Below are 52659 nucleotides of genomic sequence, written 5' to 3'. Positions count from 1 at the left end.
CATGCGGGCGCGCATCTCTTGGGCAATCATGTAGCTCATCAACTGGTCGTCATAACAGCCGGTCTGGGCGTTCATGCTGCCGGATTTGTCGTAGACGTAGGTGGTTGCTTCGGAAATGGTGCCTATCCAGCGGATCCCGGCCTGCCCGGCACGCAGCAGGGCCTTGAGACCATCCACCACGATCGGCTTGGATTGGCGGGTGGTCAGCCAGCCGAGGCGCTGGGTCTCATCATCCCGATCCCGGTCGATATACTCCTGGGTGTAGATGCGGCGGGTAGGATAGAGCTCACGCAGCTTGAGCAGGACGGCGTGGCCGTGGTTGTTACGCTCAGGGCCGATATAGGCGGGGCCATGCTCTGCGGTGCCGTAGAACTTGCCGACATGGGCCAACAGCTGGGCAAACATGCCGGGATCAAGATGGCCGAACCAGTGGGCCACCTGACGCCCGTCACTCTTGGCGATCACGTCAAAGCTGGAGCGGTCACCGTGCTCTAGACCTTCCGCCACGTCAGCGCCAATGGCGTAATCCTCCTCTGGATCTGGCAGCTCCCACACCAGCAGCATATTTTCAAGGGAGCGCTGGCCCTGCTCGTCCAGCTTCTCAGGCTTGCGAACCTTCTCGCGCTTGCCGGTGACGGGGTTCATGTCGTAGACGATGAGAGGAGCCATGCAATCGCCCTCAGCCTCCATCGTTACGATGGGGTCAAATACCCTACGCCCAGAGGTCAGGAAGGCCTCCAGCGGCGTGCTGGGGAACTCCTGCTTCATCTCTGCGCCCTGGTTAGCCTCCTTGAGTACGTACCACTGGCGCTGCTCATCGCTGATGGTGCAGCCCATCGCCTTCTCAACCGCGGCGAAGTATTCCGCCTGCGTCTTGCTCATCACCACGCCGGTCGCCGGAACATCTGCGCGATACTTAGGGTCCTGCCACCAGGCGAAGAAATGAAACTTCCAATCCAGCTGAGTCAGATCTCCGGTTGAGCGGGACAGCTCTAGCGATTTCATGCTCATGGCGTGGAAATCACCACCAACACCTTCCGCCGTACTCTCGATAAAGGCGATCGCCCCTGGGTGAATGGCGTTGAGAGTACCGGTTCGCACCTCCTTGGCCTTCTCCGGGTACTTGGCGCAGATCTTGCCGTGCTCTGACACATGCAGGCGCTGGACGGTACCGGAGCGGAAAGAGGTGGCCACCTGAATGCTGGAGCCGTGCCGGAACAGGATATGACCACCATTGGCCCCGCCGCGTCGGGTCACCACCTTGAACTGGGCCTTAAGCCAGCCGGGCAGGTTATCGAAGGGCACTTCAATCTTGGTGCGGTATATCTCGCCTGCCGCCGTCAGATCCTGAGCTATGATCCCGCACTTGATGTTCTTGTTGAACAGCGCCTCATCCAGCAAGTAGATATCGATCGCCGTGGAGAACCCGAGCTGACGCGCTTTGAGGATGATGTTCAGCCACCACATGGTCTTGAACAGCAGCTCCTGCGCCGGACGCAGCCGGAAGCGCACCAGCTTGCCCTGCTCATTCTCGATCATGTAGAGGTTGTTCATCCGCCACCACTTATCGCTGAGCTTTTCGCGGATGCAGGCAACCTGCTCCTGCTCAGTCATGGCGGAGATGTCGAGTTCGGTCATTGGAGGGTCTCAGGCAATAAAAAACCCGCCGAAGCGGGTTGGTGTGGGTGCTGTGATTATTCTCATTCTCGCCATGCAGTGGTGATGGCGTTGAACTCATCCCTGGCTGCCGCGCGCCGCTTGGCGTTATCGGCCAACATCATCACATGGTGGGGATCGGCAATCATGGCGCCCATCTCGACCAGTACGCCGTTGCGGTAAAGGCGGTATGGCTCAAGGAGGATGCGCTCATGGGTGGCGGTGGCTGCGTAATCAGGTGCGGCGTCACAGCCAATCGGTCGCGCCGCTGACATAACTGGCGGCAACTCGTATTGCACCTCGCGCCCCGAATCGATGTCATCGCATACCACTCTAGGCAATGGGTAGTCAGCAATGTAAATCGCCTGCCCTTCTTCGTCCTTGCGGTAAATTATCATCACATCCCCCAACTGATAGCGCCGGCACATTTTATCACGACATCATGCCGCCAGTCCCCATGTCATGGAGCTCCGAGAGCATCTCACTGACAGGTGTTGACTCACTGCCGCCATCTTTCTCCAGCCGGTCGGCTTCTGCCGTCAGCTTGCGAGTGGCCGCCTTGATGCGCTTGGTGTCAGCCTCGATTTTAGGGCCGGTCACCTCATCGATCCGCAGGATGCTCAAGGTGCGCTCGATGGACTCAATCCGCTGGATGTTGCGGTCGAGTGCCTGCTCCGCCCGCAGGATCTTGTCATAGAGCGCGATCCGGTCGGTCATCTCCTTCGCTTCGGTTAAATCCTGCTGCAAGACCTTCAAGGTCTTGGTGACAGAGATGACGCGAGCTCGGGTGAATATCAGCTCGTCCCGCAGCTTCAACTCCTCGGCTTGGTCGAACAACTCCTCAGCATCGAGGAACTGGGCGTAACCGCCGTGGGTCAGCGCAGGCCGGTCGCCAGGCTTCCACTTTGCGACAGGGCTCGGGTTGCCGGGATTTCCGACTGACTCACGATTACCCATGCCAAAGCGGCCATCTGGCTGGCGTCCCGATTTTCTTTTCGAGCTTTGGCCTGTGTCGTCAGGGGATTGTGTGGATGAAGATGACCTTCCACCTCTTCCCTCTCCCCCTTTAGCCTTGGCCTCATTCCCCTTGGGTTGCGCACTTTGCGCAGATTGCGCAGTTTTGCGCACTTCGGATTGCGCAGGTTGCGCAGCTACGCGAGATTTTTCGGGTTGTGCGGGTGATTGCCCCCGAGATTTCAAATAGCGACGCGCCGAGTTGTAGGTAAGGCCGCGCTTCTCGCACCAGTCTTTTGCACTGATGCCTGTCGCTTCATGCTCCTGCAGGAATTCTGCATTGAGCTGTACCCAGTCGGTCTTTGCCATTTAGAGAGATAGCTCGCCTTCGACAACGGTGTCGCCGGGTACGGGCTGATGGGTTGCCGGTACCACTACGGAAACGCCGGTATTGAGAACAACCAGGGCATGACTGCCGTCATACTCCTTAACGTGAGTGATAACCCCGGTCACGGTAACGCCATTAACCACCGCATCGCTCCAGTGCATCGAGATAGTCCAGTAGGTCGGCCGTTGAGTCCCCAGAAAGACAAACCCCGCCGTTACTGGCGGGGCTCCATGTCAGCCTGGGAGTGGGTGGCGGGCAGTTTGCTGTTTGGCTTGGTGTCGTCTGGCAGCTGGCCAGAAGCAGCACCGAAGCGAGCAGCAAAGCGCCCTTGTGGGTCACTATGGTTTTGGTCATAGCTTTCCTGCACCTCCCTTGCCCGTTCCTGCTTAAGCCAACGGCCCAGAAGGGCCGTTAGAATGTCGAGCAGTTGGAGCAAGCTGTTCATGTTATTGCTTCCGGGCTTTATCGGCCGGCAGGTTCAGGGCCAGCTTGTCCAACACCTTGATGAGACCAACCAAGAAGGCATCTACCTTCCCGATAATCTCATCATCCCGGGTGGATGGGGTGACGGCCGCAATCTTGGCCAGACCCTGCACCACCAGGGATGCGCCCCCTACCACGGCCATCAGGATGACAATCCAGTTGATGACCACCTCAACGATGTGTTCCATCGCACTCTCCTCTCTGCTGTTACCGGTTACCCGGCGATATTGGCAAGGCTGACGCCTACGCCTCTGACTTCGAAAACTCGGCAGCGGCCATTACCGGCAGCGAGCCACCAGGAATTGGCTCATCAGTAGGCCAGCGGTATGCGGTTACCCGGGAACGAGGGAATGCCTTCACATTCACGGCATCATCTTGATTACCGCCCAGCACCAGCAGGTTGCCGGAGTGGTCCTGCCCTACAACGAACCCAACGTGGCCACCACCGTCACGGCTGAACACCACCACGCACCCAGCCACCGGCTTATCCAACTTCTCCCCCCAGGAGGCATAAGAGCGCGCGCCCTCGAATCGGGTGGATGGAACGCCAACCCGCTCCAGGCAGGCGCCCACGAATCCTGCGCACCACGGGGTTTCATCGTCTTTAATCCCGCCCCGCTTGATGGCCTTCCACATCGCCACGATTTCCGGGTTGTGCTTCGGCCCCTTGATTTCAATCAGCCCGATATGTCGGCGGGCCTCTTCTACCCAACGCTGTGTCATTGCGGTCTCCCCTCATCTGACATTCCGAGCCGACGCTTAATCCACAGCTCGATCATGAAAAGACCACGGCCACCCATGTGCCCGGTGATACCGGTGGCGACTGCGGTCATGTACCAACTCATATTCATCTCGGTGCAGAGGTAGGCCATCAGCAGCCCAGCGAAACCCGAGATCGCCCATTCACCAGCCAGCTCAGCCAGAGAGAACGAGAGGGTCGGACTCTGTTTCAATCTCGACAGGTAGCTGACGGTCCCACCCCATATGGCAAGGGCAACCATCCACAGATACCCGCCGTTAGGTCCGACCATGCGGGTGATCCAACTGCCAGCCTGGTGCAACTGATCACCACCGCTTGCGTCCATACACGCTCCAGAAACGACAAAGCCCGCACGATGGCGGGCTAGAAATGAAAAAGGCCAGAGTCCCGGGGGAATCTGGCCATCTTTGATAGATACTAACGCTGGGGCGGTTGGGATTCAAGCAATCAGGGTAGTGGATTGTTACCTAGACCGGCTATCCTGGTTTGCATGCGCCGTTATGTGCATGAGACAAAAGGAACTGCCTTAAGTCCTCCATATCCCGCTGGCATCGCAGGCATTCGTCAAGCAGACGCAATGCCTCCGCGGCAACCGAAGGAACACCGCCTTTCCCGCCAAGATACGAGGTGAAACCAACCTTGGCGACCGATACATTATCAAAAAACAGCGCCTTGGCATCTTCGTTATCATTCAAGGCCCCGATCAGAGCAAATCCAGCCTGGTCACCGGTCAATCTCAAGCTGATGTCCACCAGTTTACCAACCGGAAACGCTTCTCTCATCATCTCATCGCCACTCTGCATACCCTTCTACCCCACTTGTTTTTCAATTTTGACCAAACCTACGCCGCCCGCATCTGGCGCACCTGCCGATCCATTATCTTGGACAAGTCAGACGCCTGGTGGATCACCTCATCGACCAGCCGCTCTACGCGCTGGCGCATCTCCTGGCCGAACCGGCGCGACACCATATCGGCATGCGGCACGACTCTCCCTGTGCCGTGGCACTTGGGGCACTCGTCACCCTTGCGGGGGCGGATCCCGGTTCCCTTGCAGTGCGGGCAGCGGCCGGATTGCAGCATCTCAGCGACACAGTGGTTGTGGGCGAGAGACAAGATCCCGTTACGCTCAGCCAGCAGGCGCTGATATTCGTGGTCATTACCGGCCCGGTGGGCACGCTTGGCCTTCTCCATCACCACGGCGGCGCGGCGGCGCTCCTTGTCGTAATGGGGGTGGGATGACACCAGGTTAGCCAACTGCTCAGGCAGCGGGCGACGCAGCAGGATAGCCAACGCCATGCCACCGGCCTCGGCATTACCTATCGCACCCTCAAAATGTGTCATCAGCTCAGAGATGGCGGCAGCGTCGAGCTGGTGATCGGCCATCAGGAACTGGAGCCCCTGCGGGTTGTTTTTGGCGGCCACCTGCAGAGCTCCGATAAAATCATCCCGCCCCAGGGCGTTGAAGTTGCTGGAGGTTGGCTCATGGAGCGCCCCTTTGGGCGAGAACAGGCGCAATGCCATTTCCAGTGAATTACTCATGGGGTGGTCCTCGTTTGGTCTTGGTCCTGATTGAAAGCGGTGAGCAGCCAGGCACGTAGCTGGCCTGATTGGATGTGTTCTGGCGTTGCCTCGATGACAGTCCACCCCAGCAGGGCGGCCTCGTTCATCTTGGCGCGATCCTCCACAAACCCCTTGCCGCGAGTGTGGCGCCCACCTGAGTGGATCCCACCGTGGATCTCGACGGCGATCATGCAGGTAGGCCAGGCATAGTCGAGCCGCCAGCGGCGCTTGGGGTGGAACACCAGCTCAGTGGCGGGGTCAGGGAAGCCGACCAGCTGCGCCAGCACCTTGCCGTGCAGCTCATCAACCTGCTGTGCCTTCTTGACCTTGTTCACGACAGCTTTGGCTTTCGGGTTATTGCCGAGCAGGCGACTGGCCTCGATGGCGGACAGGTAGATCATGCCGCCCCCTTCACACTGACAAGCTCACGCACCACCCAGCTGTGCAGCTGACGGGTCAGGGCGCTATAGACAACCTCCTCACGCTCTCCTGGCTGCCAGTCGTAGGCGATACGGCCATCAATGGCGTCATGGCAAGCGCAGCACGCCTCAACCGCCACCAAATCATCCCCCTTGAGCGCCATTCCATGCGGAGCGCTTGGCAGGTGAGCCAACACGGTGGTTTCAGTGCCGCCGATACAGACCCCAGCCAGCTGGATCTTGCAGAGCTGTCCGCGAGCGCCATCGCGCAGGTCACTGGATCGGATTGGGCTGGTCTCGAATCTCATCCTGCGAACCCCATCAGCTGGGAACAGGCGTTCTCAGCCTCCTCCTCGGTGGCAAACTGCTTGCTCAGCACATAGCGCCAGCAGACCCCGAACACCGCCCGGTACAGATCTGAGAACTCGACCTGCTCCATCTTGGCGAAGCTGACGCTCTTGGCCTCCTTGCGCATCCCACCATCAGGCAGCATAACAACGGTGTAATAACCGGCCTCGACGGTGAGCCACTTGCGCATCACCTCAAACGACTTCTCCGCTTGGAAGCCATGACGCTCCACGCGGCTGCTGGCCAACTGGTCGATAAACTCATCCTTGGCCTTGTCCAGCACGCTGTCAGCGCCAAACTGGGCGAGATAGCGAACAAACCCGGACAGGATCCCCTGCTCTGCCGGTGACACCATTCCGCCAGCTGGCTCCCAGTAATCGAACGTCAGATTGAGCAGAGCAAAGAAGCGGCGATGAAACGCCAGATTGCGGCGCCCTTTGCCCTTGGCCAGGATGGTGGTGCCGATCGGCATCAGCTTGATGGCTTCGGCATCGGCCGGAGTGGACGGGGCAAGTACCCCGCCGGACATTTTCAGAAGGGTGAGCTCCATCCTCACCCCCGCTTGGCTTTGTTGCGGCGCTTGGCGGCGGCACGCTGGCGTTTGGCGGCCCTGTCATTGCGCGGGTTTGGGATGCAGTATGAATCTGACGATGTGAAGTGCTGCGAGCGCATCCACGGAGCATGCGCTGATGTGGCAGCGATTGCGTATGCGATAGCGAGTGAAATTCTCATGCTGCCACCGCCTTAGCCGCAACGGCTTCCGCAGTGGGGAACTGGCTCAGGTGGTAATGCCACACCTGCTTGCCGTTGATGGTCTTGTTGCTGGAGTGTTTCACCCAGCCGTGGCAGCACACTTCGCGCAGGCGGGCGCTGATGGCAGCTTGGGTATCGGCTTGGCCGTAGCGGCGCCAGCACTCGCGCTCGATGTCGCGCAGGGTACGTGGCTTGCCGTCGCTCATGATGGCGATGACGCGGCCCAACTGGGTCGCTACAGATAGATCTCGGGTATTCGATTTTGCTGTCATGGTCAGGGGTCCTTTGGGTCAATCAGCCGGGTGGTCTAAGTCCGGCTTTCGTGCTCAGTCATAGTACGGCGCGGTATACCCCTTGTCACGGGTTGGCAAGGGCCGCGCCTCCAGAGTTATCCACAGCTCCATTTGCAACACCACCCCGCAACACCAGCACTGGCGCGCCTCTCAGCCGTTCGGCCTCCTCCGCTACTTGCTCAGGCGTCGTGTCAATCACCAGCCAATGCCCTGCCCCGCGCTGGCAATCGGTGTGCCCCAGCACGGAGATTTCGTCTGCCACCTCCAGCAGCACCCGCTCCCCACACCAGCCACGAACGGCCGGATAAATCACCACCCGGCAAAATTTCGCGGCCTTGACCGCGGCGATCACGTCTTGGTTGAACATCCCTAAATCCTCCCTGTGATGGTGTAACCGCGTTGGCGGCGGTCGGTGAGTATCCTGTCCATCTCGACCCGCACTGCATCGCGAGTAACCTCGCCGTCACGCTGCAGCACGGTAACGGTCGCCTCCATCTGGCACGCCGCGATGGAGAACTCAAGCTGGCGTGGCGCAGTCCGTACTGCGGGAGGAAAACGACGAAGTATCTCCTCCCGAACCTCAGCAGGGCGGGGCGCGAACTGGCGATCTACGTCAGCAGCCATATCCAGCACCACCTCCCGGATCTGGGCTGGAGTGAACCCACGCAATACGCCACCCCAGGCCAGCGCCACACCGCGTGCGTTGGCATCAAGCTGGTTGGCACTGACAGGCCAGCTCCCGGCCATCAGCGGCAGCAGTTCCTCAGCCATAAACGCAGCCATGCGATCGCTTATCTGCGGCGCATCTTGGTTGGCAGGAAGGGCTTTCACGTTAGAGGGGAGTGTCGTCGTCATAGCTGACAGCTCCCGATTCGATGAGGGCGCGGGCCTGCTGCTGGGCGGCGGCGATGTTGGACATCGGCTTGCGCTTACCCTCGTAGCCCTCCCACTCGCCGTTCACGCAGCGCGGGCGGCCGATCTGCTCCCAGCGCTGGGCGCCAGCCAGGTATCCAGCAAACTTCTGCGGCGCAAACAGGGTCATTGGCCGCAGGTACTCGGCCATTTTCAGGTTTGCAGACCAGTGCTCGCGCTTGAAGTCGATCACCAGTTGCAGATCGGCCACGGCGTAGCCCTCCGCCAATCTGGCGTTGATGTTCTGCAGGGTGGTGGGCTTGGCCTGATAGCGGCGACTACATGCGGCGTTGAGGTGGTTCAGCGCAGCCAGAGAATCGGCTGATGGCTCTGCCGTTTTTTTAGCCGGTTTTGTTTCGTCAGAAACAGAACAAGAGATCTGTTTATTACCTTCAGAGTTTATATTGTTATTAATGATAAGATCTTCGGCATGATACTCCGCACCTAACCAAGCACCGCTGAGTTGGAGATCCTCCTCCAACCCTATATCTGGTGCGGCTTCAAACTCCGCGCCATACTCCGCGCTAAAGTGTTGCGAAACTCCGCGCTGATACGCATCGAAATTGAGCAGGCTGATGATGGTGTAGCCACTCTTGCCCTGCTTGGTTGTCCTGCTGATCGCCCCTTCCGTCTCGAAATAATCCAGTGCCCGGCGAGCCTGATCCTCAGATACCCCGCACGCTTTACCGAGCGAACGGGCAGAGCAAGCCAGCTGGCCGCGATGGATGGTAAGGCGGTTACCATTGAAGGTGACTTCACGGCTCTCGTAGGCCGCATCCAGCAGCAAATGCAGCCACACTGACTTCTTGGCTACGTCCTTGTACCAGGGGGCGTTCAGCATCGACGAGTAAGCGAGGCGGAAGCCATTGCGGGCGTTTTCGCTCACGTTGCTACCTCTGCTGATAGGTTTGGAAATGGGGGCACCAGGCCCCGGGAATTTGATAACGGTGTTCATGCTGCCTCCTCATCGACAGCTGGAAGGTCGATTTCGGACAGGTGCAGGTCAATGCGCTGGCCAATGAATTCCATGCACGGTCTCGCCATGGAATTGCCGATCGCTTTGTAGCGCGGACCGTCCGGGCAATCTTCTGTCGATTGATCGCGTAACCCAGGCTCGTACAGCGCCGCAATTCTCGCAGCCAGAACCTCTGAGTCTGTAGCTGTGATCGGCATGCACGCCTCCGCCTTGCGCATGGCCTTCTGATAGACTGCCCATGGAATCAGGGTGTGGTTATCAGGGAATCCCTGCAGGCGCTCGCACTCAATCGGCGTCAGGCGGCGGACCCCCTTAACCAGCACCGCATTTTCCTGCCCATGATTGCGGCCGATAGTGTGCGCCAACTCGACATTGGTGTCGGGGTACTGGGTGCCGTGAACAACTAGCACCCCTGCCTCTGCGTCTTGCTGTGTGGCAGAACCAGCAGCCTTGCCGTTGGCATTGAGTGTTCCGGCAACATGGTTTGCCCATGGGATGCAGGTATAGGCGTCCACCTCTGGGGCTCCAACCTTTCCAAACCCTGCCGTGAGTGTGCCGATGCAATCAACATCAAGATGCTGCGCAATCAGATGTCCGGCTTGTCCCTGGTTGTCGTCTGCGCCACACGTTCCAACGCCGTTTGCAGTAAGGGCGGCAACTGCCTTCCCCGCTTCTCTGCTCGGCGCAGAATCCCTGCGCACGCCTTCGCACTCAAGAAGAACCTTTGCGGGATCAAACCCTTCTCGAGCACTTGCGACAACGAACACTCGGCGGCGTCGTTGGGCCACTCCGAAATGTTGGGCATCAAGGATCCGCCACGCGATTGCTCGCTGGGGTCCAAGCACACAACCAGACTTTGACCAGCGAACGAAGTGCTGCCGTGTTTCTTTGCACCAACCCCATACTTTTGACTGCTTTCCTTGCTCTGGCTTTAGGCCAGGCTCCAGCTCGATATCGCTCCCGGCAAGGAAGCCAAGGAATGCGCCAAAAGCGTTGTCTTTGGACGAGAGGACGCCCGGGACGTTTTCCCAGACGGCGATGCAGGGAACAGCTCCAGCTGCTGCTCGTTTTTGATCAATGGCATTGGCAAGCTCCACGTACTTGATAGTCAGGAAACCACGGTCATCAGCCAGCCCCTCGCGGGCACCGGCAACGGAAAACGCCTGGCATGGCGTTCCGCCGACAAGGATGTCGGGAGCCACAACATCCCCCTTGAGGACGGCGGTAGCAATCTTGGTCATATCGCCAAGGTTGGTGACATGCGGCCAGCGGTGCGCCAGCGCAGCACTCGGGAATGGCTCAATCTCGGCGAACCACGCAGGGTTCCAGCCAAGCGGCTCCCAAGCCAGCGAGGCGGCCTCGACGCCGCTGCAAACGCTGCCGTAGATCATGGCGATACCTCCCGCTCCGTATACTCGCAGCCGGGGCACTCATAGGAGCGGTCATCAGTACCGGTGCGCAGCTCGCTGCCACACATCGGGCAGTGATCCAGATCGGCACAAAGAAGTTGGCCCAGTGGGGCCGTTGGGTTCATGGTCATGTTGAGGTCCTGATTAACAGCCCGATGGTTAGGCGGGCATGGTTTGCACGGGTTGTTCGGTACGGGTTATGCGCAGGGCTGGTGCTCCGCGCGTTCAATCTTGCGGGCCTGCAGCTCGCGGGAAAGCCGGGTCGCGGTGCGGTCAGTGCCAGCGGCCTGCGCAATGGTGATCACCGAGTCATCGTCCAGAAATAATGCCAATTCGTGCATGACAGATTTCAGGATGACGTTATCCCGATCGGTGACGTGCTTGGGCGTCGGGCGTTTTTTTTGATTGCTGAACATGATGGTTATCTCCCTAAAACGAAGTTGATGAGGTCTTTGAGCTTTTGCACCGGCTTCTTGGGGCGCTCCTCGTCATAGATGGCCTCATCGCGCGGCGAGAAGGTCAGCAGGCCGCACTCTGGCAGGCCATCCCCTTGCAGGATCTCCTCGACCGTGACGGGCGGATAACCCTGCTCAATCAGGCTTCGGTTGGCTCGTTTGACGGCTCTCGCCAGTATCTGTGGCTCATGCTTTGATATGGAATTGAGCAGCATCAGCAGCGAGGTGCGGGCAAATGCGGTTTCAGTCATGCCACACTCGGCACCGACTTCCTGCCACACGGAGCGATGGGCAACGGTGCCTCTCACTCGCAGGGGTGACAGGGTGTCCATTTTTTTGTGATCAGACAGGGCTGGTCGTCCCATGGTGTTGGTCCTCTGGTGGTCGGGGTAAAGCGAGTCGCTGGTCAGGCGGCCTGCTGGGTTTCGGTTTGCTCTGGGCGGTAGTCATCAAGGCCGAAATCAAGTTTTCCACCGGAAGCAAAATGGATGCGCGTGGCATACTTGGCCGGGATGACATCTGGCCATTCGGATACAGTGCTTTTGGTCACGCCAACTGCGCGCGCCATAGCGTTACTGCCGCCAAAAAACTGGATGGCTTGGTCTTTCTTCATTGGTCGGGGTCCTTTTATGGATACTGGTAATACAGAACCCATTTTGGTTCGCTTTTCCGAACAAGTCAACCATCGGCATAGCGCACAAGAAATAGGACAAAATGAGGGAGTGTTTTTTTATTCGAACGAGAGCGACATGACCTCTTTCAGAGATCGACTGAAATACATGCTCAATGAGCGCGGCTGGAACCAGGCCGACCTGGTGCGCAAGTCAGGCGTGAGCAAGGCGGTGATATCCGTTCTGCTGTCTGACCCGCTCAAGGATCTGCGCGTCAGTAGCCTGCTCTCTATCGCCAAGGCGCTCGGCTGTGACCCGCTATGGCTCTATACCGGCAAAGAGAGCGGCACCTACGTGGCAGATACGCACCTCGGCAAAGTAGCGGTATGGGAAATGTCAGACCTCACAGAGCACCCAACCGATGCCCTGCACACCCTTGATGGGCGCGGCACCATATACAGCGATTACGATGGCCAGCTGATCGGCATCATCGCCAACGATGACAACCTTGCTGGTTCCGGCATCAAGAGCGGCGACATCTGCGTTATCGATCTTGCCGATCGGACGCCGCGCCACAACGACGTAGTGCTGGCGAGGATAGTCAGCAGCGAGCAGGATCGGTTGCTTAAGGCGCTCGATGGCCTCGCTGGCATTACGCTGGTAACTGATGATCAGCGCCTGGGCGTGGTGCCTATCAAGGATGCGATTATCTTCGGCCGCATGGTTGAACTGCGCCGCAACACGAAAGAGTAACAGCTACAACCTCAATCAAGCCCGCATCGTGCGGGCTTTTTTGTGCCCGCCATTTGGCCCCGACATCACCCACTAAAAAAATAGTTCGCAAAACCGAACATTTTCTATTGACGCAAGTGTTCGGCAATATTAACCTTTGCCTTGTTCGGTAAAGCAATCGAACAGACCAAGACCGATACAGCAAGGGGCAGCGTGGAAGGCGGCCAATCGTGGTGAAGGTCTTGGGTAATGCCACACGAACGGTGAGAGCCCGGGCCGGAGACGTAACCGGCAAACCTCTGGATCTGGCGGAGTAAAAAGCCAGAACACAACTGGGATTGCATTGGCAGGATACCGGCATCGGACCTAAGGCAGCGACAGGAAGGCCAGCAAGTTTGGCAAGACTGGATCGGTCGAACCGCCCGGACTGAAAGCAAGAGCAGTGCAATCCACAGTTGTGGTGTAGGTCTCAGCAGGTAGAGCCGTACCGACGGGTAGCGCGCGCTGGTTCGATTCCAGCCACCACACAAGATTCAGACACTCGGCAATCAGGAACCAGCCCCTAACCAGGGCAGAAGTGAAAAGCGCCTAACCAGCGCGTAAGAACGACAAAGCCCGCACAGGGCGGGCTTTGAAGGGCGGGAGACCATCCCGCCAGATGCCAGGGGACCACCCCGGCAATCAGGACCCCGACCAGTTAGACCGGCGGGTATTAGCGAGGACCTACTCACCAACGGAGTAAATGTACCATGACCAAGAGCATTTTTTCCAGAGCCGCGCATCGCGCAGACCAGATCATCGCCACTATCGCTGACCACGTAAGCGGCAACAAAGCTCGCAGAGAACGCCTCCACCGCCGCGTCAGCGAAATCGCAGACGATATCCGCCGCCAAAAGCTGGCAGAAAAGCGCGCCATCGCCAATGAACGCCTTGGCCGCATCCCGCAAGGTTACAGAGCCATGCTGAACGCGCGCATGCAGTACCACCTCGACTCCATCTGATTTTCCGGGTCTGGCGCTTCCCTGATAGCGCCGTAGCCAAAGCCTCTTTCTCAAGCACCGCAAGGATGCTTTGGCTCCGCTCACGCCAAATTCGGCTGAGCTCGCTCTTTAACAACTAGAAACCGACACACAACCACGAATCCCGAGGTCGGTAGGGATGCGCGCTAACCCGTTAGAACCGGAATGCGTGTGTGACAGTGAAGAAGGAAATACCCAAGCAATACCCAATCAAGAAATGGCTGCCCGCTGGCAACAGCGGGTATCCCAAGGCGGCTCCGGTGGAGCTGGCAACAACATAGCGTCGAAGCTGTGGCCGCCTTCGGATAACCAAGAGGACCCCGACCATGAAAAATCTGACCGAAGCCCAGGTAATGGGCTTTCGCGGCTCCATGCCGCCCCGCACTGAACACCGCTACAGCGTGAGCGTCGAACCCAGCGCAGCAGAACGCCGAAGCGCCCACGAACGTACCGCCACCCGCCGCGCCATCGAAGAGTATCAAGAGCAGCGCGCCCTGCGGCTTGAAATGGAGATGTAGCCATGAAAAACGCAGATATGCCAGCCATGCCGCTGGTTAACGAAAACGGCTCTCCAGTGCACTGGAGTAGCGCTGGAATGGCAAATGTCGGGGTTATGGCTGGCCTAACCAAGCGCGAAATGATGGCGATGCACGCTCCTGAAATGCCTGACTGGTTCAGTCGAGATTGGAGCCGCAGCAACGAGGGCAATGGGCAGTATTTTGCTGAATCGCTGTCAGAGTACGACCCGATCTGTCAAACGTTCTTCGTAGAGATGACGCCAGCCGGTCACCGCGCCATGTATTTCGCGTGGCGCACCCACTACGCAGACGCCCTGCTCGCTGAGCTGGAGAAGCAAAATGACCAATGAAACCACCCTGCTCGCCCTGCTGGAAAGCCGCGAGGCCGAGGCTAACGCCGAGGCTGAGTGGGTTGCTCAGTGGGTTGAGAGCAACCTCCCGCTGCTGCTAACCGGCCAGCTCGATACCGACGCAGCCACGCTGCTAGCCGAGGCTGATGACGATCGCGCCACTCAATTCAACCAAGCCATCTACCTGCTGATGGTCTCCGGCGACAAGGTGCCGCTCACCCTGCTGATCCAGCAGGTGATGGATGCCGCACTGAAAGCCATGGCCGAGCAGGCATGGAGTAACCACGTTGCCCAGTTGCACGACGCTATGAGCGCCGAGCAGTGGGAGCAATACCAGCACAGGAGCGCAGCATGAAACAGCACACCAATGAGCCGTGGAACGCTGTTGAAGTCGATGACGACAGCGACGCATTCGTCAAGGTATGCCATAAGAATGGTGGAACTATCGCCAAGTTGTGGATTGATGTTGACGACAGGGAGTTCAGTGACGAACAGCGTGAAAACGCCCGCCGCATCGTGGCTTGCGTTAATGCTTGCCGAGGCCTGCCGACCGATGAGATGGAGCAGAAAGGGTTGGTTGCTGCCGTCGGCACTCAGTTGCTGGATGTTGAGCAGCAGCGCGACGAGCTGCTGGCGGCGCTGGAAGAGATCCACCGTATCGCGTCTGGCAGCAACATGACCCACAACATGATGGTTATTCGTGACCAGTGCACAGATGCCATCGCCAAAGGAGATCGCACTCCCCAGCCTAACGCTCTGCATGACGATGTGTACGTCGCAGGCGGTGCAGCATGAACGCCGCCGTCGATACCAGCCTGGCCATGCCGCAAGGGCTGGTGCTGGGCCTCTCCAACGAGGATTACCACAATGGGGATGGTGTCAGCAAATCCCAGCTCGACGACATTGCCGTGAGCCCCGCCACTTACGTCTGGCGCAAGAGCGCGCCGGTAGATGAGGAAAAGCTCAAGGCGCTGGACATGGGTACCGCCCTGCACTGCCTGCTGCTGGAGCCGGAAGATTTCAAGGATCGCTTCATCATAGCGCCGAAGTTCAACCGGCAAACCAAGATTGGCAAGGAGGGTGAGGCCGAGTTTCTGGCCAATTGTGCCGATCTTGGCAAGACTATTCTCTCGTTCGAGGATGACCGCAAGCTGCAGCTGATGCGCGAAAGCGTGTTTGCCCACCCTGACGCCCGCTGGCTGCTGGAGCAGGACGGCATCTGCGAGGGGTCGCTCTACTGGACTGACCGCGAGACAGATGAGCTCTGCCGCTGCCGGCCAGACAAGAAGCTCAACAACTTCCCCATCATGGCTGACGTGAAGAAAGTGGACGACATGGGCCGCTTCGAGCGCCACGTCGAGGAGTTCCGCTACCACGTTCAAGACGCCATGTACTCCGATGGCTTTCGCGAGATTTACGGCGAGATCCCGGACTTCATCTTTATCGCGGTTAGCTCATCCATTGAGTGCGGCCGCTACCCGGTGCGGGTTCGCCCGCTGGAGCAGGATTGGAAAGAGGCTGGCAAAGACCTCTACCGCCGCGACCTGCGCAAATTCCACGAGTGCCGCGTCAATAACGACTGGCACGACCTGATACCACTTACCCGCCCGGCATGGGCAAGGAGAGCAGCGTGAACCAAGCAGTTTCAAACCCATTCGGCGCAGCAAGCCAGCGCCAAGAGCAAGGATTGGTGGCTGTTGAGCAGCAGCGGGCCATTCAGGAAGTGCAGGCGGCCATGGTTATTGCCAAGAAGTTCCCACGCAACCCTGTTGAGGCCACAGATCGCATTCTGCAAGCCTGCTCCCGCCCAACTTTGGCAGAGGGCGCGCTGTACAGCTACAACCGCGGCGGTGCCGATGTGACCGGCCCAAGCATCAGACTGGCGGAGGCGCTGGCTCAGGCGTGGGGGAATATGCAGTTCGGCATCCGCGAGCTGGAGCAGCGCAAAGGCGAATCCATCGTTGAGGCGTTTGCTTGGGACGTTGAAACCAACACCAAGCAGCTAAAGATCTTCACTGTGCCTCACATCCGCCACACCAGAAACGGGCAAAAGCGACTGGAAGATCCGCGCGATATCTACGAGTTGGTGGCAAACAATGGCGCTCGCCGGTTGCGGGCGTGCATTCTCGGGGTGATCCCGGGCGATGTCATCGAGGCCGCGCAGCGCCAGTGCGAGGTAACCCTCAACACCCACGCCGACACCAGCCCGGAGTCGATCAAGCGCATGCTTGATACGTTCAGTGCTGAGTTTGGGGTGACAACAGAGCAGGTACAGGCATATCTCGGCAGGCGTGCGGACGCAATGCTACCAGCCCAGTACGTCCAAATGCGCAAGATTTATGCCTCTCTGCGGGATGGCATGAGCAAGCCTGGCGACTGGTTCAAGTCGAAGGAGGAAGAAGCCCAGCCAGAGAAAAGCCGCGCGCTCAGCGCAATGCGCCAAGAAAGCAACCCTACCAAAGTTACTGAGGAAAAGCGCAGCGCTGAACCACAGCCACAGCCTGAACAGCCTATCGAAACAACCGATCTGGTTGACCATGCTGGCGCCTACGCCGACCACTGCGCCGCCATAGACGGGGTGTCATCGGTGGAGGAGTGGCAAAAGGCCTATACCGCCGCTTGGGAGTGGGCCAGCGGCACCGACGACCCGCAGATAGTCAAAGGCATCAAGCAGGTCGCTGGCGAGCGCAAAAAGCAACTCGACCAGCCGCAAGCGTAACCCACCACTTCAACCCATTCAGCCCGCCAACCAGCGGGCTTTTTTATGGCCGAGCGCCACAAGGACCCCAACATGACCGAACAAGCCAAGACCGACACCGCCCAGACCCAACTGGTTGTCATCGAACCTACCAGCATTAATGCCCTGTTTATTGACGGAGTTGGTCTCCAAGAGATGCTTGAATCAGTGCGTAAGCAGGTGACAAGCATCGTGCCAGACGCATCCACGCCAAAGGGGCGCAAGCAGATTGCTAGCCTGGCCCACTCCTGCGCCCGATTCAAAGTGTACGGAGAGGGCTTTGGCAAGGAGCTAGCTGACGAACTCAAAGCGAAACCCAAAAAGCTCGATGCCAACCGTAAGATTTTCCGTGATTTCATGGACGCCCTGAAAGACGAAGTGCGCGCGCCTCTCAACCAGTACGAAGCAGCAGAAGCAGCCAGGGTGGCAGCCCTGCAAGAACGTATGCTGGCCTTCTCCATAGCCAAGCAGACCTCCGCCGAGCTGCCGAGCGCCGAGTTGGAGCACTACCTGCAGCAGATTGAAGCGATCGCCATCGACGATAGCTGGGAAGAAGTGACCCCCCAAGCCAGTGTGGCCAAGGATGCCGCTGTGCTGCACCTGCGCACCGCCATTGAGAAGGCCAAGGCGCGGGAAGCGCAAGCCGCCGAGCTGGAGCGCCTGCGCCAAGAGGCTGCCGCCCGCGAGCAGGCAGACCGTGAACGCCTCATCGCAGAGCAGGCCGCCGCAGCGGAGGCCAAGCGCCAGGAGCAGGCCCGCCTCGATGCCGAGCGCCGCGAACGCGAAGCCAAAGAGCGCGAGCAGCAAGCCATCCGCGACGCCGAAGCCGCAGAGCTGGCCCGCCAGCAGGCAGAACAACGCCGCGTGCAGGCCGAAGAAAATGCCCGCCGCCAAGCCGAAGAGGCTGCAGCACGCGCAGCCGAGCAAGAGCGCCAGCGCATTGAGCACGAACAGCACCTGAAAGCAGAAGAAGATGCCCTCCGCGCAGCAGACCGCGCTCACCGTGGCCGCATCAACAGCGCCATCGTGATGGACTTGATGGGGCTGGGTCTCTCTGAGGATGTCGCCGTGAACCTCGTCAAGAAAATCGCCGGAAACAAGATCGACCACCTGACCATCAACTACTGAGGTTGACATGAAATTTGCTCAAGCCTACCTCACTACGTTGGAGCGAGATAAAGCGATGGAGGCATACCGCAAGCGCGGCGCCACCGTCAAACCGGACGGCCAGCGCGCCTTGATCGTGCTGGCTACCCGCTGGATTGACAGCGAAAACCTGCATGCCCGCTACCAGCAGCCGAGCCATCATTAACAGGACCCCGACCAATGACCACCGAACTTAACCCCAGCGAGGCAACCAGCCTCGCCCTGAATACCCTCACCAGCCAGATCCGCAACATCCTGCTAATGCCGGACGGCCCCGCTAAGGCCGCCATCGGCAGCTTTGAAAGCCTGCTCACCGCCAATTTAACCATGATCAGCGAGGCAGCCAATGCCCATATCGACGAGTTCAACGGGCTCATCGGCGAGTTAGAAGCCCGGGATGGCGAGCTGAATGACCAGATCGCACTGGTCAGCCAGCTGCGCCAGCAGGTAGCGGAGGCCGAGCAGCGCATTGCAGCAGCACGGCAAGAAGGCACAGCCGAGCTGGAGGCCAAAGAAGCCGAGCTCTACAAGGCGCAGCGAGCCCTGAACGAGGTAGAGGCCAAATTCAGCGCCCTGCAATTCACCGCCCGCCAGACAGATCGCCAACTGGCTGACTTCAAGGCCATGGATCCGGCAGCCATGAAGCGCCGCATCAAGGAGAAAAACGACCTGCTGGAGCAGCAGCGCACCGCGATCGCCAAGCACAAGAGCAACGAGGCCGCCTACCGCGCCGAGGTGCTGAAACTCGAGCGCCGCATCAAAGACCTACTGGACGCCATCAACGAGCAGGATCGCGAGCTGGAAAGCCGCCACGGCGTCATCATGGAGCTGGAGAGCTGCCGCGATGCCAAGCTGGTCTGGTTCAAGCACCTGGCCAAGACCTACAAGGGCGCGGACGGCGCGCTCTGGAACGTCTACCTGGTGGATCATGGCCTGAAATCCAACCTCCCCTACCTCATCAACGACCTCAACTGGAAGCTGCACGCCATGAAATCTGATGGCTCCGGCTGCTCGGTCATGCTGAGCCAGTGGATGAACCCCATCTACCCTACCCCGTTCGGTGCTGGCGCCCCTGACGCCATGACGCAGGATATCTTCAACTTCATGCTCGAGGCGCTGGAAAAGAGCCACCCGCACCTGCTGCCGCGCGCCACCTGGGCCAAGACGGTCAGCATTCACGAATGCGCTCTGCCGCCGCGCGTGATCAGACCGCTGGAAGAGGCCGGGCTCGACACCCTCTACAAGGTGATGAGCAACCAGGGGGCAGCCCTGAATAAGGTCAAGGGGCTTGGCGAGAAGCTGATCGGCCAGATCGTCTACGCCTGCGAGCTCAAGGTGAAGCTGTGGGAGGAGCAGTTCGCAGCCAGCCAGCAACCGGAACAGCACAAGGAGGCGGCATGACAGGCTTCTATCTGCGCGACACCAGAGGTAACACCGGCAGCTCCTGCATGTTCTGGGCGGAAAACGGCAACGGTTACACCACAAACTTGGACAAGGCCCACGTCTACACGCTGGAGGAGGCCCAGAGCCACTTCAATGACCGTTACACCGATGTGCCGCTAAGCAAGGCACTGGTCGATGAGCTCGTTACCGTGCGGGTGGATCACCAGTATCTGGATGACAGCAAGGCTGGCCTGGCAACAGGCTGCGATCAGTATGTGATCCACTGCTGTATCGGTGATTTTGACGGGAACGACGTCTACTGGAAGGCCCAGAAGGGTTCGACAGTATGCCTGTCAGATGCGCTGATCTTGACCGCCGAGGAGGTAAGACACGCCTTGTGGAACGATGATGTTGCCTTTTACCCGCTTGAGTATGTGAAGTCCATCAGCCGCCGCACATTCCAAGCGCGTAACGTCAACGAGCGCCGCATGATCACAGTTGCCGGGATCCGCAAGCCAAAGCGCCGCCGCGAGCGACCGACAACCGGCCGCCACCGCGGCAACTGCTATCACTGCGGCAAGGTGACCTGGGGACTTAACCCATACGAGGCATATTCCTGCGCCGAGGCTGCCAGAGAGAAGTATGGCGCCAGTCACCTTGATGACTGCGAGGACGCGGCCAGATACAACAAAGCCAGAAAGGAGGCTGCCAATGGCAATTCTGATTGATAGCGGCACTCCGGCCAGCGATAAGAACTTCTGGGCCACCACATGGGAGTGCTTTGCCGATGCGCAGGCGCTCTATGGTCGCAACTTCGAGTGCGATGTGGCCGCTGAGCCGCTCACCGCCAAGTGCAGCCGCTACTTCACCAGTCATCTGCTGCTGGAGCGACTGCTGGACTACCGCACCAGTGATGATGTTCGCGCCCAGATGCACGAGGCTGAGCTGGCAGGCACGGTCTGCATGGGTATCGACAGCCTCAACCTTGACTGGCCAGAGCACTGGTGGTGCAACCCGCCGTTCGACCTGAAACCAGAGTTCATCACGCAGGCCCGCCAGCAGCAGGCCAACGGCAGACCGGGGATGATGCTGCTCCCATACGAGCCGCTAACTATCTGGTGGCGCAGCTTGCTGGCCGAAGATATGATCATCTACGAGCCGGATGGCCGCTACCAGTTCTACGAGAGAGATGGTGTTACCAAGAAGAACGGGGCCAACTTCGGCTGTGCCCTGATTGCCTTTCCCACCATGAAGGTTGGCGCATCACCCCGCATCCCCTTTGTTCGCGGCATCAGCGCCAGAAAAGCAGCCTGATACCCACCGGTTACTAACCGCCTCCATCACAGATCCTGTTGATAAGTCGAGGACCACCATGAAAGACACAGGAAACCCCTACTGCGGCGCGGTAGTCATTGGGTTGGGCGTCGTCATGCCCCACCCAAAGCAGCGCGGCAAGTTTGTACTGCCTGGCGGGACCATCTGCAACCGGCCACAAGCCGAAGCAGCCGCCAAGAAACTCCACGACCTGCAGGCGAAAGCCCGCAACTAACCGACCAAAGGACCCCGACCATGTGGTTTAAAAACCTTCAAGTTTACCGCATTACCCGCCAGTTCGAGCTGACCGCCGAGCAGTTGGAAACCCAGCTCGAAGCCTGCGCCTTCACCCCCTGCGGCAGCCAGGACATGTCCCGCTTCGGCTGGACTCGCCCGCTCGGCAAGTTCGGCTCAACTCTGACCCACTCCGCCAACGGCCAAATCCTCATCTGCGCCCGCAAAGAGGAGAAGATGCTGCCCAGCACCGTAGTCAAAGAACAGCTTGCCGAGAAGGTAGAGGCGATCGAGTTCGAACAGGGACGCGCCCTCAAGAAGAAAGAGAAGGAAGCGCTGAAAGAGGAGATCCTCCACACCCTGCTGCCGCGCGCATTCAGCCGCACGACCAACACCTACGCGTGGATCAACCCGGCAGACGGCCTGCTGATGGTCGATGCCCCCTCCGCCAAGAAGGCTGACGACGTGCTGGCCCTGCTGCGCAAGTCCATCGGCAGCCTGCCGGTGGTACCGGTGGCGCTCAAGAACCCGCCAGAAATCACCATGACCGAGTGGCTGCAAGAGGGCAACCTGCCAGCCGCTTTCACTCTGGAAGATGAATCCGAGCTGCGCAGCGCCATGGAGCACGGCGGGATCGCCCGCTTCAAGCAGCAGGATTTGATGACCGATGAGGTAAAAAACCACCTCGCCAACGACAAACTGGTCACCAAGTTGGCCCTTTGCTGGGGTGAGAGCATCAGCTTCGTGCTGGGTGATGACCTCTCCATCAAGCGCCTCAAGTTCAGCGAGGAGCTGCGCGAGCAGAACGACGACATCACCAGCGAGGATCCGGTTGCCCGCATGGACGCCGACTTTGCACTGGTGACCGGCGAGCTGTCCCAGTTTATCCCAGCCCTGTTTGCCGCCTTGGGTGGCGAGGAGTCTGCAGTATGACCAGTTTCTACAAGACCACCGATGCCAGCGTGCTTGCAGCCCACGCCGCATTTGAATCCGCAAAGAGCGAACTGATTGAGAAGGCCACCGCTCTGGGCAAGGAGTTTGATGGCAAGCCGAAGTTCTGCAGTGATGTGAACCGGTTCAAGTGCGCCCATCTGGTGCTGAACAACTACTACCAGCGTGAAGATAAAGACCTCTGGACCAAGCCTGACCAGAACTACCTGTCAGCCCCACGCAGGGGGAAGGTGAAGGGTAAGGCCAAGGAGCAAAAGGAGCTGCAGGATCGCTACTGGGACATGTTCCCCGAATCTGTGGAAGCCAATCCACTTTATGAGTCCATGGGGCTGAACTGGGGTGAGCTGCTGTTTGGTGGCGGCTTCACCATGTTTGCCCATGGCGGCGCGATTTACCTGCGCACCGGTGCCAAGGTTGGGCCAATGATGACCGAGATCTTGGGTAGCGAGTTCTATGCGGCTGAGCAAAGCCTGGGACAGGAGAAGGCCGCATGACCGCACACACCAAGGGCCTTCTGGCCCTTTTTCGTAACGGCCAGTCGGTCGGATCTACCGATGGCACTGGGGTCTGTGAGCTGTGGCCCCGGGATGACGCAGGCTTTCCCAACTGCGAAGGCAAGGAAAACGGCCGCCGCATCGTCGCCTGCTGGAACCTGCTGGACGGCTACCCAACCGAGGAGCTGGAGGGCGTGACCCTGGCCGAGTTTGTGGCCAAGCACCCCGAGCTGGCAGAGAAGGCTCTTATCGCCGCTTACAGCAGCCTCTTCGTCGAGCGCGGAGCCACCAACTATCTGGAAGTGAAAGGGGCTCGGCCTGAGCTTGGCCCATTCACCATCACCCTGCAACGAACCGAAGGGCTCACGCCGGTTGAGAAGCTGGAAGCCATGACCAAGCAGCGGGATGCCTTGTCGTCAGCTCTTGAGTGGACTGACGAGCAAATCATGGAGTTTATCTCCATGGCGTTCCGGCACGCACAAATCAAAGGCGACTTTGAGCTGTCTGATGTGCGCGACGCGCTCAACATGATCAAGGCCAGAGCCATGTCCAATTCGGAAGGAGAGCAATCGTGAAGCGATACAACTGCACATCGAGCGACAAGCGCGGCGCGTTTGGGCTCTGCATGGAAGAGCATGAACAGGGGTCATTTGTCCCCTTTTCCGAAGTAGACCCACTGAATCAGCGCATCAATCAGCTCCTTGAGGAGAGGAACAGCACCGGGCTCGCAATCAGCAACGCCATCCTATCTGGCGTAGTTCCGGATAAGCACCCGCTGCGCTCGCGGCTGGAGCTGCTGGCTAACCACCACAAACGCGAGCGGGAACTGGAGAGCCTGCTGCGCGAAGCGAGAAGCCCGCTCATCTTCGCAATGGAAGAATCAAGCGAAGATAAGTCAGTGGCGATTGAAGAGCTGATTGACACCATCGACTCCGTGCTGGCAGGAAAAGTGCTGGAGCGCATCGGCAACAACGCACTCGCCATGATGATGGATGAGCTGCACGACATCTGCGTAGGGCTCGACGCACCAGGAGGTGCGCAGAACGGCGCGGAAGCGTGGGATCAGGTTAAGGGTGCTCGCGACAGAGTGCTGGCCAGCCTGAATCAGGGTCGTCCTGACACAGAATGGACTGATGCCACCACCTCACCGGTCGCCGCCGACTACCGCGAACTGCAGGAGCAGCACGACCAGTTGCAGAGTAAGCACAAGGTGGCGCTGGATCTGCTGCAGGAGTCGCATGAGGTAATGCGCCGCATTATCCCGCCATTGCCGCAAGACTGCGCCAATCGCAGTGACCTGCTGGATCGCGTTGAGGTGGCACTGGCTGGCAAGTTTCCACTGCCTGCTTGGTACCTCGATGGCGCCAAAGACTTTAAGTCCATGATGCTCGAAGCAAGCACAGCGCTTTTTCACCCGCATATTGAGGGGGTATTTGCGGTATTCGAGCGGCGATTGGCGCTTGATGAGCAGCCACAAGGAGGTGAGCCGCTCCAATCAGTGAGTCCGCCACTTAACCTGCTGATTCGGATGACAGACATCCTGAAAATGTGCCGTGCTGTGCTTATCACGGCGCATCCAGAGATAAAGGATGAAACCGGAAAAAGAGTTATCCAGTATCGAATCAAGCTGGCAACCGAGGCCATCAACATGGCTGAACATGCCATTGATGTGGCTCAGGTAAACAGCGGGCGCTTTATCACAGAAGGTCAGGAGCTCGAGCTGGTCACCGTGCTGCAGTCAATCGTGAACGGTTTCAGTGACGATCCTACCCATGATGCAGCAGCGCTGCTCAAGCGCATTACCGGTGAAGTTCCGTGGACCGGTGACTCCTTCCGGCTTCCGCCACGCCAAGGAGGTGAGCAAATCGTCAAGTGCCCTCACTGCAACGCAGAGCACCAAGACGGCAGCGATGCCGCTGAGTTTATCGGTTGGCACGGATTGTGTGCCACATGTGAGCTCAAAGGAGGTGAGCCATGCGCTACCGAGCCCCCATCATCCAGCCAGGACTGACCCGGGAGGAAGCCGCCGACGCCCGGGAGCGATACCTCAAGATCAACCCGGGCGCCCGGGTCACCATCGACAGTCAGCCAGATAACCCCCAGCTCAAAACCCTGATAGCCCACCTCCCGGTGCTGCCGTTCCGGCGCGTCATGGAGCCCGGCTTTATCGGGTACAGGGGGTGGCGATGCTGACTGACCCCAACAAGCAGGCGGCCCTCGAGCGCGCCCTGCACCAGATAGCCCAACTACAGGCCAGCCAACCAGCTGGCCTTTCTATTTCCACCGAGTCCCGCTCCGGCTTTAGCTGCCGGAGCATCGAGCGCGAGCACGGCCGCGACGTGTACCGCGCCCAGTGCCCCTACGTCGGGATCTCGATCAGCATGAAGGATGTGAAATGAACATCGACTTGGAAAAGCTGCTGGAGCTGGCTGGCAAGGCCACTCCAGCAACATGGAGCACGGACGGGCACACCAGCGTTAACGGTGATCATGGCCTGCTTGCCGATACCTGCTTTGCGCACGATGCGGCATTCATCGCCTCCGCCAACCCCGCCGCGGTCACCGAGCTGGTGAATATGGTCAAGGGCTCCACCTTGGCCTGCATCGCCGACGTTCAGGCTGAACCTGAGTTCCCTGGCGACGCGCCGCCAGAGCTGATAGCGCACATCCGCCAGTGCATCGAGGCGAAGGATGAGCAGCACCTGCTCCGCATGATGCGCATGGCCGTGTCCATCACCAAGAAGGGTATTCAGGAGCGCATCGCCGCCCGCACCGGGATCGCCATTGAAGGCATCTTTGGCCAAGTGGTGCGTGACCAGTGCAGCTGCGGTGAGCCAATCAGCGTCGAGCTGGACTGCCCGCGCCGCACCAGCCGCACCGACAAAAAGCGCCCATTCTATCCAGATCAAGGACTTCCAGAAGGACTGGATCCGCAACGCTACAGCGATCACGGATCCAGCATATTCCGCTGCCGCAAGTGTGGCGAACCAGTTGATGAGACGGTACCGGCTGCAAAGTATGGGGTGACCGCATGAGCATCGAGCTTGTGGCCGCCATAACCATTGGGTTCTTTGCCGGAATCCTCTTCTCATCCAGAGCCATGCAAAAGATCAAGGATGAGTACGCAACATCAGGCCACATGATCAACCGAGGCCAAGCATACCGGGTTACCAAAGTAGAGCAGGGGGAAGCGTGACCAAACAAAAGGCGGCCGGGATCGCAATCCTGGCCATTAACATTCTGGCCGTCATCGTGGCGGCCGAGCTGTTTATGAAGGGGTGAGTATGTGCAACTGCCAGACAATGGCGCGCGACCTGTCCGAAACGCAAGATGGCCGCTTTCCGCCTAGCCTCCACGCTCCACGATGTGAGGACTTCAAACAGTTCGAGTTCGCCTGCATCAAGTTCGATAACGCCAGCTTTATCGTACCGGCAGATGAGCGGGATGGGGTGCTCGAGAACATCGATGGGCCGCACCACGTAGAAACCGTGATGCTCACCCAAGACCAGTTCGACAAGCTGCCGGAGTTGGAGGGGTGAGCTGATGGCTGACAACAAGGAGTTTGCCGAGCAGATCACCGCAGCCATGGTGACGCTCGGGACTGAGGAGGCCCTGAGCTGCATGGCCCGCGTAATGTGCTGGGTCGCAGCAGACCAAGGCTATCCCATCCAGTTCGAGTGCGATCTCGGGGTGGTGACAATCGAACCCAAGCAGCAACCGCTGCAAAGTTGAGGGGAAAGTGAGATGTCAAAAGTTAGCTTTAGCATGAATGGCTGGCGCAGAAACCTCAGCGAGGAGGTTCGCTCGCTCAGGGATACAGTCAAGCAACTACTTGATGATGAGGAGTTAGACAGAGACGAGTTAAAGCGTGTGGTTGATGAGCTCATATGCATGAGCAACTCAGTCAACTGCGTCAGCATAGAAGGCGAAGAATTGTTCTCAGACATGTCAGATGTCTACGTGCCGATCCTTGATGAATAGGATTAACGGCCCTTCCTTCAACTCAACCGGCGCCCCATCCTCAAGGACAGGAGGGCCACGCCAATGCAACAGCTACAACTTATCGACCAGGGCAGCCAACTGCTGGACGATCTGGTGAATACCGTACTCTCCCCCACCCTTTCCCAATCGGCCAAGCTCGCCGAGATCGGCCGCATCCTGGCTCACTTCGACTTGCCAATCGAAGCGCCGCGGGTAACCGGTCAGCTCTGGAGCGCAACCGATCTGGGCAAGGAGCTGGGGGTGAGCGCCCAAGCCATCGGCAGGCTGGCCAACCAGCACAACCTGAAAACCACCGAACTGGGAGAGTACCACCTTGACCAGGCAGTCAACTCCCGCAAGCAAGTTCAAACCTTTTACTACAACCAGCTCGGGCGTCACCGGCTCGAGTCTCTTTTAACCGCGAGGACCGTACACCATGGGAACAGCAGCAGATCCGGCAGTCAGCCAAATTCAGGGCCAACTCATCATAATGAGAATGCCTGACGCCATCCCGCTCAGCACCTACCTGAGCACCATCGAGATCACCGATCGGGATACTATCAACAAGCGGATTCAGCGCGGCATCTGGCAACTGGGTGTTCATATCGTTAACGTGGACGGGGTGAAAGAGCGCTGGGTTAATATCGCGGAGGTGACAAAGTGGGCAATGAAAAACAGCTCCCACGCGGCGTGAGCCTGCGCGGTGATACCATCAATATCACCTTTACCTTCAAGGGGGTTCGCTGCCGTGAGCCCCTATCCAATCTACCCAACACCACGGCGAACGTGCGCTATGCCTCCCGCCTACTCGGTGAGATCCAGGGCAAGATAGAGCGCGGCCTGTTTGCCTACGCCGACTACTTTCCGAAATCCAAAAAGCTGCGCATGTTCGGCGGCGCGTCGATCGCCGCCAGGGTGTCCGACTATCTGGATGAATACCTGCACCGCTGCGAAAGCCGTGGTTTGAGCCCATCCACCATGGTCGGGTACCGCAAATGCCACAAGGCGCTGGCCGATCTGCATGGGATCACGGTGTCAGAGCTTACCCCGGCACAGGTAAAGAACTGGCTGGTGAGAAGCAGCACCACCGCCAAGACGGCCCGCAACAGGCTGTCGTTCCTGCGCAGCGCCATTGACGAGGCGGTAACAGATGGGCTGCTACCATCAAACCCGGTGTCGCTGGTCACCGTGTCCAGATATTTGGACGTGGATTCAACTCCTGAACAGGGAGCCAAGGACGTTGACCCATTCAACCCGGGCGAGGTGGCTGCGATCATATCGACCGCCAACGGCATCAACGAGCAGTGGGCAAACCTGTTCGCCTTCGCCTTCGCCACCGGAATGCGGCCGTCCGAAATATGCGCCTTGCGCTGGGGGTCAATCGACTGGATTGGTAACACCGTGCAGGTGTCGTCCGCCAAAGTGGTCGGGGTCATCAAGACCACCAAGACCCGGGCAGGCACCCGCACCATTGAGCTGACAAGTGAGGCGCTGGCGGCACTGGCCAGCCAGAAGCGGTTTACCTTTATGCGCGGAGAGTATGTATTTGATGACCCGAAGCTCGATAAGCCGTGGTCGGGTGCCGACGCTATTAGAAAGAAAGCCTGGCTCTACACCCTCCGGCGATCCGGTGTTCGCTATCGCCACCTCTACCAGACCAGACACACCTTCGCCACGGCCAATATCAGCCGCGGCTGCAACCTGTTTTGGCTCGCCACGCAGATGGGACACAAGGGGCCGGAGATGCTATTTCGACACTACGGATCCTACCTCGCCGAGTACGACGGCCAGACAGCAAAAGCGCCAATCCTGATCCAAAATCCAACAGGAAAATAAAAAAGCCTTATAGTTCAATTGGTAAAGCTGCACAGTCCGGGGGTTCAAATCCCCCCAGCTCCACCAAACGTTTGGAAAGGGCCACCTCGCAAGAGTTGGCCCTTTTTTATCGAGCTTGAAAGCCTCAACGTCTCATAAAAAGCGCAGGGGAATCTTCACACTAGGGGCTGTTACATCCACAAACTGGTCAATACCACACCACAGCCGGGCATGCTCACGGGCGGCTTGCTGATAGGCCCAAGTGGCGATGGAGGTAGAGCGCTCGGCATCAACGCTCACCAAGGGGCCAGCTCGCCAGTAAGGTACACCCCGTGAGTCAGGATATTCTGCTCGTACCAGGCATCCCTGTGCTCGGGAGCGGCGAGAAAATCCCGCTTGCTCCGGTTACAGTTGGCGTGTGCCAATACGAAGTTATGGCCCAAATCGATTGGATAACGACGCCAGGGGATGAAATGGTCTACCTCACCACTCCCGTGTATCGCCCTGTTACAGTAAAAACAGGTTCCCCCCTGCAAGTCCCTCAATACATCCCCTACCCGCCCCAGCGCCTGACGGCTTGAACCAAAGAGAAAATTCTCCAGCCCCACACTTGGGCCAATCAGTGGCTGATTCCCCTTGACGTCGCAGATAAGCTGCAGCCAATGCTGTCGGGAGAGGGAGACCACCAGATCATGAAAGCGGTGAAGACTGTAGAGAATGCCGGGGTTAAGGCAGATATGATCCGCGCCCCTTTGGTGCGGATAGAGGTGGCACTCCTCTCGCCCACCCAGGATCTGCAGACGCCACAAAGGACCCTCAATAAGGATGCGCCGAACTCGGGCAAGGAGAGGCCGCCAGGCATCGTGACGACGCAGTGCAGTCACCGAACGGACACCCTCTTCACGCAGCCTGGACAACTCCGTCAGCATGATGGCCTGACGACCGCTGCTCTGCTTGAGCAAGGTAGCCGTTTCTCCCGTCGCCGAGTAGGGCAGACTGTGCTGCCAATAGAGCTCCACAAACTTGGTGGCCAGTTCGTCCAGCGTAATGGTGCGCGCCGCAGTCAGATCATGGGTCTCGCTGCTGCGCTCAATTGCGATATCTGCAATCCCGTGCAGCAAGGCGCACTTGTAAGTGGCAACAAAATCTCCCTCGGTAAAGATGCGTTGCAAATAAGCAATAAAGGCGAGTTGCTGCTCAGGGGAGGCGTGCATGCTCGCCCCCAAGGATCAGACTCTGCCAACGCAACCCGCTACGCGCCAAGACATCCGTCTGTGGTTCTGACACATGGAGCAGTATCATCCCCTCCCCCAATGCAAGCCGCTCCACTTCATCGGCAGCCACCGGATACATGGCCCGCTCCCGCATCTCCAGCTCCGAGATAACCAGACGAAGACTCAGCACCAGATAACCATCTGGTGAAAGCAGCTCATGAAGACGTGCCAGAGCCAAGGGGCGAGACTCCGGTGGTAGATGCATCCAGACAGCACTGAGCAAAATCAGATCAAAAGTACCCGTCACGCGAGAGAGATCAGGCATAGCGTCATTGACCCACGCCACCGCAGCCTCACGGGTATGACATTGCCCCCGTAGAGCGAGTGCCTGACAGGGCTCGACAGCGACCACACTGTGGCCCTGATGGAGCCCGGCTAAAAACGCAGCATCCCGACCACTGCCAGCCCCCACATCGAGCAAACTGCGCGGCGCCGCCACGAGCCAAGGCTCCAGCAGAGTGAGCCAGTCACCGTGAACGGCGCGCGCAGACACCTGCTGGTAACGGGTAGCCAACTCGGTGGCGTGGCGCTGGTAGTAGTCGAGGGACACAATGCGTTCCGATCGGCGAAGGAAGGGAAATAGTCTCACAAGATCAGTGGGTTGGCCATGATAAGGACGACACTTTCCAAACATGAACGATTAAGGGGGCAGAGGCATTTACCAAAACCGGATGTCCGCCAAAAGAACTGCAACCAGAGGGCTCTGAATGATGCCACCATTCAACATTTCGGGTAATATTCGGCCAACTCACTGATCTTTTGGCACTTATTATCGCCATGAGAGGTCAACGCCAGATGGAGATGGCTATTAATGAACTCGACTGATGTCGTGGCCCTGTTTGAGGATGACAAGATCCTTTCCTTTGACCTTGAGCTGACCCGGGATGAAAAACTGCGTCATCTGGGCGCCATCCTGGCTGAGCGTGAGCTCAATCTCAAGGGCCCGCAGGATCTCTCCCTCAAGGAGTTAAATGCGCTGGCACAAGAGGCTGATAGACAGACGACGCCTACCAGGAACAATGTCGCAGTGAGCGGTGGGAACTCCCCATTATCGAGCTGGAGTTATAACGACCGGAACGGAGAGTGGTCTATCACCCTGCGCCCAGGCAAGTCGCCACAATGGCATCATGTCGCGCATATTGAGCAAACTTGAGCAATCACAACACCAATAGAACCCCTTGCTACCGGATAGAGAAGCACCGGATTACCCGCATCTCCCTGGCATGACCTTTGGCAGAAAAAAACACCGGACGCACCATCGCACTGTGGGGTACAAAGGCCTTATGATCACATTGCAATCCTGGGGCCCCGGCTCACACCTGCACGTCGGTATGTCGCGGATCCATATTGAGTAAATTGATGTTGGCCGCTGCAATTTAAAGCGCTTACAATACGCGCCCAATTTTGTTGGATTCCTTCTGATGCTCCGCCAATGTAATCGCCTATTCCTGTTTCTCCTGCTACTGCTCTGCTGCATGGGTGCGCACGCCCATACATCTTTGAATGAAGATGAACTGGATTTTGCTGAACGCGCTTGGCTCTCTTCTAACAAGGAGCTGATCATCGGGATGCCGATGATGGGAGATCCTCCCTACAGCTATAAGGATGCAGAACAGCGGTTTTCCGGTCCGGTCCCCGAGATGGCGCAACAGATCGCCAGAAAGCTTGGCTTGACCCTGCGCTACAAGAGCTACGCCTCCTACGCCAAGGCCTTGACAGGCCTGCAGCACAGTGACGTTCACATGCTGATCAACTATCAGCCTGGTGAACAATGGCGGGACAATCTTGTTTCCATCCCCTTTTTACTCACCACGCCACGGGGGGTATTGCTAGCTAATGGCAAAACTGTGCTGTCTCAGCAGGACGCCAACACCTTGCGCTGGGTCTGTGTCGCTGGCGTCAGCTCATGCAATGAATTGAAAAAATTGGGCATGAAGCGGGTGGTCGAGGCGGACAGTGATAGTGAGGCGGCCTTTATGATCAAGCAGCGGCTGGCTGATGCCTATATGGCTGATATGCCGTCGTTGCTGATGCTGCAAGAGCAACACCCCAACACCGGATTTACCCTAGCCATGCCAACGTGGGTTGCCCCCACGTCACTGGCTATCAATATGAATCAGCAACATGCGGCTCTGGTTAGCCTGGTCAGCAAGGCGTTTAACCAGATACCGGTTGAGGATCGCCGTTTCATGCTGAAGGTAACCACCACAAACCTGAATACCAGCTCCGGGGAGAGTAAATCACTGCAACTGAGTGCCGAGGAGCGGCAGTGGCTCAGTCAACATCCCATCCTCACCTACGGTGTCTCCCCTCACTGGGCATCAATGAGCGAGTTCAATTATTGGGGGCAAATGGTTGGGTTTGTGGCCGACCTGATGGAGTTGATGCATCAATATTCCGGGCTGGAGTTCTCTCTGGTACGCACGAATAACTGGAGTGAAACCCAAAATCTGCTGAAATTACAACAGATTGATTTTATTCCTGCGATAGCCCCAACTCGTGAACGCAATCATTTTTCGCTGTTTACCCCCGGATATCTGTTTATCGATCGGGTGGTCATTGGCCCCAAAGGCAGCACCGACCTCGCCACCATTTCGTCGTTACAGGGCAAGCGAGTCGGCATGGTACTGGGGTCGGTAGACAAAGCACTATTGACGACGGTTGGAGCACATGTCGTCGAAGTACACAGTGACGGCCGGTTGCTGGAGCTGCTGGATAACGGCGATGCAGATTATGTCATGCTGCCCCTGCCATCGATGGACCAACGGGTGAGTGAGCGCTACGAGGTCGTCTACACCGGGAAGGATTTGCGCCTCCCACTGGCCATGGCAACTCGAACAGACCCCATGCTGCAGCAGATCCTGACCAAGGTGCTCTATTCAATACCACCGGAGGAGCTCGACAAACTGGAAAAACGCTGGCTGTCGATGAGCGTACAAACCGGGATCAATGCCCAAACCGTGCTGCTCTGGTTCGTCATGGTTGGCACAGCTGCGACCCTGCTGTTTGCCCTGTTTTGGGCGTGGACTCGTGCCCTGCAGCGCGAGATTGCGCAACGCCAGCGGGCCGAGGAAAAACTCAACCAGCAATTGTTGTTTGTGCAGACCTTACTCGACTCCCTGCCCAATATGGTGGCCTTGCGGGATAGACAGCACCAGCTAACCCTGTGTAATCAGGCCTATCGGTCGCTGTTTATCGGGGCGGATCCCACTGGCGATGGCTGGGGTCACATGACCCCTCCCGAGCGGGAGCAGATGCTGCGCGACGAGCAGCGGGTTTGGGACACCGGAGAGATGTTTGAAGGCACCGGCCAAACACGGCGACCAGATAAAGATCCCCTTAATGTTGTCTATATCAAACAGCCTTACCGCGCATCAGATGGCACGATTCAGGGGGTATTAACGGTATTAACCGATATCAGCGCCCTGACTGCGGCCGAAGACAAAGTGCGTGAAGTGGAAGCCCGGCTGCGGGATATCACCGACAGCATGCCCGGGGTGGTCTACCAATATCTGTGGCAAGGAGTTGGCAAGGGGCGCTTTTTATACCTATCGCAAGGGGCGAGTGACATTCTGGGCATCCCCCAGCAGACCTTGCTGGCGTCAGAGTCCGGTGGCGCCATCTTCGGTCTGGACGATGAGGCCCAGACGGTATTTGCCGAGAAGGTGGCCACCCATGCCCGCACCCTTGCTCCGCTGGAGCTGGAAGTCATAGTACCAGCCCTGCAAGGCGAGCGTAATTTGCAGATACGTGGCAACTTTGTACAACAAGAGAGTGGCGCACTGTTGCTGAACGGGGTGGTGCAAGATATCACCGCCCTCAAGCAGCAAGAGCACGAACTGCGTAAAGCCCGCGCCAATGCCGAGCATGCGATGCAGGCCCGTAGCCGCTTTTTGGCGACCATGAGCCATGAGCTGAGAACCCCCATCTCGGGTATGCATGGCATGCTGGAGCTACTGCGCATGAGCGAGCTCAATGATGATCAGCGCTATCTGCTGCGCAATGTGGAGAGCTCGGCCAATAACCTGCTTTATCTGGTCAACGACATCCTCGATTTTTCCAAAATTGAAGCGGGTCAGCTCAACCTCAATCCCCAATCTTGCCGTCTGCAATCGGTCGTTTGCGATGTGATCCGAGGCCACGCCACCCTGGCCTATGGCAAAGGGTTGAAAGTGGCGATCCACTGGGATGATGCCCTGCCAGATCTGGCAGATATCGACCCGATCAGAGTCGGCCAGGTCATCTCCAACCTGCTCAATAATGCGGTGAAATTCACCGAGCGAGGCTCTGTTACTATCCGGGCCAGTTACGTCGAACAGCAGTTGGTGATCGCCGTCACTGATACCGGGATCGGCATCGCCACAGAGAAACTCGGGCTGCTCTTCACCCCGTTTGAACAGGTGGAGTCCGATATCACCCGCCGCTTTGGCGGTACCGGTCTCGGTCTGACCATCTGTGAACAGCTAGTTAAAAAAATGGGCGGTACCCTAGCGGTTAGCAGTCAGGCCGGTGAAGGCTCCTGTTTCAGTTTCACGCTCCCACTGGTGAATGGTCAGTGGGAACCGCTAGCCCTCGCGGGCAGCGAATGGTGGTTTGTAGGTGATGACCCTGGCTTGCAGGCCACCATGGCTAGGCTGGGTGCCACATTAATGCCACTGGATGCACAGCAGCTGACAGAGGGTCTGAGCGGCTTGCTACTGGCTGAAGAGTGCGCCCTTGAAACCGCGCTGGGGAGTGACTGGCACACCTTGTTGCAAAGCAGTTCACTCAAAGGGGTGGTGATCTCGCCTCGCGAAGCGCTGCGGGCACGGATGGGCTCCGAACATTGGTGGCGCCTGGGTCACTCCCCCCTCTATCCTGACCTCTTGCTCGAGAGCTGTCGCGAATTGACGACCGAGCGCGCAGTCACCCACGGGATAGCCAGCATCGAAAAACTGGGGGGCCGGGTGCTGGTAGCAGACGATCATCTGGTCAATCGTGCCCTGTTGACCCGCCAGCTGGCTATTTTGGGGGTAGATTGCCACGTGGTGGAAGATGGCGAAAAAGCGTTGCATGCCTGGCAAAATGAGCACTTCGCGCTACTGCTCACCGACTGTCATATGCCCAAGCTGGATGGTTACACTCTGACCCAAACCTTGCGGGCACAAGGGGTAGAGGCCCCGATCATCGGGGTCACCGCCGACACCTCGGAAGAAGCCTCTGCTCGTATGGAGGCCGCGGGCATGAATGGCATGCTGTTCAAACCCTACTCGCTGGAGTCGCTGCGCCAGATGTTAACCCGCTGGTTGCCTGCGGCACCTGCAGCGGCAACCCGCTTGTCAGCGGCTGATACTGCGTCCACATTAGGCGAACGCTGGCAAGGGCTGTTTGGCGATCTCGAGACCGCCAAAAGCATGGCCGGTGAGTACATCGCCTCTAATCGCAAAGATTGCCAAGATATGGAGCATGCGATCGCCGCTGGTGATAGCGAAGAATTAGTGGAGGTCGCCCACCGCATCAAGGGGGCAGCCAGAATGGTTGGTGAAGTACTGTTGGCAGAACAGGCGGCCAAGCTTGAATCTGCGGCGCGTCTGAAACAACTCAATGAGCTTGAACATTTGGGGCAAGGGGTAAGCGAATTGATGAACGACGTTGAACATAACATGGGATTGTGGCTCCATGAATAAAGCAGCAAATGAGCTGGTCATCATGGTCGTGGAAGACCATGCGTTTCAGCGCAAGACTCTGATGCACCAGATCCGGGCGCTCGGTTATCAACACCTGCTGGAGGCGGGGGACGGCATCGAGGCGCTGACCCAGTGCCAGAATCACAGCATCGACATTGTGCTGTGCGACCTGCGGATGCCCGGCATGGATGGCATGGCGCTCCTGCGCCGCCTCTCGTTGGGGGGCTTTCAAGGCGGGATCATCCTCTCCAGTGCGCTGGAAGATGATGTGGTCGATGCGGTGCTGCGCATGAGCGCCGCCTATGGCCTTCATGTGCTGGGCCGCATCGACAAGCCGTCGAGCTCACAACAGTTGCAACAATTGATCAGTGCCTGGTCACCGGTCGCAGCCCCTGCTGGCAAGGAGGATGGCCCCACCCTCACGGTGGATGAGTTGCAGCGCGCCCTCGACAATGACCAGCTGTTGCCCTGGTACCAACCCAAGGTCGCCTTTGCCTCTGGCCAATGGGTCGGGATGGAGGCGCTGGCCCGCTGGCAGCATCCGCAACATGGCCTTATTTCACCCAACGTGTTTATTCCCCTGGCCGAAAATAACGGTCTTATCGACCAGCTGACTGAGGTCATCATCAACAAGTCGCTGCAGGATTGTCACCTGTGGGAACAGACTGGCCTCTCCCTCAATCTGTCGATGAACCTGTCAAGCACCTCGCTGATCGAGGGCGATCTCTGCCACAGCCTGATCAACCAGTGCCAGCGCTTGGGCGTCAACCCTGAACTGATCACTCTGGAAGTGACCGAAAGCTCGTTTGTGCAGGATCTTGGCAAGGCACTGGAAGCGCTCACCCGACTGCGGATGCACGGCTTTGGCCTCTCTATCGACGACTTCGGTACCGGCTACTCCTCGATGCAACAGTTGAGACTGCTGCCCTTTACCGAGCTGAAACTGGATCGTTCGTTTGTCGATCGCTGCTATGCCGATCCTTCACGCCTGGCCATTATCGAGTCCAGTATCGAGCTGGCTCGCAAGCTGGGGCTCAAATCGGTTGCCGAAGGGGTTGAAGATGTACAGACCTGGCAACTGCTGGCCAAGCTGGGCTGCGATGTCTGCCAGGGATTTTTCAGTGCCCGCCCGATGCCACGCCGTGAGCTGCAAGACTGGCATCAGATTTGGCAAGCCAGATTACCGACGCTGATCTCGCACTGAGCCGACAGCCCACCCGGTGAGCGATTGAACGCCCATTGGAGCTGGCGGTTAAAGCCCTGATATGCCCCGATAGCACAGCCACCTTGCAAGAGGTGGTTGCTTATTATTGAGCTGCTGTTGTTCCCGCCCAGCCGCGGCTATCACTTGCGGCGATATTTCCGACCACTGACTCCAGCCACTGGATCCGGTCACGACCGCCGGTCATGTGGCATAACCTGAGCGGTTGCACTATCTACCACCTTCAAAAAAAGTTGAAAAAATAGGACCAATACAACCTGTTCCTGATGGAACTCTGGCCCCTGTTACAACCAACTCAAATCTGACATGCACAGTAATAAACGGCTTATCTAGTGGCGAAAAACAACGAAACCTCTCATTTGTCCATCTAACTCCGGTCGTCATCATCATTCTGAAATCGTTTTCTTGTTTAGAGCAATAACCTGTCCAAAATCAAATAAAGTTGTAAATGACCTTTGCTATGGTGAGCGTATAGCAAGCGGCCTCCCTGTCGCTTCCCCTGCTGGCTCCGCCAGATGCAGCATTTTCTGCGCCTTGAAAGCGAGTTTATGACGCCATGATCACCATCACCCTCGATGGGGCTCAGTTGACGGTTGACCCGACCAGAACCCTGCTCCAGATAGCCAAACAGCACCAGATCGATATCCCCTCCCTGTGCGGTGACAACACCAGCGCCCCCAAGACGCCCTGCGATCTCTGCGTGGTGGAGATCACTGACGTTGGCATGCGGCGCGCCTGCGAGACCCGCCCCGAGGCAGGGATGGTGATCGCAACCCAGAGCGATGCCCTGCGCGCGCACCGCCAGCAGGCACTCGGCCGCATCCTCTCGGATCACTACGCCGATTGCGAGGCCCCCTGCCAACGCGCCTGCCCGGCCGGGGTAGACATTCAATCCTATCTGCATCACATCGCCATGGGGGATCACCAGGCGGCGATGGCCGTCATCAAGCAGACCCTGCCGATGCCCCTCTCCATCGGCCGGGTCTGCCCTGCATTTTGCGAGGCAGAGTGCCGCCGCGCCCTGGTAGATGAGCCACTGGCTATTCGCCAGCTCAAGCGCCACGCCGCCGATCTCGATCTGACCGATGCAGCCCCCTATCAACCGGCCAAGAAGCCCGCCAAGGGCAAGCGGGTTGCCATTATCGGCAGCGGCCCAGGCGGCCTCACTTGTGGTTACTATCTGGGTTACGAAGGGTTCGAGGTCGACCTGTTCGAGGCGATGCCCGAAGCGGGTGGCTGGCTGCGCTACGGCATTCCCGAGTACCGGCTGCCCAAGGCGATCCTCGATCAGGAGATCGCCTTGATGTGCCAGAGTGGCATGCGGATCCACACCAAGCAGCGACTGGGCCACCAGCTCACCCTCTCGGCGCTGTGCCGCGACTATGATGCGGTCTGTCTGGCGGTCGGCGCCTCCAAGGCGGTGCCGATGGATTACCCGGGCAGCACCCTGGCTGGTTGCTATCTCGGGGTCGATTACCTCAAAGATCAGATGCTGGCCAAGCGGCTCACTACCGGCAACAAGGTTGCGGTGATCGGGGGTGGCAATACCGCCATCGACTGTGCCCGCACGGCGGTGCGGCTGGGGGCGAAAACCACCCTCATCTATCGTCGCACCCGTGCCGAGATGCCTGCCGAAGCGTATGAAATTGACGAGGCTGAGCAAGAAGGTGTGCGCTTCATGATGCTGACCAATCCGGTGGAAAACCTGCCGGATAGCCGTGGTCGCGTCAGTCAGATACGCCTCGAGAAAATGGCCCTCGGTGAGCCGGACGCCTCCGGTCGCCGCCGTCCCGAACCCACCGGCGAGTACCTCGTCGAGGAGTTCGATACCGTGATTGCGGCTGTGTCGCAGCAGCCGGATCTCAGCTTTATGGAAGGGGAGTCCCTCAGCCTCCCCTTCACCCGCTGGCAGACGTTGGAATCCCACCCCGAGACCATGCACAGCGGCCACGGCAACCTGTTCGCCATCGGCGATCTGCGCCGCGGCCCCGCCACCGCCATCGAGGCAGTCGCCGATGGCCGCAAGGCGGCGCTGGCCATCGATCAGTTCCTCCATGGCGACATGGTCGATCCGGTGCGCCCCTTCAACGCCTGCAAGGCCCCCACACTCAAGCAGGTCGATCCCGCCCAGTTTGCCCACCTCAAGCAGGTCGCCCGCAGCATCATGCCTCATCTGGCGAATGACGAACGGGAGGGAAGCTTTGCCGAGGTGGAGCGCGGTTTGAGTGACAGCGATGCCCGCAGCGAGGCCAGCCGCTGCCTCGAGTGCGGCTGTCAGGCCAACACCGATTGCGCGCTGCGCGACTACGCCACCGAATACAAGGTCGATCAAAGCGCCCTCGATACCCGCCAGTGCCAGAAGTTTGCAGTGGATAACAGCAGCGAATTTATCGTCTTTGATGCCAACCGCTGCATCGGCTGTGGCCAGTGCGTGCAGACCTGTGGTGAGCAAGCGGTGCAGGGAGTGCTGCGCTTTGCCAAGCACAGCGATGGCACCCTCTCAAGCCGCCCGCAGTTCGATACAGGGCTGGCGATGGGCGACTCCCACTGCGTGCAGTGCGGCGCCTGCGTACAGGTCTGCCCCACCGGCGCCCTGGTGGATGCCCGCGACAAGTCGCAGGGGCGCACCGAGCTGCTCACGCCGGTCAATACCATCTGCACCTACTGCGGAGTTGGCTGCGGCGTCACCCTCTATGTCGATGAGGCGCACAACCGCATCCGCTATGTAGAGGGGAATCGCAATTCGCCGGTCAATCAGGGACTGCTCTGCGTCAAGGGGCGCTTCGGCTTTGACTTTATCCAGAGCGATGAGCGCCTCACCACCCCGCTCATCCGCAAAGATGGCGAGCTGGTACCCGCCAGCTGGCAAGAGGCCATCGCGCTGGTGGCCGAGCGCTTCACCACCCTGCGCCAGCGCTATGGTAGCGATTCACTGGCGGGTTTCTCGTCGGCCAAAACCACCAACGAAGAGAACTACCTGTTCCAGAAGTTCATGCGCCGGGAGCTGGGCACCAACAACGTGGATCACTGCGCGCGGCTCTGCCACGCCTCCACCGTCACCGGGCTGGAAGCATCGCTCGGCAGCGGCGCCATGACCAACGACATCCCGAGCATTGACCACTCGGATCTCATCTTCATCATCGGCTCTGACACCTCGGCGGCCCACCCCATCATCGGCTCCCATATCAAGCGTGCGGTCACCACGGGCAAGGCGCAGCTGGTGGTAGCCGATCCGAAGCGGATCGAGATGGCCGACCATGCCAGCCTCTATCTGGCCCATCGCCCCGGCACCGACGTGATGCTACTCAACGGCCTGATGCAACAGATCATCCAGCACGGCTGGCACGACAAGGCCTACATCGCCGCACGGGTGGAGGGGTTCGAGGCGCTGCAAGCCGAGGTGCTCTCCCCCGCCTATGCACCGGACAAGGTGGCCCTCGTCACCGGCGTACCGGCCGAGCAGGTGATCGAGCTTGCGCGCCTCATCGGCACCGCCGAACGCACCGCCATCTACTACTCCATGGGGATCACCCAGCACACTACCGGCCACGACAACGTGCGCGCCATCGCCAACCTGCAACTGCTGTGCGGCAACATCGGCATCGAAGGAGGCGGCATCAACCCGCTGCGGGGTCAGTCTAACGTGCAGGGTGCCTGTGACATGGGGGCGCTGCCCAACTGCCTGCCCGGCTATCAGAAGGTGGCTAACCCCGAGGTACATGCCCGCTTCGCAGCCGCCTGGCAGCAGCCGGAGTTGCCGCGCACGCCCGGCCTCACCCTCACCGAGACTATCGATGCCGCCTGCGCAGGCAGCATCAAGGGGCTCTATGTGATGGGAGAAAACCCGGTGCTGAGCGATCCGGATCAGCATCACGTCATCGAGGGGCTCAAGCAGCTGGAGTTTCTGGTGGTGCAGGATATCTTCCTCTCCGAAACCGCCCAGCTGGCCGATGTGGTGCTCCCCTCCTGCTCCTTTGCCGAGAAGAGCGGCCACTTCACCAACACCGAGCGGCGGGTGCAGCGCATCTCCCCCGCCCTCAAGGCGCCGGGGGAAGCGCGGGAGGATTGGTGGATCATCCAGCAGATCGCCAACGCCATGGGCGGGGACTGGCGCTATCAAAACCCCCAGGAGATCACCGCCGAGATCTGCCAGGTCACCCCGCAATACGCTGGCATCCAGTGGGACAAGGTGGGGCCGGAAGGATTGCAGTGGCCCTGCAACGACGCGGCCCCCGAAGGCACTCGGCTGCTCCACGGCAAGCAGTTCACCCGTGGCAAGGGGGAAATGGTCGCCACACCGTTCCGCTATGCCGCCGAGCTACCCGACGAGACCTATCCCATAGTGCTCACCACTGGCCGCCTGCTGGAGCAGTTCCACACCGGCACCATGACCCGCAAGACCAAGGGCCTCGATAATCTGGCCGGGCCACGGGTAATGATGAGCGTGGTCGATGCGCAGCGGATGGGGATCAGCAACAGCGAGCGGGTGAAGGTCACCAGCCGCCGTGGCCATATCGAACTGCCTGCCTTCGTCACCAAGCGGATGCAAGCGGGGGTGGTCTTTATCCCGTTCCACTTTGCCGAAGCCCCGGCCAACCGGCTCACCATCAATGCCACCGATCCCCACGCCAAGATCCCCGAGTTCAAGGTCGCGGCGGTGCGGATCGATAAACTACCCGCCGCCATCACCTCACCCGATGAGACGGTGGCGACAACCTGAGCAAGCGAGTGGTTTTACACCGCTAACCCATCCGGGCAGAGCGAAAATCTGGCCATAAAAACAGAGCCACCCGACGGGTGGCTCTGAACGTATGACCAGTGAGGGTCATCAAATACGGTATGCGGTTACTTGGTGGCAGGCATGGCGTTGAAGGTGAGCAGGGCTGCCTTGTTGGCATCGCTCAGGGTCAGCTGGTTACCGTTGATGGAGTAGGTCGCCACCTTCTCCAGCTTTTGCAGATAATCCATCTCTTTGTTCATATCATCACCGATGCACATCATGCGGGTTGCCCCCATGGCGCCCAGCGTCAAGACACCGTCACCCTGCTGGGTGATACCGCCAAAATAGCGGTTGCAGCCGCCCTTGCCCGCCACTTTGCCATCGGCAACTTGCAGGGTGAAGGTATCGCCGGTGGCGCCTTGCAGCTGCCAGCTGGATGCTTGCAGTTGAGCCATGTTGGAACCGGCTGCCATTGCGCAGCCTCCCAGAGCCAGCGCGGCCAGCAGAGTCAGTTTCTTGTTCATGGATTCACCTCTTAATAAATGGAGCCATCAATACGGCAGCCTGTTTATCATGGTCAGCGACCATGCTAAAGGATTTAATTGTGATCAAGCTTCACTTTACTCCCAACTGGCATGTGCCATGCTTAGGCTCAGTTCCGGACCCAGGGAGGGGAAAAGAATGGTCAAACAGCTCATCATCACACTGCTTGCATCCTGCGCCAGCATGGCCGTACAGGCCGCCGACTGGGCAGTGGTTCAGCCACAATCCAACCCGTCTCTTTATGTCAAAAGTTACTCGGGGGTGCTGCTCAACGGCCATAGCCATCGCAGCGACAGTTTTGATCTCTGGCTGGTCAATAGCGGCTATCAATATCCGGTGGTGGATGATGTGACCCTCTTTATGGAAGCGGGGCCAGCGGTGGCGGACCAAAATCGCCAATCGGGTTTCAATATGAGCTCAGGGGTACGTTACCAGCTATCACCCGAGCTCAATGTCGGCAGCCAGATCAAGCATCTCGACCTTACGCAGGGCAGCACCCTGCTGGAGCTCAATTCGAGCCTGCTGCTGACCCCAAGACTCTCCCTCACCGCCAACTATGGCGTCAGTGCCTTCACCGCGGATCAAGCATTGAGTCTCGGAGTCGGTTTCAACTTCTGATGATCACAGCAGCGGTGTGGCGCTCACCACCACGCCGTTGCGATCCGCATAGACGTAATCACCTTCGTGGATAGTCACCCCGGCAAAGCTGACCACGGTCCCTAACTCACCCAGCCCCCGCTTCTCGGTCTTGACTGGACAAGCAGCCAACGCCTTGACCCCGAGCGCCAGGGTTGCCAGAGTACCGACATCCCGCGCCGCGCCGTGGATCAGGATCCCTTCCCACCCCTGCTCCACCGCTTTGATGGCCAGTTGATCGCCAAGCAACGCCCGACGCAGCGAGCCGCCGCCGTCGATCACCATCACCTTGCCCTGGCCGGGTCGGGCCACCAGTTCCCGTACCAGACTGTTATCTTCGTAACAGGAGAGGGTCACGGCGCGACCATAGAAGATGGCCTTTCCACCAAAATCCTGAAACACCGGGTCGGCCACTTGCAGCAGGTCGCCGTGCTGATCACAGAGGTCGGGCAAGAGATCCAGCATGATTAGATTCCTTTCAGATACATGAAGGTGTTCATTCTTTCATCAGATGGCTTTTCTGGCAATCCAATGAGATTCAATGTAACCCAGACAAACAGTTGATTTATCAGTCAATACTGGTACCAACCAGAGCTGGCCATCCTCAACCCAATAGATGGCATGCTGGCCAAAGCGGGCCGCAACCTGACGGGCTTGCAGCAGGGATAGCGCCACTGCCAGCGATGACTCCTGCCAACGTTCGCTCGGGTCAGATCCCCAAAACGGACCCGCCACAGGCACCTGCAGTTCCAACGTCAACAGACGCCACAGTGCCCGTTCCCGCCGTCGATTGCGCCGCTCACCGATCTGCTGACTGGCAGGGTTCCAGGCGGTGATGATGGCAAACCCAGGCCAGCATGGTGTCTCAAATGGCGCGATAAAGCAGATTTTCTTGTAGTTTTCCCACAAAATCATGTCAATCACATGTTACATTCCATTACATTTCATATAGGCGAAAACTGGGTTCAGGCCAAGTATGATGCCGCTATGCCAGGGTTTGACCTATATCAAAACAGAGTTAAAAAGTTGCTATCTGACAGCAAAGAGTGTTGTTATGCTCCTGTTAACTGATAAAATGCGGCCACTTTCGTAATGGATGACCTTTCCAGGTTCTGCTCGACCAGAGTTGTCGAGAACCTATAAGTGGCACAGGGATACTTGCCGGTACCAATGCCTAATTCGCGATATTCCGACCTGACACGCATACCCAGGATGACGTAATAAATTTTCAGGATCCGTCAGGAAATCGGTTTGAAACGCCAAAGAGTGTTAAATTTAAGATAATTAACTGATAAGAATCTGGGAATACTCATGCAAACACCACACATTCTGATCGTCGAAGACGAACTGGTCACACGTAATACCCTGAAAAGCATCTTCGAAGCAGAAGGCTACGCGGTTCTTGAAGCCAATAATGGCGATGAGATGCATCAAGCTCTCACCTCCCACACCATCAATCTGGTGATCATGGACATCAACCTGCCAGGCAAGAATGGCCTGTTGCTGGCTCGTGAGCTGCGTGAAAACGACAACATCGCTCTGATGTTCCTGACCGGTCGCGACAACGAAGTGGATAAAATTCTGGGCTTGGAGATCGGCGCGGATGATTACATCACCAAGCCGTTCAACCCCCGCGAGCTGACCATCCGTGCCCGTAACCTACTGAGCCGCACCATGAACGTGGCAGCCGGTGGCGAAGAGAAGAAGCTGGTTGAGCGTTACCTGTTCAACAGCTGGGCACTGGATATCAACAGCCGCGCACTGGTCAGCCCGACTGGCGACATGTTCAAGCTGCCGCGCTCCGAGTTCCGCGCCATGCTGCACTTCTGCGAAAACCCGGGCCAGATTCAGACCCGTGCCGAACTGCTCAAAAAGATGACCGGCCGTGAGCTCAAGCCCCATGACCGTACTGTCGATGTGACCATCCGTCGCATTCGCAAGCACTTCGAAAGCGTCAATGACACCCCGGAGATCATCGCCACCATCCACGGCGAAGGCTACCGTTTCTGTGGTGAGCTGGAGCAGGAATAAGCTCTCGCTACGCGGTTGATCTGAAAAGGCGCCCTCGGCGCCTTTTCTGTCTCTGCGGTTTCCCTTAATGCAGAGATACCGCAGAGAAACGGCGAGCGTTGCGTCAAACGGTGAACAAGATGAAAAACAAAAAGCCCACTCGCAGGAGTGGGCTGTTTGTTTTGAAGCTGGAGCGGGCAGCGGGAATCGAACCCGCATCATCAGCTTGGAAGGCTGAGGTAATAGCCATTATACGATGCCCGCCTGGCATCTGAAATTGTTGGAGCGGGTGATGGGAATCGAACCCACGTATGCAGCTTGGGAAGCTACCGTTCTACCATTGAACTACACCCGCGTCAGGGCTCTTACTATATGCATTTTGCCGCCGAGCGCAATGCCGCATTTGCCACTTTTTTCAATAAATCAATCTGTTCGGACAAGGATTGAGCAGTCGGTTGCTTTTTCAAGCAAACATTTTCAGCACAGATAATTTACAAGGTTGCCAAGGCCAAACGGCAAGGATAGTCTTGCGCCACTCGACGCGAGGATGGTGGTAATGGATAAAAAAACGCAAAAACGTCTCTATGGCTGGTTGCGCAAGCAATCGAGTCACGGTCGCCGCTGGATCAGTCTCTCCATCGCTTTTGGCCTGGGTCAAGGCATGCTGATGGTGGCACAAGCCTGGTTGCTGGCAACCCTGCTACACCGCTTTATTATCGAGGGCTCAACTCCCGAACAATCCATCACGCTCTTTATTACCCTGCTGCTGGTGACCCTTGGCAAGGCAGCGCTGGCCTATGGCCGCGAAGTTGCCAGTTTCAAAGCGGGCAGCGCGGTGCGCCAGACCATCCGCCAGCTGGTGCTCACCCGCCTTAGCCGGCTTGGCCCCGCCTATATCCAGCGCCGCCCGGCCGGTAGCTGGGCCAGCCTGTTGCTGGAACAGATAGAAAACATGCAGGATTTCTTCTCCCGCTATCTGCCGCAGATGGCCATCGCCGTCTTTATTCCGGTGGTGATTCTGGTGGCGGTATTCCCGGTCAACTGGGCGGCTGGATTGATCTTGCTCGGTACCGCACCCCTTATCCCATTTTTCATGATCCTGGTAGGGGTCGGCGCTGCTGATGCCAACCGCCGCAACTTTCAGTCGCTGGCCCGCCTCTCTGGCCACTTCCTTGATCGCCTGAAAGGGCTGCGCACCCTGCAGCTCTTTATGCGCACTCAGGCAGAAGGAGAAGCGATCCACGATGCCTCGGAAGATTTTCGCGAGCGCACCATGGAAGTGCTGCGCCTTGCATTTCTCAGTACCGCCGTGCTGGAATTTTTTGCCGCCCTCTCGGTAGCACTGGTCGCCGTCTACTTCGGCTTCTCTTATATCGATCACCTCAATTTTGGCCACTATGGCGGCAAGGTCACCCTCTTTACCGGCCTGTTCGTGCTGTTTCTCGCCCCCGAGTTCTACGCACCGCTGCGGGAACTGGGCGCCCACTACCACGCCAAGGCACAGGCCATCGGCGCCGCCGAGCAGTTGCTGGAGTTCCTCGAAGCCGAGGTGAGCGAACCCGCTGCAGGCAACACCCCGTTCCAGGCCGACAGCCCGGTCAAGGTAGAAGCCAAAGGGCTTGAGGTGCTGAGCGCCGAGGGCAAGGTACTGGTCGGCCCCATCGACTTCACCCTTGAGGCCGGTTCGCGCACCGCCCTCATCGGCGTCAGCGGCGCAGGCAAAAGCTCGCTGGTCAATGCCCTGCTTGGCTTTGCCCCCTATCGCGGCGAGCTCAAGGTGAACGGGCAGGAACTGGCCACCCTCGACATGACCCAGTGGCGATTGCAATTGGGCTGGCTCTCGCAAAACCCGCAGCTGTTCCACGCCTCCTTGCGTGACAACCTGCTGCTGGCCAAGCCAACGGCCAGTGACAGCGAGCTGGAAGATGCCCTGAAACGGGCACAGGCGTGGGAATTTGCCATGGAAAAAGGGCTCGACTATCCGGTTGGCGATCAGGCGGGTGGCCTCTCGGTCGGTCAGGCCCAGCGTCTCGCGCTGGCGCGAACCCTGCTCAAATCAACCCAGCTGATGGTGCTGGACGAACCGACCGCCAGTCTTGATCGCCACTCCGAGCGCGCCATCATGACCACCCTGGAACAGGTCATCGCCAACCAGACCCTGCTGATGATCACCCACCGCCTCGATCAGCTCACCAAGATGGATCAAATCCTGGTGCTGGAACGCGGCCAACTGGTGGAACAAGGCAGCTTCCAACAATTAAGTCAGGCAGAGGGGCCCTTTGCCCACCTGCTGTCCCAACGTACCGGGGGTTCTCTCGATGACTGATCTGTTGCCATTTCTGCGCCTCTATCGCCAACACTGGCTCAGCCTCACCATTGGCCTGCTGCTGGCACTGGTGACCCTGGCCGCTGGCATGGGGCTGCTATCCCTCTCCGGCTGGTTCCTCTCCGCCGCCGCCGTGGCGGGTATGACAGTTGCGAGCACCCATGCCTTTAACTACATGACCCCGGCTGGCGGCGTACGTTTCTTCTCCATCATCCGCACCGCCGGTCGTTGGGGTGAGCGGGTGGTGAGCCACGATGCCACCTTCCGGGTGCTGACCCGACTGCGGGTCTGGTTCTGGCAAAAACTCTCGCCGCTCTCCACCGGCACCCTGGCCGGTTTTCGTCAGGCGGATCTGCTCAACCGGCTGGTGGCCGACATCGATGCGATGGATCACGTCTATCTGCGGCTAATCACCCCCATCGGCGCGGCCCTGCTTAGCTGTGCTGGCTTGGTCTTCTTCCTGTCGTTTTTCGATAGCCGCCTCGCCCTCACCCTCGGTGCCATTTTGCTGTTTGGGATGATCGCCCTGCCGCTGGTGTTCTACTTCCTCGGTCGACGCCCTGGTCAGGCACTGATTGCCGAGAAATCGACCCTGCGCACCCGGCTGGTGGACTATCTGGACGGTCAGGCCGAACTGCAGATGTTTGCCGCCGCCCCCAAGGCACTGGTTGAACTGCAACAGGCCGAACAGGCACTGCTCGCCGCACAGGCACGGATGGCCAAGGTGAGCGGCTTGGCCAACTTCTCGGTGCAGCTGCTGAGCGGCTGGACCCTGACCCTGATGCTCTGGCTGGCTGGTCATGGGGTGGCGGGTGCTGCGCCCGACCCCATTACCGCACTGATGGTGTTTGCCACCCTGGCAAGCTTCGAGGCGCTGATGCCGCTGGCGGGCGCCTTCCAGCACCTCTCCACCAGCCTCACCTCGGCCCGTCGTTTGAATGAAATTTTGCAAGAGGCCAAGGCCCCCGAGTGGGGCGACGAGCAGACCCACGCTACCGGTGGCGCCCTGCAGATCAGTGACCTCTACTTCGGCTATCCCGGCAACCCCCAGCCGGTGCTGCGCGGCTGCACCCTGCAACTGCAAGCGGGCCAAAAGCTGGCGCTGCTGGGTCAGACCGGTTGCGGCAAATCGACCCTGATGGGGCTGTTGACCCGGGAGTGGAACCCGCAGGCGGGCAAGATCCTGCTCGATGGCAAACCGCTCACCGACTACAGCGAAGGGGCACTGCGCGCCTCCATCTCGGTAGTGAGCCAGCGGGTGCACCTGTTTGCCGATACCCTGCGCGGCAACCTCAAGCTGGCCGCACCAGCAGCCACTGATGAGCAGCTGGTTGCGGTACTGACTCAGGTCGGGCTGGCCAATCTGCTGGAAGATGAGGCGGGCCTCAACGCCTGGCTGGGTGACGGCGGCAGGCCGCTCTCCGGTGGCGAGCGTCGCCGCATCGGTCTTGCCCGTGCCCTGCTGCACGATGCGCCGCTCTGGCTACTCGACGAACCGACCGAAGGGCTCGACAGCAAGACCGAGCGGGAGATCATGGACCTGCTGTTCAAGCTGGGGGCGGATCGCGCCCTGCTGCTGATTTCACATCGCTTGTTGGGGATGGAGCAGATGGACCGGATTGCCCTGATGGAAGAGGGACAGATCCGCCTCTGCGCCCCTCACCAAGAGCTGCTGTCGGATGATTACTACCGTAGCCTCTATCAGCGGCTGGCTCCGGTCTGAGATATGACAGGTAGGAGGAGGGTCGCCTCTGGCTGTGCCCCCCACCACTACATGAGCGGCTGGCGGATGATTACTACCCCAATTAATCTCTCTACCAGCGGCTGGCTCCGGTTTGATATCTGTCTGATATCAAACTGATGGGGGTCACACCCTGACACCCGGGCGCAAAACGGGGCTGGTCGCCACAGGCGGCTGGCCCCTATAATGTCCCCCTCATTATTCAACAAGATGCCGACATGGATCGCCTGCGCCTTTCTACTGTCTTCATCGCCGACACAAGATACGAGATGATGAAACGCCTGATCCTGATGATGCCCCTGATTGCCTCCGGTTGTGCCAACTACGCCTTTAACAGCAATCTGGATAAAGAGAACTTCAGCGACTACTTCAAACCCGGTAGCGTGCGCATCTACGAACAAGATGAGCTGGCTGACCTCAACTACCTCTACCTCGGCACCATCGAGGGTGAATCCTGCCAGGCCGATGCCAAGCAACCGGCGCCCAACGCCGGTGATGCCCGCACTCTGGCTCGCCGCCGCGCCGCCGACATGGGCGGCAACGGCGTCACCATCGACAAGTGCGCCGAATTCAGCGACACCCCGGGTTGCCTGAAACAGGTGATCTGCTACGGACAGGCGCTGAAAGTGGCCGAATAGCAGTAACAGGCCCACGGCTTTTCATAACAAAACGGGCACGCCATCGCGTGCCCGTTTTGTTACTGCACTCTTTGTTACTGCGCTCTCCGTCACGGTAAGCGGCTGGCGACCACTAGCTGCTGGCGCAACTGCGCCTCTTGCGCCATGGTCAGGCCACTGACCACCGATCCGGCGGCAGGCTCGATGGCCAACCAGTTGGCCAGATCGACAGCCGTCTCCTCCAACGGACGGAAGTTCAACCCGTGGACGATGGCCGCCTCGGCACTGACAGCGCCGTAACCGGCAAACTCCGCCTGCTCGCAAGGCAGCAAGGTGGGATAGCTCTGCCAGGGTTCGATACCGGCCGCCATCAGGGTGGGCCAAGGCAGCCACTCGGGCTGGATGGGTCTGGCTGGCGGCAAGCGGGCGCTCAGCCGCTCCAGCCAGTCGCTCAGGGTAATGCCGGGTTTGAGCAGGTTGAAGATACCCCCCAGCTGCTGCTCGGCGGCGCGCAATACAAATTCGGCGCAATCGCGCACATCGAGATACTGCAAGCGATCCTCACCACTGCCCGGCAGCAACCAGGGCCCGCCCTGCTGCACCCGCCTCACCCACCACGCCATCCGACCGGTGGGATCATGGGGGCCGCACAGCACGCCCGGGCGCAGGATGCAGAGCCGCTCGCCCCAGCGGGCACGATACTCGGCCTCGCACAATACCTTGAGGGGGCCATAGTCGCTGGGCATTTCGCCTGCGGGGATAGGGTGCAGCGGCGCCGACTCATCCATGCCCGGCAGTGAAAAATCGCGATAGACGCTGATGGTGGAGATAAAGATCAGCCGTTCACAGCGCCCGAGCAAGGCCGCCGAGAGGCTCGCTGCCTGTTCGGGGCGATAGCAGCAGGTGTCAATGGCCAGATCCCAGCGCAACCCCGCGCCTTGCAGCGCTCCCAGATCCTTGTCTCGATCACCGGTGAGTTGCACCAGATCAGGCCAATCAGGGTGCTGACGCTGACCACGATTGAACAGGGTCACTTGATGACCCCAATTCAGCGCCAGCGTAGTGAGGTGGCGACCCAAAAAGCCGGTGCCACCGATAATCAGCAGTTTCATCCCTCTCCCTCCCCTTCGACGCCCGTGGGCGCATTTCATCCTGATACTCCCGTTGCCTCCACCCTACGCAACTTGACGGTACGGCACAGCCCCCGACTGGCCGGGATGGGACAAGGATCACGGCAGGGCAGCAGAAATGGGGTTGTGAGGCAGAGCCTGCGTTTTGGGGCAGCCTGTGCTAAATTGCCGGGGTTTTCAGTCAGGATCCGCCATGAAGTTCGAAATCGACACCCTCGGGATTATCCGCTCTCCCTACAAGGAGAAGTTCGCCATCCCTCGCCAGCCCGGTCTGGTCAAATCGGCCCGCGCCCGCCTCGAGCTGCTCCCCCCTTACGATCAGCCGGATGTGCTGCGCGGCATCGAGCAGTTCTCCCATCTGTGGCTCAGCTTCGTCTTTCACCAGACCATGGCGCAGGGCTGGCACCCGACGGTACGCCCGCCGCGCCTGGGCGGCAACGAACGGGTCGGCGTCTTTGCCACCCGCTCCACCTTCCGCCCCAACCCCCTCGGTCTCTCGGTAGTCGAGTTGCACGGGGTTGGCCGCGAGCGGGGCAATCTGTGGCTGGAGCTTGGGGCGGTGGACCTGCTCGATGGCACCCCCATCGTCGATATCAAACCCTATATCCCCTATGCCGACAGCCTGCCGGATGCCCGCGGCGGCTTTGCCCCCGATGCCCCCACCCCGCCGCTGGCGGTGAGTTTCAGTGCCGAGGCCGAGCAGCAGCTGCAACCCTGGCTCAAGGCCCATCCCGAGCTGCGCCTGTTGGTGAGCGAAGTGCTGGCGCAAGATCCCCGCCCCGCCTACAAGAAGGGCAAACCGGATGAGAAGGAGTACGGGGTGCGGCTGTTTGACTGCAACGTCCGTTTTCGTATCAGCGAACCGGATTGCGTGGTGCTGGCCATCGAGCCCGCCTGATCCTTGGCGGGTGCGAAAGGTCATCCGCCATCGCGGATGCTATTTCACGCCGCCTATTTCACGCCTTCTTCACGTCACAAAGGGCTTAATGAGCCTGTAAATTGTGTGGCATTGATCAGACTATCCACCCGGTTGCCAGTGATACCATGCAGACAGGAGAGGGCATCTCCCCTCTGACTGCAGCCAGCGGCAGGCTGCCGATTGATGGCTAGCGTGGCAGCCCGGCTGTTGCCGCCAAGGGATCTGGCCTCGCCCCGACACGTTTGAGTGCGGGGATGCCACACGGATGTGACAACACTTCGAAGGAACAAACCTATGCTGATGAACAGTGAAAAACGCTACGGCACCCTGAGTATCGGGCTGCACTGGCTGACCCTGGTGGCGATGATCGCCGTCTACGCCCTGATCGAATTTCGCGACATCTTCCCCAAAGGGGACCCGGGCCGCGACCTGATGAAGCAGTGGCACTTTATGCTGGGGCTGCTGATCTTCGCCCTGGTGCTTGTCAGGCTGGTTGTGCGCAGGATGAGCCCGACACCCCGTATCGTGCCCGAGCTCTCGCCAATGATGCACAAGCTGGCCACCCTCGCCCACCTCGCCCTCTATGGCTTTATCATTCTCACTCCGCTATTTGGCTGGCTGCTGCTGAGCGCCGCCGGCAAGCCCATCCCCTTCTTCGGGCTTGAGCTGCCTGCCCTGCTCGCCCCCAACCCGGATCTCAAGGGGCTGATCAAGGAGGTGCACGAAACCCTCGGCGATGTCGGCTATGCCCTGATCGGCCTGCACACGGTGGCAGCCCTCTATCACCACCATATTCTCAAAGACAACACCCTCACCAATATGCTGCCGCCGCGCCGCAGCTAACGAAAAACAGGAAAACGCAGAGGGGGCCATCGTGGCCCCCTCTCTGTTTTCCTGAACAACCGTCATCTGCACAGCTGGCAAACGGCATCACGCCTGCTTGGCCAGCTCCTCGGTCGGCTTGCCTTTCGGCTCGTGCGGCAGCTTTTTCACATTGCTCTTGCTCTCCGGCAGCTTGCTCCCGGATGAACTGTTTTCAGACAAGGCTTGCAACACGGGATCGGCCTTGCCGGCCACGGTGGGCTGGGACTGGCCAACAAAGTTGCCGCCCTTGCAGATGGAGAGACTGCCCCCCTTGAAGATCCCCTGCATCTTGCCGCTCTCCAGGATCTCCACCTCGGCGGAGGTACAGGTGCCTTCCAGC

General features: G+C 59.0%; 68 protein-coding genes and 3 tRNA genes (2 of these 71 running past the window's edge). 40 read left to right on the top strand and 31 right to left on the bottom strand.

Annotation, left to right across the window (positions count from 1 at the left end; all coding sequences use genetic code 11):
* The 22 genes from ACY8FN_RS10045 to ACY8FN_RS09940 all read right to left on the bottom strand — a co-directional run.
* Nucleotides 1–1638: the 5' portion of a terminase gene (locus ACY8FN_RS10045; RefSeq protein ID WP_463099921.1), read on the bottom strand. 60 nt of this gene lie to the left of the window's left edge; 1638 of the gene's 1698 nt are visible here — the first part of the coding sequence; it begins with the start codon at nt 1636–1638; its stop codon lies beyond the left edge, outside the window.
* Nucleotides 1639–1700: 62 nt separating this feature from the next.
* Complete coding sequence (locus ACY8FN_RS10040; protein WP_463099920.1) at nt 1701–2057, bottom strand: hypothetical protein; 357 nt, start codon at nt 2055–2057, stop codon at nt 1701–1703.
* A 31-nt stretch (nt 2058–2088) separates the two neighbouring features.
* Nucleotides 2089–2979 (bottom strand): terminase, encoded by an 891-nt coding sequence (locus ACY8FN_RS10035; RefSeq protein WP_463099919.1) that lies wholly within the window; start codon nt 2977–2979, stop codon nt 2089–2091.
* Nucleotides 2980–3159: a hypothetical protein gene (locus ACY8FN_RS10030; protein WP_205756326.1), complete on the bottom strand. Its 180-nt coding sequence runs from the start codon at nt 3157–3159 to the stop codon at nt 2980–2982.
* A 53-nt stretch (nt 3160–3212) separates the two neighbouring features.
* The gene (locus ACY8FN_RS10025; protein WP_139729141.1) at nt 3213–3443 is read right to left on the bottom strand and encodes a hypothetical protein; all 231 of its coding nucleotides are present in this window, start codon (nt 3441–3443) and stop codon (nt 3213–3215) included.
* Nucleotide 3444: 1 nt separating this feature from the next.
* Nucleotides 3445–3669, bottom strand: a complete 225-nt coding sequence (locus ACY8FN_RS10020) for a hypothetical protein (protein ID WP_069556117.1) — start codon at nt 3667–3669, stop codon at nt 3445–3447.
* A gap of 55 nt (nt 3670–3724) precedes the next feature.
* The gene (locus tag ACY8FN_RS10015) at nt 3725–4204 is read right to left on the bottom strand and encodes a TIGR02594 family protein (protein ID WP_463099918.1); all 480 of its coding nucleotides are present in this window, start codon (nt 4202–4204) and stop codon (nt 3725–3727) included.
* On the bottom strand, nt 4201–4566 hold the full coding sequence (locus tag ACY8FN_RS10010) for a phage holin family protein (RefSeq protein WP_463099917.1): 366 nt from the start codon (nt 4564–4566) through the stop codon (nt 4201–4203). Before ACY8FN_RS10010 ends, ACY8FN_RS10015 begins: the two co-directional genes overlap by 4 nt.
* A gap of 151 nt (nt 4567–4717) precedes the next feature.
* Entirely contained in the window at nt 4718–5044 is a 327-nt protein-coding gene (locus tag ACY8FN_RS10005) for a hypothetical protein (RefSeq protein WP_463099916.1), read from the bottom strand.
* Between the two features lie 38 nt (nt 5045–5082).
* On the bottom strand, nt 5083–5781 hold the full coding sequence (locus ACY8FN_RS10000; protein ID WP_463099915.1) for a TIGR02642 family protein: 699 nt from the start codon (nt 5779–5781) through the stop codon (nt 5083–5085).
* Nucleotides 5778–6203, bottom strand: a complete 426-nt coding sequence (locus tag ACY8FN_RS09995; RefSeq protein WP_463099914.1) for a hypothetical protein — start codon at nt 6201–6203, stop codon at nt 5778–5780. The genes ACY8FN_RS10000 and ACY8FN_RS09995 overlap by 4 nt, the downstream gene beginning before the upstream one ends.
* Nucleotides 6200–6529, bottom strand: coding sequence for a nuclease domain-containing protein (locus ACY8FN_RS09990; protein ID WP_463099913.1), 330 nt, complete (start codon nt 6527–6529; stop codon nt 6200–6202). Before ACY8FN_RS09990 ends, ACY8FN_RS09995 begins: the two co-directional genes overlap by 4 nt.
* Complete coding sequence (locus ACY8FN_RS09985) at nt 6526–7119, bottom strand: DUF1367 family protein (RefSeq protein ID WP_463099912.1); 594 nt, start codon at nt 7117–7119, stop codon at nt 6526–6528. Before ACY8FN_RS09985 ends, ACY8FN_RS09990 begins: the two co-directional genes overlap by 4 nt.
* Nucleotides 7120–7297: 178 nt before the next feature.
* Nucleotides 7298–7594: a hypothetical protein gene (locus ACY8FN_RS09980; RefSeq protein WP_463099911.1), complete on the bottom strand. Its 297-nt coding sequence runs from the start codon at nt 7592–7594 to the stop codon at nt 7298–7300.
* Between the two features lie 85 nt (nt 7595–7679).
* Nucleotides 7680–7982 (bottom strand): hypothetical protein, encoded by a 303-nt coding sequence (locus tag ACY8FN_RS09975; protein WP_463099910.1) that lies wholly within the window; start codon nt 7980–7982, stop codon nt 7680–7682.
* 2 nt (nt 7983–7984) lie between these two features.
* The gene (locus ACY8FN_RS09970; RefSeq protein WP_463099909.1) at nt 7985–8386 is read right to left on the bottom strand and encodes a hypothetical protein; all 402 of its coding nucleotides are present in this window, start codon (nt 8384–8386) and stop codon (nt 7985–7987) included.
* 61 nt (nt 8387–8447) lie between these two features.
* Entirely contained in the window at nt 8448–9482 is a 1035-nt protein-coding gene (locus tag ACY8FN_RS09965; RefSeq protein WP_463099908.1) for a conserved phage C-terminal domain-containing protein, read from the bottom strand.
* A complete protein-coding gene (locus ACY8FN_RS09960; RefSeq protein WP_463099907.1) occupies nt 9479–10894 on the bottom strand; it encodes a DNA cytosine methyltransferase in 1416 nt (471 codons plus the stop codon). The genes ACY8FN_RS09965 and ACY8FN_RS09960 overlap by 4 nt, the downstream gene beginning before the upstream one ends.
* On the bottom strand, nt 10891–11043 hold the full coding sequence (locus tag ACY8FN_RS09955) for a hypothetical protein (RefSeq protein WP_463099906.1): 153 nt from the start codon (nt 11041–11043) through the stop codon (nt 10891–10893). The genes ACY8FN_RS09960 and ACY8FN_RS09955 overlap by 4 nt, the downstream gene beginning before the upstream one ends.
* Before the next feature lie 66 nt (nt 11044–11109).
* A complete protein-coding gene (locus tag ACY8FN_RS09950) occupies nt 11110–11328 on the bottom strand; it encodes a hypothetical protein (protein ID WP_463099905.1) in 219 nt (72 codons plus the stop codon).
* Between the two features lie 5 nt (nt 11329–11333).
* A complete protein-coding gene (locus ACY8FN_RS09945) occupies nt 11334–11732 on the bottom strand; it encodes a hypothetical protein (RefSeq protein ID WP_463099904.1) in 399 nt (132 codons plus the stop codon).
* Between the two features lie 41 nt (nt 11733–11773).
* Complete coding sequence (locus ACY8FN_RS09940) at nt 11774–11980, bottom strand: Cro/CI family transcriptional regulator (RefSeq protein WP_139729125.1); 207 nt, start codon at nt 11978–11980, stop codon at nt 11774–11776.
* 136 nt (nt 11981–12116) lie between these two features.
* On the opposite strand from ACY8FN_RS09940, the gene ACY8FN_RS09935 reads away from it, so the two are divergent.
* From ACY8FN_RS09935 to ACY8FN_RS09795, 29 genes are all read left to right on the top strand, one after another.
* The gene (locus ACY8FN_RS09935; protein WP_240037839.1) at nt 12117–12731 is read left to right on the top strand and encodes a helix-turn-helix domain-containing protein; all 615 of its coding nucleotides are present in this window, start codon (nt 12117–12119) and stop codon (nt 12729–12731) included.
* 435 nt (nt 12732–13166) lie between these two features.
* Nucleotides 13167–13238: transfer RNA gene (locus ACY8FN_RS09930), tRNA-OTHER, on the top strand.
* Nucleotides 13239–13459: 221 nt separating this feature from the next.
* Complete coding sequence (locus ACY8FN_RS09925; RefSeq protein ID WP_463099903.1) at nt 13460–13711, top strand: hypothetical protein; 252 nt, start codon at nt 13460–13462, stop codon at nt 13709–13711.
* Between the two features lie 344 nt (nt 13712–14055).
* Nucleotides 14056–14247, top strand: coding sequence for a PA3496 family putative envelope integrity protein (locus ACY8FN_RS09920; protein WP_463099902.1), 192 nt, complete (start codon nt 14056–14058; stop codon nt 14245–14247).
* Nucleotides 14248–14249: 2 nt separating this feature from the next.
* Nucleotides 14250–14597, top strand: a complete 348-nt coding sequence (locus ACY8FN_RS09915) for a hypothetical protein (RefSeq protein WP_463099901.1) — start codon at nt 14250–14252, stop codon at nt 14595–14597.
* Entirely contained in the window at nt 14587–14952 is a 366-nt protein-coding gene (locus ACY8FN_RS09910) for a hypothetical protein (protein WP_463099900.1), read from the top strand. The genes ACY8FN_RS09915 and ACY8FN_RS09910 overlap by 11 nt, the downstream gene beginning before the upstream one ends.
* A complete protein-coding gene (locus ACY8FN_RS09905) occupies nt 14949–15392 on the top strand; it encodes a hypothetical protein (protein WP_463099899.1) in 444 nt (147 codons plus the stop codon). Before ACY8FN_RS09910 ends, ACY8FN_RS09905 begins: the two co-directional genes overlap by 4 nt.
* A complete protein-coding gene (locus ACY8FN_RS09900) occupies nt 15389–16231 on the top strand; it encodes a PD-(D/E)XK nuclease-like domain-containing protein (protein WP_463099898.1) in 843 nt (280 codons plus the stop codon). The genes ACY8FN_RS09905 and ACY8FN_RS09900 overlap by 4 nt, the downstream gene beginning before the upstream one ends.
* The gene (locus ACY8FN_RS09895; RefSeq protein ID WP_463099897.1) at nt 16228–17316 is read left to right on the top strand and encodes a hypothetical protein; all 1089 of its coding nucleotides are present in this window, start codon (nt 16228–16230) and stop codon (nt 17314–17316) included. The genes ACY8FN_RS09900 and ACY8FN_RS09895 overlap by 4 nt, the downstream gene beginning before the upstream one ends.
* 72 nt (nt 17317–17388) lie before the next feature.
* Entirely contained in the window at nt 17389–18462 is a 1074-nt protein-coding gene (locus ACY8FN_RS09890; protein ID WP_463099896.1) for a hypothetical protein, read from the top strand.
* 7 nt (nt 18463–18469) lie between these two features.
* Nucleotides 18470–18646, top strand: a complete 177-nt coding sequence (locus ACY8FN_RS09885) for a hypothetical protein (protein ID WP_162517235.1) — start codon at nt 18470–18472, stop codon at nt 18644–18646.
* 14 nt (nt 18647–18660) lie between these two features.
* The gene (locus ACY8FN_RS09880) at nt 18661–19881 is read left to right on the top strand and encodes a hypothetical protein (protein WP_463099895.1); all 1221 of its coding nucleotides are present in this window, start codon (nt 18661–18663) and stop codon (nt 19879–19881) included.
* The gene (locus ACY8FN_RS09875; RefSeq protein WP_463099894.1) at nt 19878–20591 is read left to right on the top strand and encodes a hypothetical protein; all 714 of its coding nucleotides are present in this window, start codon (nt 19878–19880) and stop codon (nt 20589–20591) included. Before ACY8FN_RS09880 ends, ACY8FN_RS09875 begins: the two co-directional genes overlap by 4 nt.
* Nucleotides 20575–21177 carry a DNA N-6-adenine-methyltransferase gene (locus ACY8FN_RS09870; protein WP_463099893.1) on the top strand — a complete coding sequence of 201 codons (603 nt, stop codon included), beginning with the start codon at nt 20575–20577 and terminating at the stop codon, nt 21175–21177. Before ACY8FN_RS09875 ends, ACY8FN_RS09870 begins: the two co-directional genes overlap by 17 nt.
* A 58-nt stretch (nt 21178–21235) precedes the next feature.
* The gene (locus ACY8FN_RS09865; RefSeq protein ID WP_463099892.1) at nt 21236–21412 is read left to right on the top strand and encodes a hypothetical protein; all 177 of its coding nucleotides are present in this window, start codon (nt 21236–21238) and stop codon (nt 21410–21412) included.
* Between the two features lie 20 nt (nt 21413–21432).
* On the top strand, nt 21433–22344 hold the full coding sequence (gene rdgC / locus ACY8FN_RS09860; protein WP_463099891.1) for a recombination-associated protein RdgC: 912 nt from the start codon (nt 21433–21435) through the stop codon (nt 22342–22344).
* A complete protein-coding gene (locus tag ACY8FN_RS09855) occupies nt 22341–22856 on the top strand; it encodes a hypothetical protein (protein ID WP_463099890.1) in 516 nt (171 codons plus the stop codon). Before rdgC ends, ACY8FN_RS09855 begins: the two co-directional genes overlap by 4 nt.
* Nucleotides 22853–23431 carry a hypothetical protein gene (locus ACY8FN_RS09850; protein ID WP_463099889.1) on the top strand — a complete coding sequence of 193 codons (579 nt, stop codon included), beginning with the start codon at nt 22853–22855 and terminating at the stop codon, nt 23429–23431. Before ACY8FN_RS09855 ends, ACY8FN_RS09850 begins: the two co-directional genes overlap by 4 nt.
* Nucleotides 23428–24867, top strand: a complete 1440-nt coding sequence (locus tag ACY8FN_RS09845; protein ID WP_463099888.1) for a hypothetical protein — start codon at nt 23428–23430, stop codon at nt 24865–24867. The genes ACY8FN_RS09850 and ACY8FN_RS09845 overlap by 4 nt, the downstream gene beginning before the upstream one ends.
* Nucleotides 24831–25049, top strand: a complete 219-nt coding sequence (locus ACY8FN_RS09840; RefSeq protein WP_463099887.1) for a hypothetical protein — start codon at nt 24831–24833, stop codon at nt 25047–25049. The genes ACY8FN_RS09845 and ACY8FN_RS09840 overlap by 37 nt, the downstream gene beginning before the upstream one ends.
* Nucleotides 25043–25255 (top strand): hypothetical protein, encoded by a 213-nt coding sequence (locus ACY8FN_RS09835; protein ID WP_463099886.1) that lies wholly within the window; start codon nt 25043–25045, stop codon nt 25253–25255. The genes ACY8FN_RS09840 and ACY8FN_RS09835 overlap by 7 nt, the downstream gene beginning before the upstream one ends.
* The gene (locus ACY8FN_RS09830; RefSeq protein WP_463099885.1) at nt 25252–25890 is read left to right on the top strand and encodes an ead/Ea22-like family protein; all 639 of its coding nucleotides are present in this window, start codon (nt 25252–25254) and stop codon (nt 25888–25890) included. Before ACY8FN_RS09835 ends, ACY8FN_RS09830 begins: the two co-directional genes overlap by 4 nt.
* Nucleotides 25887–26051 carry a hypothetical protein gene (locus ACY8FN_RS09825; protein ID WP_463099884.1) on the top strand — a complete coding sequence of 55 codons (165 nt, stop codon included), beginning with the start codon at nt 25887–25889 and terminating at the stop codon, nt 26049–26051. Before ACY8FN_RS09830 ends, ACY8FN_RS09825 begins: the two co-directional genes overlap by 4 nt.
* A 106-nt stretch (nt 26052–26157) precedes the next feature.
* On the top strand, nt 26158–26394 hold the full coding sequence (locus ACY8FN_RS09820) for a hypothetical protein (protein ID WP_463099883.1): 237 nt from the start codon (nt 26158–26160) through the stop codon (nt 26392–26394).
* A 4-nt stretch (nt 26395–26398) separates the two neighbouring features.
* A complete protein-coding gene (locus ACY8FN_RS09815) occupies nt 26399–26587 on the top strand; it encodes a hypothetical protein (protein ID WP_463099882.1) in 189 nt (62 codons plus the stop codon).
* Between the two features lie 12 nt (nt 26588–26599).
* On the top strand, nt 26600–26836 hold the full coding sequence (locus ACY8FN_RS09810; RefSeq protein ID WP_463099881.1) for a hypothetical protein: 237 nt from the start codon (nt 26600–26602) through the stop codon (nt 26834–26836).
* Nucleotides 26837–26899: 63 nt separating this feature from the next.
* Complete coding sequence (locus ACY8FN_RS09805) at nt 26900–27340, top strand: hypothetical protein (protein ID WP_463099880.1); 441 nt, start codon at nt 26900–26902, stop codon at nt 27338–27340.
* Nucleotides 27327–27530 carry an excisionase gene (locus ACY8FN_RS09800; RefSeq protein WP_224212348.1) on the top strand — a complete coding sequence of 68 codons (204 nt, stop codon included), beginning with the start codon at nt 27327–27329 and terminating at the stop codon, nt 27528–27530. Before ACY8FN_RS09805 ends, ACY8FN_RS09800 begins: the two co-directional genes overlap by 14 nt.
* Nucleotides 27497–28672 (top strand): Arm DNA-binding domain-containing protein, encoded by a 1176-nt coding sequence (locus ACY8FN_RS09795; RefSeq protein ID WP_463099879.1) that lies wholly within the window; start codon nt 27497–27499, stop codon nt 28670–28672. The genes ACY8FN_RS09800 and ACY8FN_RS09795 overlap by 34 nt, the downstream gene beginning before the upstream one ends.
* Before the next feature lie 275 nt (nt 28673–28947).
* Here ACY8FN_RS09795 and ACY8FN_RS09790 read toward each other — a convergent pair whose 3' ends face one another.
* Nucleotides 28948–29865, bottom strand: coding sequence for an HNH endonuclease (locus ACY8FN_RS09790; protein WP_463099878.1), 918 nt, complete (start codon nt 29863–29865; stop codon nt 28948–28950).
* On the bottom strand, nt 29849–30475 hold the full coding sequence (locus tag ACY8FN_RS09785) for a class I SAM-dependent methyltransferase (protein ID WP_463099877.1): 627 nt from the start codon (nt 30473–30475) through the stop codon (nt 29849–29851). Before ACY8FN_RS09785 ends, ACY8FN_RS09790 begins: the two co-directional genes overlap by 17 nt.
* Before the next feature lie 261 nt (nt 30476–30736).
* Here ACY8FN_RS09785 and ACY8FN_RS09780 point away from each other — a divergent pair, with 261 nt between their 5' ends.
* The 4 genes from ACY8FN_RS09780 to fdhF all read left to right on the top strand — a co-directional run bounded on the left by ACY8FN_RS09780 (nt 30737) and on the right by fdhF (nt 41533).
* Complete coding sequence (locus ACY8FN_RS09780; protein WP_463099876.1) at nt 30737–31078, top strand: hypothetical protein; 342 nt, start codon at nt 30737–30739, stop codon at nt 31076–31078.
* 268 nt (nt 31079–31346) lie between these two features.
* On the top strand, nt 31347–35591 hold the full coding sequence (locus tag ACY8FN_RS09775) for an ATP-binding protein (RefSeq protein WP_463099875.1): 4245 nt from the start codon (nt 31347–31349) through the stop codon (nt 35589–35591).
* Nucleotides 35584–36795 carry an EAL domain-containing response regulator gene (locus ACY8FN_RS09770; protein WP_101325321.1) on the top strand — a complete coding sequence of 404 codons (1212 nt, stop codon included), beginning with the start codon at nt 35584–35586 and terminating at the stop codon, nt 36793–36795. Before ACY8FN_RS09775 ends, ACY8FN_RS09770 begins: the two co-directional genes overlap by 8 nt.
* Nucleotides 36796–37369: 574 nt before the next feature.
* Complete coding sequence (gene fdhF / locus ACY8FN_RS09765; protein WP_463099874.1) at nt 37370–41533, top strand: formate dehydrogenase subunit alpha; 4164 nt, start codon at nt 37370–37372, stop codon at nt 41531–41533.
* Between the two features lie 125 nt (nt 41534–41658).
* Here fdhF and ACY8FN_RS09760 read toward each other — a convergent pair whose 3' ends face one another.
* Entirely contained in the window at nt 41659–42057 is a 399-nt protein-coding gene (locus tag ACY8FN_RS09760; protein WP_463099873.1) for an META domain-containing protein, read from the bottom strand.
* Between the two features lie 157 nt (nt 42058–42214).
* On the opposite strand from ACY8FN_RS09760, the gene ACY8FN_RS09755 reads away from it, so the two are divergent.
* Complete coding sequence (locus tag ACY8FN_RS09755; protein ID WP_463099872.1) at nt 42215–42694, top strand: hypothetical protein; 480 nt, start codon at nt 42215–42217, stop codon at nt 42692–42694.
* A gap of 3 nt (nt 42695–42697) precedes the next feature.
* Here ACY8FN_RS09755 and ACY8FN_RS09750 read toward each other — a convergent pair whose 3' ends face one another.
* Both ACY8FN_RS09750 and ACY8FN_RS09745 read right to left on the bottom strand, forming a co-directional pair.
* Nucleotides 42698–43177, bottom strand: a complete 480-nt coding sequence (locus ACY8FN_RS09750; protein WP_463099871.1) for a putative 4-hydroxy-4-methyl-2-oxoglutarate aldolase — start codon at nt 43175–43177, stop codon at nt 42698–42700.
* Nucleotides 43178–43219: 42 nt separating this feature from the next.
* The gene (locus ACY8FN_RS09745) at nt 43220–43627 is read right to left on the bottom strand and encodes a DUF3293 domain-containing protein (protein WP_463101153.1); all 408 of its coding nucleotides are present in this window, start codon (nt 43625–43627) and stop codon (nt 43220–43222) included.
* A 396-nt stretch (nt 43628–44023) separates the two neighbouring features.
* On the opposite strand from ACY8FN_RS09745, the gene arcA reads away from it, so the two are divergent.
* Nucleotides 44024–44743, top strand: a complete 720-nt coding sequence (arcA, locus tag ACY8FN_RS09740) for a two-component system response regulator ArcA (RefSeq protein ID WP_042020749.1) — start codon at nt 44024–44026, stop codon at nt 44741–44743.
* 168 nt (nt 44744–44911) lie between these two features.
* Here arcA and ACY8FN_RS09735 read toward each other — a convergent pair.
* Both ACY8FN_RS09735 and ACY8FN_RS09730 read right to left on the bottom strand, forming a co-directional pair.
* Nucleotides 44912–44986 (bottom strand) — tRNA-Gly (locus tag ACY8FN_RS09735).
* Nucleotides 44987–45003: 17 nt separating this feature from the next.
* A tRNA-Gly gene (locus ACY8FN_RS09730) sits at nt 45004–45077 on the bottom strand.
* Between the two features lie 201 nt (nt 45078–45278).
* Here ACY8FN_RS09730 and cydD point away from each other — a divergent pair.
* From cydD to rcsF, 3 genes are all read left to right on the top strand, one after another.
* Complete coding sequence (cydD, locus tag ACY8FN_RS09725; protein ID WP_463099870.1) at nt 45279–47048, top strand: heme ABC transporter permease/ATP-binding protein CydD; 1770 nt, start codon at nt 45279–45281, stop codon at nt 47046–47048.
* Entirely contained in the window at nt 47041–48771 is a 1731-nt protein-coding gene (gene cydC / locus ACY8FN_RS09720) for a heme ABC transporter ATP-binding protein/permease CydC (RefSeq protein ID WP_463099869.1), read from the top strand. The genes cydD and cydC overlap by 8 nt, the downstream gene beginning before the upstream one ends.
* Nucleotides 48772–49061: 290 nt before the next feature.
* Nucleotides 49062–49427, top strand: coding sequence for an Rcs stress response system protein RcsF (gene rcsF / locus ACY8FN_RS09715; protein WP_463101152.1), 366 nt, complete (start codon nt 49062–49064; stop codon nt 49425–49427).
* An 89-nt stretch (nt 49428–49516) separates the two neighbouring features.
* Here the strand turns inward: rcsF and ACY8FN_RS09710 are convergent, their stop codons facing one another.
* A complete protein-coding gene (locus ACY8FN_RS09710; protein WP_463099868.1) occupies nt 49517–50518 on the bottom strand; it encodes an NAD-dependent epimerase/dehydratase family protein in 1002 nt (333 codons plus the stop codon).
* 211 nt (nt 50519–50729) lie between these two features.
* Between ACY8FN_RS09710 and tsaA the strand changes: the two genes are divergently transcribed.
* Nucleotides 50730–51434: a tRNA (N6-threonylcarbamoyladenosine(37)-N6)-methyltransferase TrmO gene (gene tsaA, locus ACY8FN_RS09705; protein ID WP_463099867.1), complete on the top strand. Its 705-nt coding sequence runs from the start codon at nt 50730–50732 to the stop codon at nt 51432–51434.
* Nucleotides 51435–51749: 315 nt separating this feature from the next.
* Entirely contained in the window at nt 51750–52298 is a 549-nt protein-coding gene (locus ACY8FN_RS09700) for a cytochrome b (protein WP_139718560.1), read from the top strand.
* Between the two features lie 87 nt (nt 52299–52385).
* On the opposite strand, the gene ACY8FN_RS09695 is transcribed toward ACY8FN_RS09700, so the two are convergent.
* Nucleotides 52386–52659, bottom strand: partial view of a bactofilin family protein gene (locus ACY8FN_RS09695; RefSeq protein WP_257123420.1) — the 3' portion only. Its footprint extends 407 nt past the window's final position; 274 of the gene's 681 nt are visible here — the last part of the coding sequence; the start codon falls outside the window, past its right edge; its stop codon occupies nt 52386–52388.

The organism is Aeromonas sp. 160P (assembly GCF_055193095.1).
Note: the sequence above shows the minus strand (reverse complement) of the source record. Positions and strands in the feature narration are given on the sequence as shown.

Excerpts from the sequence above, each read along its gene's own strand:
- ACY8FN_RS10035 (WP_463099919.1), bottom strand. The coding sequence starts at position 2,979 with ATGGCAAAGACCGACTGGGTACAGCTCAATGCAGAATTCCTGCAGGAG.
- ACY8FN_RS10030 (WP_205756326.1), bottom strand. The coding sequence starts at position 3,159 with ATGCACTGGAGCGATGCGGTGGTTAATGGCGTTACCGTGACCGGGGTT.
- ACY8FN_RS10025 (WP_139729141.1), bottom strand. The coding sequence starts at position 3,443 with ATGAACAGCTTGCTCCAACTGCTCGACATTCTAACGGCCCTTCTGGGC.
- ACY8FN_RS10020 (WP_069556117.1), bottom strand. The coding sequence starts at position 3,669 with ATGGAACACATCGTTGAGGTGGTCATCAACTGGATTGTCATCCTGATG.
- ACY8FN_RS10015 (WP_463099918.1), bottom strand. The coding sequence starts at position 4,204 with ATGACACAGCGTTGGGTAGAAGAGGCCCGCCGACATATCGGGCTGATT.
- ACY8FN_RS10010 (WP_463099917.1), bottom strand. The coding sequence starts at position 4,566 with ATGGACGCAAGCGGTGGTGATCAGTTGCACCAGGCTGGCAGTTGGATC.
- ACY8FN_RS10005 (WP_463099916.1), bottom strand. The coding sequence starts at position 5,044 with ATGCAGAGTGGCGATGAGATGATGAGAGAAGCGTTTCCGGTTGGTAAA.
- ACY8FN_RS10000 (WP_463099915.1), bottom strand. The coding sequence starts at position 5,781 with ATGAGTAATTCACTGGAAATGGCATTGCGCCTGTTCTCGCCCAAAGGG.
- ACY8FN_RS09995 (WP_463099914.1), bottom strand. The coding sequence starts at position 6,203 with ATGATCTACCTGTCCGCCATCGAGGCCAGTCGCCTGCTCGGCAATAAC.
- ACY8FN_RS09990 (WP_463099913.1), bottom strand. The coding sequence starts at position 6,529 with ATGAGATTCGAGACCAGCCCAATCCGATCCAGTGACCTGCGCGATGGC.
- ACY8FN_RS09985 (WP_463099912.1), bottom strand. The coding sequence starts at position 7,119 with ATGGAGCTCACCCTTCTGAAAATGTCCGGCGGGGTACTTGCCCCGTCC.
- ACY8FN_RS09980 (WP_463099911.1), bottom strand. The coding sequence starts at position 7,594 with ATGACAGCAAAATCGAATACCCGAGATCTATCTGTAGCGACCCAGTTG.
- ACY8FN_RS09975 (WP_463099910.1), bottom strand. The coding sequence starts at position 7,982 with ATGTTCAACCAAGACGTGATCGCCGCGGTCAAGGCCGCGAAATTTTGC.
- ACY8FN_RS09970 (WP_463099909.1), bottom strand. The coding sequence starts at position 8,386 with ATGGCTGAGGAACTGCTGCCGCTGATGGCCGGGAGCTGGCCTGTCAGT.
- ACY8FN_RS09965 (WP_463099908.1), bottom strand. The coding sequence starts at position 9,482 with ATGAACACCGTTATCAAATTCCCGGGGCCTGGTGCCCCCATTTCCAAA.
- ACY8FN_RS09960 (WP_463099907.1), bottom strand. The coding sequence starts at position 10,894 with ATGATCTACGGCAGCGTTTGCAGCGGCGTCGAGGCCGCCTCGCTGGCT.
- ACY8FN_RS09955 (WP_463099906.1), bottom strand. The coding sequence starts at position 11,043 with ATGACCATGAACCCAACGGCCCCACTGGGCCAACTTCTTTGTGCCGAT.
- ACY8FN_RS09950 (WP_463099905.1), bottom strand. The coding sequence starts at position 11,328 with ATGTTCAGCAATCAAAAAAAACGCCCGACGCCCAAGCACGTCACCGAT.
- ACY8FN_RS09945 (WP_463099904.1), bottom strand. The coding sequence starts at position 11,732 with ATGGGACGACCAGCCCTGTCTGATCACAAAAAAATGGACACCCTGTCA.
- ACY8FN_RS09940 (WP_139729125.1), bottom strand. The coding sequence starts at position 11,980 with ATGAAGAAAGACCAAGCCATCCAGTTTTTTGGCGGCAGTAACGCTATG.
- ACY8FN_RS09935 (WP_240037839.1), top strand. The coding sequence starts at position 12,117 with ATGACCTCTTTCAGAGATCGACTGAAATACATGCTCAATGAGCGCGGC.
- ACY8FN_RS09925 (WP_463099903.1), top strand. The coding sequence starts at position 13,460 with ATGACCAAGAGCATTTTTTCCAGAGCCGCGCATCGCGCAGACCAGATC.
- ACY8FN_RS09920 (WP_463099902.1), top strand. The coding sequence starts at position 14,056 with ATGAAAAATCTGACCGAAGCCCAGGTAATGGGCTTTCGCGGCTCCATG.
- ACY8FN_RS09915 (WP_463099901.1), top strand. The coding sequence starts at position 14,250 with ATGAAAAACGCAGATATGCCAGCCATGCCGCTGGTTAACGAAAACGGC.
- ACY8FN_RS09910 (WP_463099900.1), top strand. The coding sequence starts at position 14,587 with ATGACCAATGAAACCACCCTGCTCGCCCTGCTGGAAAGCCGCGAGGCC.
- ACY8FN_RS09905 (WP_463099899.1), top strand. The coding sequence starts at position 14,949 with ATGAAACAGCACACCAATGAGCCGTGGAACGCTGTTGAAGTCGATGAC.
- ACY8FN_RS09900 (WP_463099898.1), top strand. The coding sequence starts at position 15,389 with ATGAACGCCGCCGTCGATACCAGCCTGGCCATGCCGCAAGGGCTGGTG.
- ACY8FN_RS09890 (WP_463099896.1), top strand. The coding sequence starts at position 17,389 with ATGACCGAACAAGCCAAGACCGACACCGCCCAGACCCAACTGGTTGTC.
- ACY8FN_RS09885 (WP_162517235.1), top strand. The coding sequence starts at position 18,470 with ATGAAATTTGCTCAAGCCTACCTCACTACGTTGGAGCGAGATAAAGCG.
- ACY8FN_RS09880 (WP_463099895.1), top strand. The coding sequence starts at position 18,661 with ATGACCACCGAACTTAACCCCAGCGAGGCAACCAGCCTCGCCCTGAAT.
- ACY8FN_RS09875 (WP_463099894.1), top strand. The coding sequence starts at position 19,878 with ATGACAGGCTTCTATCTGCGCGACACCAGAGGTAACACCGGCAGCTCC.
- ACY8FN_RS09870 (WP_463099893.1), top strand. The coding sequence starts at position 20,575 with ATGGCAATTCTGATTGATAGCGGCACTCCGGCCAGCGATAAGAACTTC.
- ACY8FN_RS09865 (WP_463099892.1), top strand. The coding sequence starts at position 21,236 with ATGAAAGACACAGGAAACCCCTACTGCGGCGCGGTAGTCATTGGGTTG.
- rdgC (WP_463099891.1), top strand. The coding sequence starts at position 21,433 with ATGTGGTTTAAAAACCTTCAAGTTTACCGCATTACCCGCCAGTTCGAG.
- ACY8FN_RS09855 (WP_463099890.1), top strand. The coding sequence starts at position 22,341 with ATGACCAGTTTCTACAAGACCACCGATGCCAGCGTGCTTGCAGCCCAC.
- ACY8FN_RS09850 (WP_463099889.1), top strand. The coding sequence starts at position 22,853 with ATGACCGCACACACCAAGGGCCTTCTGGCCCTTTTTCGTAACGGCCAG.
- ACY8FN_RS09840 (WP_463099887.1), top strand. The coding sequence starts at position 24,831 with ATGCGCTACCGAGCCCCCATCATCCAGCCAGGACTGACCCGGGAGGAA.
- ACY8FN_RS09835 (WP_463099886.1), top strand. The coding sequence starts at position 25,043 with ATGCTGACTGACCCCAACAAGCAGGCGGCCCTCGAGCGCGCCCTGCAC.
- ACY8FN_RS09830 (WP_463099885.1), top strand. The coding sequence starts at position 25,252 with ATGAACATCGACTTGGAAAAGCTGCTGGAGCTGGCTGGCAAGGCCACT.
- ACY8FN_RS09825 (WP_463099884.1), top strand. The coding sequence starts at position 25,887 with ATGAGCATCGAGCTTGTGGCCGCCATAACCATTGGGTTCTTTGCCGGA.
- ACY8FN_RS09820 (WP_463099883.1), top strand. The coding sequence starts at position 26,158 with ATGGCGCGCGACCTGTCCGAAACGCAAGATGGCCGCTTTCCGCCTAGC.
- ACY8FN_RS09815 (WP_463099882.1), top strand. The coding sequence starts at position 26,399 with ATGGCTGACAACAAGGAGTTTGCCGAGCAGATCACCGCAGCCATGGTG.
- ACY8FN_RS09810 (WP_463099881.1), top strand. The coding sequence starts at position 26,600 with ATGTCAAAAGTTAGCTTTAGCATGAATGGCTGGCGCAGAAACCTCAGC.
- ACY8FN_RS09805 (WP_463099880.1), top strand. The coding sequence starts at position 26,900 with ATGCAACAGCTACAACTTATCGACCAGGGCAGCCAACTGCTGGACGAT.
- ACY8FN_RS09800 (WP_224212348.1), top strand. The coding sequence starts at position 27,327 with ATGAGAATGCCTGACGCCATCCCGCTCAGCACCTACCTGAGCACCATC.
- ACY8FN_RS09790 (WP_463099878.1), bottom strand. The coding sequence starts at position 29,865 with ATGCACGCCTCCCCTGAGCAGCAACTCGCCTTTATTGCTTATTTGCAA.
- ACY8FN_RS09780 (WP_463099876.1), top strand. The coding sequence starts at position 30,737 with ATGAACTCGACTGATGTCGTGGCCCTGTTTGAGGATGACAAGATCCTT.
- ACY8FN_RS09775 (WP_463099875.1), top strand. The coding sequence starts at position 31,347 with ATGCTCCGCCAATGTAATCGCCTATTCCTGTTTCTCCTGCTACTGCTC.
- ACY8FN_RS09770 (WP_101325321.1), top strand. The coding sequence starts at position 35,584 with ATGAATAAAGCAGCAAATGAGCTGGTCATCATGGTCGTGGAAGACCAT.
- fdhF (WP_463099874.1), top strand. The coding sequence starts at position 37,370 with ATGATCACCATCACCCTCGATGGGGCTCAGTTGACGGTTGACCCGACC.
- ACY8FN_RS09760 (WP_463099873.1), bottom strand. The coding sequence starts at position 42,057 with ATGAACAAGAAACTGACTCTGCTGGCCGCGCTGGCTCTGGGAGGCTGC.
- ACY8FN_RS09755 (WP_463099872.1), top strand. The coding sequence starts at position 42,215 with ATGGTCAAACAGCTCATCATCACACTGCTTGCATCCTGCGCCAGCATG.
- ACY8FN_RS09750 (WP_463099871.1), bottom strand. The coding sequence starts at position 43,177 with ATGCTGGATCTCTTGCCCGACCTCTGTGATCAGCACGGCGACCTGCTG.
- ACY8FN_RS09745 (WP_463101153.1), bottom strand. The coding sequence starts at position 43,627 with ATGATTTTGTGGGAAAACTACAAGAAAATCTGCTTTATCGCGCCATTT.
- arcA (WP_042020749.1), top strand. The coding sequence starts at position 44,024 with ATGCAAACACCACACATTCTGATCGTCGAAGACGAACTGGTCACACGT.
- cydD (WP_463099870.1), top strand. The coding sequence starts at position 45,279 with ATGGATAAAAAAACGCAAAAACGTCTCTATGGCTGGTTGCGCAAGCAA.
- cydC (WP_463099869.1), top strand. The coding sequence starts at position 47,041 with ATGACTGATCTGTTGCCATTTCTGCGCCTCTATCGCCAACACTGGCTC.
- rcsF (WP_463101152.1), top strand. The coding sequence starts at position 49,062 with ATGAAACGCCTGATCCTGATGATGCCCCTGATTGCCTCCGGTTGTGCC.
- ACY8FN_RS09710 (WP_463099868.1), bottom strand. The coding sequence starts at position 50,518 with ATGAAACTGCTGATTATCGGTGGCACCGGCTTTTTGGGTCGCCACCTC.
- tsaA (WP_463099867.1), top strand. The coding sequence starts at position 50,730 with ATGAAGTTCGAAATCGACACCCTCGGGATTATCCGCTCTCCCTACAAG.
- ACY8FN_RS09700 (WP_139718560.1), top strand. The coding sequence starts at position 51,750 with ATGCTGATGAACAGTGAAAAACGCTACGGCACCCTGAGTATCGGGCTG.